This window comes from Amycolatopsis vastitatis, from assembly GCF_002234595.1.
Taxonomy (GTDB): domain Bacteria; phylum Actinomycetota; class Actinomycetes; order Mycobacteriales; family Pseudonocardiaceae; genus Amycolatopsis; species Amycolatopsis vastitatis.
Genome location: NZ_NMUL01000065.1, coordinates 56,849 through 98,598 on the forward strand (window position 1 = coordinate 56,849; position 41,750 = coordinate 98,598).

Annotated in this window: 41 protein-coding genes and 2 riboswitches (1 of these 43 cut by a window edge); of the genes, 23 read left to right on the forward strand and 18 right to left on the reverse strand. The window is 71.0% G+C overall.

What is annotated here, in order from left to right:
- Both CF165_RS43900 and CF165_RS43905 read left to right on the forward strand, forming a co-directional pair.
- Positions 1-210: the 3' end of a benzoate-CoA ligase family protein gene (locus tag CF165_RS43900; RefSeq protein ID WP_093953514.1), read on the forward strand. 1,338 nt of this gene lie to the left of the window's left edge; 210 of the gene's 1,548 nt are visible here — the last part of the coding sequence; the start codon falls outside the window, past its left edge; the stop codon is at positions 208-210.
- On the forward strand, positions 207-1,061 hold the full coding sequence (locus CF165_RS43905) for an amidohydrolase family protein (RefSeq protein ID WP_093953515.1): 855 nt from the start codon (positions 207-209) through the stop codon (positions 1,059-1,061). The genes CF165_RS43900 and CF165_RS43905 overlap by 4 nt, the downstream gene beginning before the upstream one ends.
- A 54-nt stretch (positions 1,062-1,115) precedes the next feature.
- Here the strand turns inward: CF165_RS43905 and CF165_RS43910 are convergent, their stop codons facing one another.
- Both CF165_RS43910 and CF165_RS43915 read right to left on the reverse strand, forming a co-directional pair.
- Positions 1,116-1,496 (reverse strand): VOC family protein, encoded by a 381-nt coding sequence (locus tag CF165_RS43910; RefSeq protein WP_093953516.1) that lies wholly within the window; start codon positions 1,494-1,496, stop codon positions 1,116-1,118.
- Positions 1,497-1,543: 47 nt separating this feature from the next.
- A complete protein-coding gene (locus CF165_RS43915) occupies positions 1,544-2,002 on the reverse strand; it encodes a MarR family winged helix-turn-helix transcriptional regulator (protein WP_093953517.1) in 459 nt (152 codons plus the stop codon).
- A gap of 99 nt (positions 2,003-2,101) precedes the next feature.
- Here CF165_RS43915 and CF165_RS43920 point away from each other — a divergent pair, with 99 nt between their 5' ends.
- Positions 2,102-3,241 carry a dipeptidase gene (locus CF165_RS43920; protein WP_093953518.1) on the forward strand — a complete coding sequence of 380 codons (1,140 nt, stop codon included), beginning with the start codon at positions 2,102-2,104 and terminating at the stop codon, positions 3,239-3,241.
- A 46-nt stretch (positions 3,242-3,287) separates the two neighbouring features.
- The gene (locus CF165_RS43925) at positions 3,288-3,713 is read left to right on the forward strand and encodes a LapA family protein (protein ID WP_093953519.1); all 426 of its coding nucleotides are present in this window, start codon (positions 3,288-3,290) and stop codon (positions 3,711-3,713) included.
- Here the strand turns inward: CF165_RS43925 and CF165_RS43930 are convergent.
- The gene (locus CF165_RS43930; RefSeq protein ID WP_093953555.1) at positions 3,703-4,524 is read right to left on the reverse strand and encodes a maleylpyruvate isomerase family mycothiol-dependent enzyme; all 822 of its coding nucleotides are present in this window, start codon (positions 4,522-4,524) and stop codon (positions 3,703-3,705) included. The genes CF165_RS43925 and CF165_RS43930 overlap by 11 nt on opposite strands.
- A gap of 144 nt (positions 4,525-4,668) precedes the next feature.
- Here CF165_RS43930 and CF165_RS43935 point away from each other — a divergent pair, with 144 nt between their 5' ends.
- A complete protein-coding gene (locus CF165_RS43935) occupies positions 4,669-5,451 on the forward strand; it encodes an Abi-alpha family protein (protein ID WP_093953520.1) in 783 nt (260 codons plus the stop codon).
- A gap of 4 nt (positions 5,452-5,455) precedes the next feature.
- Positions 5,456-6,691, forward strand: a complete 1,236-nt coding sequence (locus tag CF165_RS43940) for a DUF445 domain-containing protein (RefSeq protein WP_093953521.1) — start codon at positions 5,456-5,458, stop codon at positions 6,689-6,691.
- Here the strand turns inward: CF165_RS43940 and CF165_RS43945 are convergent.
- Positions 6,688-7,038: a winged helix-turn-helix transcriptional regulator gene (locus tag CF165_RS43945; RefSeq protein ID WP_093953522.1), complete on the reverse strand. Its 351-nt coding sequence runs from the start codon at positions 7,036-7,038 to the stop codon at positions 6,688-6,690. The genes CF165_RS43940 and CF165_RS43945 overlap by 4 nt on opposite strands.
- A 115-nt stretch (positions 7,039-7,153) precedes the next feature.
- Between CF165_RS43945 and CF165_RS43950 the strand changes: the two genes are divergently transcribed.
- The 7 genes from CF165_RS43950 to CF165_RS43980 all read left to right on the forward strand — a co-directional run bounded on the left by CF165_RS43950 (position 7,154) and on the right by CF165_RS43980 (position 17,707).
- A complete protein-coding gene (locus CF165_RS43950; RefSeq protein WP_093953523.1) occupies positions 7,154-8,140 on the forward strand; it encodes a zinc-dependent alcohol dehydrogenase family protein in 987 nt (328 codons plus the stop codon).
- Between the two features lie 105 nt (positions 8,141-8,245).
- A complete protein-coding gene (locus CF165_RS43955) occupies positions 8,246-11,191 on the forward strand; it encodes a patatin-like protein (RefSeq protein ID WP_143268824.1) in 2,946 nt (981 codons plus the stop codon).
- A gap of 219 nt (positions 11,192-11,410) precedes the next feature.
- Positions 11,411-11,920 (forward strand): diaminobutyrate acetyltransferase, encoded by a 510-nt coding sequence (gene ectA, locus CF165_RS43960; protein WP_167441755.1) that lies wholly within the window; start codon positions 11,411-11,413, stop codon positions 11,918-11,920.
- Positions 11,921-11,935: 15 nt separating this feature from the next.
- The gene (ectB, locus tag CF165_RS43965) at positions 11,936-13,189 is read left to right on the forward strand and encodes a diaminobutyrate--2-oxoglutarate transaminase (protein ID WP_093953524.1); all 1,254 of its coding nucleotides are present in this window, start codon (positions 11,936-11,938) and stop codon (positions 13,187-13,189) included.
- A gap of 11 nt (positions 13,190-13,200) precedes the next feature.
- Positions 13,201-13,593, forward strand: coding sequence for an ectoine synthase (locus tag CF165_RS43970; protein ID WP_003071625.1), 393 nt, complete (start codon positions 13,201-13,203; stop codon positions 13,591-13,593).
- 30 nt (positions 13,594-13,623) lie between these two features.
- Positions 13,624-14,526 (forward strand): ectoine hydroxylase, encoded by a 903-nt coding sequence (gene thpD / locus CF165_RS43975; RefSeq protein WP_093953525.1) that lies wholly within the window; start codon positions 13,624-13,626, stop codon positions 14,524-14,526.
- 433 nt (positions 14,527-14,959) lie between these two features.
- On the forward strand, positions 14,960-17,707 hold the full coding sequence (locus CF165_RS43980; protein WP_093953557.1) for an AfsR/SARP family transcriptional regulator: 2,748 nt from the start codon (positions 14,960-14,962) through the stop codon (positions 17,705-17,707).
- A 341-nt stretch (positions 17,708-18,048) separates the two neighbouring features.
- Here the strand turns inward: CF165_RS43980 and CF165_RS43985 are convergent, their stop codons facing one another.
- From CF165_RS43985 to CF165_RS44010, 6 genes are all read right to left on the reverse strand, one after another.
- Positions 18,049-18,714 (reverse strand): hypothetical protein, encoded by a 666-nt coding sequence (locus CF165_RS43985; protein ID WP_093953526.1) that lies wholly within the window; start codon positions 18,712-18,714, stop codon positions 18,049-18,051.
- Positions 18,715-19,020: 306 nt separating this feature from the next.
- Positions 19,021-19,905, reverse strand: coding sequence for a hypothetical protein (locus CF165_RS43990; RefSeq protein WP_093953527.1), 885 nt, complete (start codon positions 19,903-19,905; stop codon positions 19,021-19,023).
- Entirely contained in the window at positions 19,902-20,378 is a 477-nt protein-coding gene (locus CF165_RS43995) for a DUF6932 family protein (protein ID WP_093953528.1), read from the reverse strand. The genes CF165_RS43990 and CF165_RS43995 overlap by 4 nt, the downstream gene beginning before the upstream one ends.
- Before the next feature lie 55 nt (positions 20,379-20,433).
- The gene (locus CF165_RS44000; RefSeq protein WP_093953529.1) at positions 20,434-20,805 is read right to left on the reverse strand and encodes a hypothetical protein; all 372 of its coding nucleotides are present in this window, start codon (positions 20,803-20,805) and stop codon (positions 20,434-20,436) included.
- Positions 20,806-20,819: 14 nt separating this feature from the next.
- A complete protein-coding gene (locus CF165_RS44005) occupies positions 20,820-21,557 on the reverse strand; it encodes an OmpA family protein (RefSeq protein ID WP_205661163.1) in 738 nt (245 codons plus the stop codon).
- Positions 21,558-22,136: 579 nt separating this feature from the next.
- Complete coding sequence (locus CF165_RS44010) at positions 22,137-22,949, reverse strand: SGNH/GDSL hydrolase family protein (protein WP_093953530.1); 813 nt, start codon at positions 22,947-22,949, stop codon at positions 22,137-22,139.
- Between the two features lie 268 nt (positions 22,950-23,217).
- On the opposite strand from CF165_RS44010, the gene CF165_RS44015 reads away from it, so the two are divergent.
- Positions 23,218-23,880 carry a DUF3159 domain-containing protein gene (locus CF165_RS44015; RefSeq protein ID WP_093953531.1) on the forward strand — a complete coding sequence of 221 codons (663 nt, stop codon included), beginning with the start codon at positions 23,218-23,220 and terminating at the stop codon, positions 23,878-23,880.
- A gap of 110 nt (positions 23,881-23,990) precedes the next feature.
- Here the strand turns inward: CF165_RS44015 and CF165_RS44020 are convergent, their stop codons facing one another.
- Both CF165_RS44020 and CF165_RS44025 read right to left on the reverse strand, forming a co-directional pair.
- Positions 23,991-24,947 (reverse strand): N-acetylglucosamine kinase, encoded by a 957-nt coding sequence (locus CF165_RS44020; protein ID WP_093953532.1) that lies wholly within the window; start codon positions 24,945-24,947, stop codon positions 23,991-23,993.
- The gene (locus tag CF165_RS44025; protein ID WP_093953533.1) at positions 24,944-25,990 is read right to left on the reverse strand and encodes an SIS domain-containing protein; all 1,047 of its coding nucleotides are present in this window, start codon (positions 25,988-25,990) and stop codon (positions 24,944-24,946) included. Before CF165_RS44025 ends, CF165_RS44020 begins: the two co-directional genes overlap by 4 nt.
- Positions 25,991-26,138: 148 nt before the next feature.
- On the opposite strand from CF165_RS44025, the gene CF165_RS44030 reads away from it, so the two are divergent.
- Both CF165_RS44030 and CF165_RS44035 read left to right on the forward strand, forming a co-directional pair.
- Entirely contained in the window at positions 26,139-26,894 is a 756-nt protein-coding gene (locus tag CF165_RS44030) for a GntR family transcriptional regulator (RefSeq protein WP_020641758.1), read from the forward strand.
- 131 nt (positions 26,895-27,025) lie between these two features.
- A complete protein-coding gene (locus tag CF165_RS44035) occupies positions 27,026-28,552 on the forward strand; it encodes an MFS transporter (RefSeq protein ID WP_093953534.1) in 1,527 nt (508 codons plus the stop codon).
- A 101-nt stretch (positions 28,553-28,653) separates the two neighbouring features.
- Here CF165_RS44035 and CF165_RS44040 read toward each other — a convergent pair whose 3' ends face one another.
- A complete protein-coding gene (locus tag CF165_RS44040; protein WP_093953535.1) occupies positions 28,654-29,601 on the reverse strand; it encodes a threonine ammonia-lyase in 948 nt (315 codons plus the stop codon).
- A gap of 146 nt (positions 29,602-29,747) precedes the next feature.
- Between CF165_RS44040 and CF165_RS44045 the strand changes: the two genes are divergently transcribed.
- Positions 29,748-30,476, forward strand: coding sequence for a hypothetical protein (locus tag CF165_RS44045; RefSeq protein WP_093953536.1), 729 nt, complete (start codon positions 29,748-29,750; stop codon positions 30,474-30,476).
- A 1-nt stretch (position 30,477) separates the two neighbouring features.
- Here CF165_RS44045 and thiE read toward each other — a convergent pair whose 3' ends face one another.
- A complete protein-coding gene (gene thiE / locus CF165_RS44050; RefSeq protein ID WP_093953537.1) occupies positions 30,478-31,137 on the reverse strand; it encodes a thiamine phosphate synthase in 660 nt (219 codons plus the stop codon).
- A gap of 31 nt (positions 31,138-31,168) precedes the next feature.
- A riboswitch (TPP riboswitch) is annotated at positions 31,169-31,274 on the forward strand.
- On the opposite strand from thiE, the gene thiO reads away from it, so the two are divergent.
- From thiO to CF165_RS44070, 4 genes are all read left to right on the forward strand, one after another.
- Positions 31,268-32,353, forward strand: coding sequence for a glycine oxidase ThiO (thiO, locus tag CF165_RS44055; RefSeq protein WP_093953538.1), 1,086 nt, complete (start codon positions 31,268-31,270; stop codon positions 32,351-32,353). (Overlaps the previous riboswitch by 7 nt.)
- Positions 32,353-32,553 carry a sulfur carrier protein ThiS gene (thiS, locus tag CF165_RS44060; protein WP_093953539.1) on the forward strand — a complete coding sequence of 67 codons (201 nt, stop codon included), beginning with the start codon at positions 32,353-32,355 and terminating at the stop codon, positions 32,551-32,553. The genes thiO and thiS overlap by 1 nt, the downstream gene beginning before the upstream one ends.
- A 1-nt stretch (position 32,554) precedes the next feature.
- Complete coding sequence (locus tag CF165_RS44065; protein ID WP_093953540.1) at positions 32,555-33,313, forward strand: thiazole synthase; 759 nt, start codon at positions 32,555-32,557, stop codon at positions 33,311-33,313.
- 81 nt (positions 33,314-33,394) lie between these two features.
- Entirely contained in the window at positions 33,395-33,823 is a 429-nt protein-coding gene (locus CF165_RS44070; RefSeq protein WP_093953541.1) for a MarR family winged helix-turn-helix transcriptional regulator, read from the forward strand.
- A 33-nt stretch (positions 33,824-33,856) separates the two neighbouring features.
- Here CF165_RS44070 and thiD (CF165_RS44075) read toward each other — a convergent pair whose 3' ends face one another.
- Positions 33,857-34,675, reverse strand: coding sequence for a bifunctional hydroxymethylpyrimidine kinase/phosphomethylpyrimidine kinase (gene thiD / locus CF165_RS44075; RefSeq protein ID WP_093953542.1), 819 nt, complete (start codon positions 34,673-34,675; stop codon positions 33,857-33,859).
- A 111-nt stretch (positions 34,676-34,786) separates the two neighbouring features.
- Between thiD (CF165_RS44075) and CF165_RS44080 the strand changes: the two genes are divergently transcribed.
- Positions 34,787-35,797, forward strand: coding sequence for a phosphatidylinositol-specific phospholipase C domain-containing protein (locus CF165_RS44080; RefSeq protein WP_093953543.1), 1,011 nt, complete (start codon positions 34,787-34,789; stop codon positions 35,795-35,797).
- Between the two features lie 56 nt (positions 35,798-35,853).
- Here the strand turns inward: CF165_RS44080 and thiD (CF165_RS44085) are convergent, their stop codons facing one another.
- The 3 genes from thiD (CF165_RS44085) to CF165_RS44095 form a co-directional block, all read right to left on the reverse strand.
- Positions 35,854-36,657: a bifunctional hydroxymethylpyrimidine kinase/phosphomethylpyrimidine kinase gene (gene thiD, locus CF165_RS44085; RefSeq protein WP_093953544.1), complete on the reverse strand. Its 804-nt coding sequence runs from the start codon at positions 36,655-36,657 to the stop codon at positions 35,854-35,856.
- Positions 36,654-38,291, reverse strand: coding sequence for a phosphomethylpyrimidine synthase ThiC (thiC, locus tag CF165_RS44090; RefSeq protein ID WP_167441753.1), 1,638 nt, complete (start codon positions 38,289-38,291; stop codon positions 36,654-36,656). Before thiC ends, thiD (CF165_RS44085) begins: the two co-directional genes overlap by 4 nt.
- Positions 38,285-38,406, reverse strand: a riboswitch (TPP riboswitch). Its footprint overlaps the gene before it by 7 nt.
- A gap of 48 nt (positions 38,407-38,454) precedes the next feature.
- Entirely contained in the window at positions 38,455-39,366 is a 912-nt protein-coding gene (locus CF165_RS44095; RefSeq protein WP_093953546.1) for a S1C family serine protease, read from the reverse strand.
- 201 nt (positions 39,367-39,567) lie between these two features.
- On the opposite strand from CF165_RS44095, the gene CF165_RS44100 reads away from it, so the two are divergent.
- Positions 39,568-41,733, forward strand: coding sequence for a glycoside hydrolase family 15 protein (locus CF165_RS44100; protein ID WP_093953547.1), 2,166 nt, complete (start codon positions 39,568-39,570; stop codon positions 41,731-41,733).
- The last annotated feature ends 17 nt before the right edge of the window (positions 41,734-41,750 follow it).

Genomic DNA, 41,750 nt, shown 5'->3' on the forward strand with positions numbered 1-41,750 from the left:
CCCGTGGCGTGCGTGGTGGCCGCGCCCGGCTTCGCGGTGGACCCGGCGGAGCTGATCGAGTTCTGCCGCGAGGGGCTCGCGGCGTTCAAGCGCCCGCGAGGCGTGGTCGAGCTGGCCGAACTGCCGAAGACGGCGACCGGCAAGATCCGGCGGAACGTGATCCGCGAGCAGGTCCGCGACGCGTTGCGGGTGGTGGCTCCCCACCCATGATCGACGGCCGGTTCGTGGTCGACGCGCATGTCCACGCGCCTCGGCTGCCGACGCTCAAACCCGCTTGGCTGCAGTGGGCGCACGACTTCGCGGGGTCGTACCCGTGGCGTTCGGTGTACTCGGCGGACGGCGTGGTGATCCCCGCGGCGATGGACGAGCTGATGGAGTCCGAAGGCGTCGACCGGGTGCTGCTGTTCTGCGAATACAGCCCACGGGCGACCGGAATTCAGCCGATCGAGGACAACCTGGCCCTGGTTTCGCACAATCCGACGCGGTTCCGCCTGGTCGCGAACGTCAACCCGTACCTGCACCACCCGGCGGCTTCGGAGGTCGCGCGGCAGCTGGACCTCGGTGCGGTGGCGCTCAAGATCCACGCGGTGCACGGCGCGTTTTCCCCGGCGGACAAGGAGCTGTACCCGGTCTACCAGCTTTGCCTCGAGCGCGGGGTGCCGGTGATCCTCCACTCCGGGACGTCGAGTTTTCCCGGTTCCCGCACCAGTTTCGGCAATCCCGAGCTGCTGTCCGATGTGGTCGAAGACTTCCCGTCGCTGCAGTTCGTCTTCGCCCACGGCGGCCGGGGCTGGTGGTACGACGTGGCGGCGTTCCTGGCTTTGGCGCGGGACAACGTGTGGCTGGACCTCGCCGGGCTGCCGCCGAAGAAGCTGCCGGAGTACTACCGGCGGTTCGACTTCCCGCGGCTGGCCGGGAAGTTCGTCTTCGGGACCGACTGGCCGGGGGTGCCGGGCGTGGCCGCGAACGTCCGGGCGCTGGCGGAGCTGGGGCTGCCGGAGGACGTGCTGAGCGGGGTGCTGTCGGGGAACGCGATCAAGCTGATGCCGTCACTGGCCTAGTGGGACGCACGCGGGGGTGCCGATTACCGGTGGCACCCCCGCGCCCCCAGAGGCTCAGCCCATGACCTCGTGCAGGCAAAGCACGTTGCCTTCGGAGTCGTTGAACCACGCCGCCCGCTCCTTGCCCATCTGGGCGATGTGGTCGACCGTCTTCAGACCTTCCATCTCGAAGTCCTGGAACCGCACGCCGCGGTCCTCCAAGGCTCTGACTTCGGCAGGCAGATCGCCGACTTCGAAGCTCAGTGCCGTGTTCTCGCTCTGCGTGCCGTCCGGCATCTGGCGGAGGCCGATCGCTCCGCCTGCCGCCGCGAAGTACAGGGTTCCGTCCTCGCCGCGTCCCGTCTGTTTCAGGCCGAGGGCGTCGGTGTAGAAGTGGCCGGCGCGTTCGCTGTCGGTCACCGGGAGCATCGTCGTGATGGTCGATTCGGTCAGCATGCCCCTCATGGTGCGCCGCCGGGCGCACCGCTGTGACCTCGACTTTTTCAACGGTCGCTGTTGAACGCGCGGAGTGTCCGCATCGCTTCCGCGAGTGCCGCCGCGTCGTCACCCAGCGGGGTCAGGACGATGCGGCGCAGGATGCCGGCCGCCGCCGCGCGGGCCTTGTTCGCCACCTCGAGGCCGTGGTCGGTCAGGGACGCGAACGTGACACGGCGGTCGTCGGGGCTCGGGACGCGGCAGATCAGGTCCGCCGCCACCAGGCGGTCCGCCACCTTCGTGAAGCCGCCGCTGGACAGCGCCGCTTCCGTGGCCAGGCGCGTCATGGGCATCCGGTGCTCGGGCGAGCGCACCAGCCGCAGCAGGATGTCGAACGACCCGGGCGCGAGCCCGAAGCGGTCGGCGATCTCGCCCATCAGCTTGTCCTGGGTGGCCAGGTAACCCTCGATGACCAGGCCCCACCAGGTGACGATCTCGTCGTCGTCGGTGTTCGGATCCGGTGTCACCACCCCACCTTAGCGGCAAGCTCGCGGGAAGATATCTTGCCGGCAAGAGGCTGCAGCCGTTTGTACGGAGCGTATATGGGACGTCCCTACGATCGGCCGATGACTAACGAGGCACTAGAGCGTGCTACCCGATTACTGGACGGGGTCATCCTCGCCGACGGGCACAACGACCTGCCGTGGGAGCTGCGGCAGCACGGTGGCCCGAACCCCGTCGAGGCGGCCGCGTCGCTCGACCTGACCGTCCGGCAGCCCGCGCTGCACACCGACTTCCCGAAGCTCGCCGACGGAAAGCTCGGCATGCAGTTCTGGTCGGTGTACGTGCCCTGTGAGTTCGAGGGCGACAGCGCCGTGACCGCCGTGCTGGAGCAGATCGAGGTCGTCCACCAGCTCGCCGAGCGCTACCCCGACCGGCTCCGGCTCGTGACGACGGCGGACGAGGCCGAGGCCGCGTTCGCCGACGGGCGGATCGCGTCGCTGATCGGCGCCGAAGGCGGGCACAGCATCGCCGAGTCGCTCGGCGTGCTGCGCATCCTGCGCCGGGTCGGCGTCCGCTACATGACGCTCACGCACAACTTCAACACCACCTGGGCCGACTCGGGCACCGACGAACCGGCCCACGGCGGGCTCACCGAGTTCGGCCGCGAGGTCGTGCGCGAAATGAACAAGATCGGGATGATGGTCGACCTGTCGCACGTCGCGCCGTCGACGATGCGGGCCGCGATCGAGGTCAGCTCGGCGCCGGTGATCTTCAGCCACTCCTCCTGCATCGCGGTGAACGACCACCCGCGCAACATCCCCGACGACGTCCTGGCCAAGCTGCCCGGCAACGGCGGCGTCGCGATGATCACCTTCGTGCCGGCGTTCGTCTCGCCGAAGGTCGCCGCCTGGGACGAGCAGCTCAAGGCGGCCATGGCGGAGGCCGGCCGGGACTACCGGAACCTCACCCAGCGCGGGCAGTTCGTCAAGGAGTGGGACGGGCCGGTCAAGCCGAAGGCCGGCGTCGAGGACGTCGTCGCGCACATCGAGCACGCCCGCGAGGTCGCCGGGATCGACCACATCGGCCTCGGCGGCGACTACGACGGCGTCGGCACGCTGCCGGAGGGCCTGGAGGACACCTCCAAGTACCCGGTGTTGTTCGCCGCGCTGCTCGAGCGCGGGTGGAGTGAGGACGACTGCGCGAAACTGGCCGGGAAGAACACCCTCCGCGTCCTACGGGAGGTCGACGGTTTCGCCCGTTAGGGGGTTTGAGGCGGCGCTCCCCGCGCGCGGGACGGACACTGGACGCATGACGCACGCGCGCGGGGGCGCGGCCGACCGCCCCACCGGTCCGACCAACCACGACCTGCCCGGCACCGGCGTGCCGGAAGGCGCACTGGAACCCGCCGAGCTGCGGGCCGGCGACGTTCGCCCGGGCGCGGAGGAGGCGACGCCGGTACCGGCGCCGGCCAAACCGGCGGGCAAGGCGCGGCCCACGCGGATCAGCGGCACGTGGGTCGCGGTGATCGCGGGCCTGCTCGTGCTGGTGGTGCTGCTGATCTTCATCCTGCAGAACCTCGACCCGGCGACCGTGCGGTTCTTCGGCGCCGAAGGCAGCCTGCCGCTGGCCATCGCCATGCTGTTCTCGGCCATCGGCGGAGCCGCGCTGGTCGCGCTGATCGGCGGCGCCCGGATCCTGCAGCTGCGGAAGCAGGCGCGCCACATCAAGCGATGATCGAGGTCATCCCGAGCAGCACCGCGCAAACGTTTTCGTCGCCGGCCGTCCGGACGCGATCGAGGTTCGCCGCGTTGCGGGTGCAGAGCCGCCAGAACGTGTCCAGGTCCGTCGTCACCGAGGCCAGCGGGGTGCGTGACGGCGGTGCGCCGCGGTCCAGGACCCAGCCGTCACGCTCCCGGCGGGCGTACCACTTTCCGTGGCCGGTCACGGTGTAGCCGACCTGCTTGCCGACGCGGGCGTCGACGTCACGCAGGGTATGCGGCAACGCGCGCACGAACGTGTCGGCGATCGGCTCGGCGTACTCCGCCTCCAGTGGCGTGTGCTCCAGCGCCTCGCGGATCTGCACGTGGTGGACCCAGAACTCCGAGTAGTCGCGGGCCGCGGCCAGCCAGCGCGGCGCGGGCTCGTCGCCGGCCCACGTCACCGGCTCGCCGAGGACGTCGAGGTCCAGCTGCGCCCAGTACTCGGTCGTCTGGCCCATGAACTCGTACAGCATGGTGAGCAGGACGTCCGTCGAGAGCCGGCGGCAGGCGACGACCCACTCCTCGTTGATCCGGTCGACGAACCGGGGAAACGGCTCACCCGGACGGGGGCCTTCGGAGGTGTGCCCGTCGCGGCCGCGGGACAGCCGTCCGACCTTGTCGCCCAGCAGGTGGGCGGCGACGTCCTTGACCGACCAGCCGGCGCACATGGTCGGCCGCGTCCAGTCCTCGTCGGTCAGCGCGCCGAGCAGCGTCATCAGCGCCTGTTCTTCCTTCGAGAAGTACGGGAGGACGTCGATCGGCGGGCCCCAGCGCGTCGGACTCATGCCGCACATAATGCTGTGTTGTTCCGGGGCTTCGCCCCGGGCCGGGGGCTCCGCCACCCGGACCCCCGAAGGATGCTGGTCGTCACACCTCCGTTCGGCGTACCCGCAGGTAGCATCACCGCGTAAGCAGAGGGGAGTCCGCGGGTGAACGCAGAGCGACCGAACGGCCGGGGTGCCGCCGACGACGTGGCGGACCTGGCCCGCCGCGCCGGTCAGCTGGCGGGCTGGGCCGCGCGCACCGGGTTCGCGCTCGGCCGCAAGCTCCCCGGCGTGGAGACCGCCGGCCGCGGGGTGCGCGAGGTGGAGCGCCAGCTGCTGACCGAGCTGCGGCGACGGCTCGACGAGGTCGACGACCCGTACCACGCGGCGCTCACCGCGGCGTCGGCGATGAACCGCCCCGCCGCCGTCGAGGCCACGGTCACGCTGGTGCCGGCGCGGGACAACCACGGCGAGCCGCTGCGCGCCGCGATGGCCGAGCTGCTCAACCACTCGATCGGTTTCGGCCGCGACCGGGCCCGCGAGTACTTCTACGCGATCATCCTGCGCCAGCTGACACCCGACGAGGCCCGCATCCTGTCCGCGCTGTCGGACGGCTCGCCGTTCCCCGCCCTCGACGTCGTCGAGCGGGCTGGCCTCGGCGGCAGCGGCCGGGTCGTGCTGCGCAACGCGTCCACGGTCGGCAAGGCGGCCGGTGTGTCGCTGCCCGACCAGGTGCCCGGCTACGTCACCCGGCTGATCGGTCTCGGCCTCGTTGACCTCGACGAAGAGGTGCCGGCGCTGGAGACCCAGTACGAAATCCTGCTGACCGACGAGAGCGTCCGCGACGCCGAGAAGCACGTCAAGCGCGCGAAGTTCGTCCGGCGGACGATCCACATCTCGCGCCTGGGGGCGCAGTTCTGGCAGGCCTGCGACCCGAGCTTCGGCTAGCGCGGTGGGGGCCTTCATCGGCGGCGTCCTCGCCGACTTCGGGCAGCACTGGCCCCTCTACGTCTCGATCCCGGTCGTGGCCGCGCTGATCGGCTACGGCACCAAGCTCGTCGCGATCCGGATGATGTTCCAGCCGGTGGAGTTCATCGGCGTCAAGCCGTTCTTCGGCTGGCAGGGCATCGTGCCCAAGCGTGCCGCGCGGATGGCGAGCATCGCCTGCGACACGATGACCGAGCAGCTGATCAAGCCGGCCGAGGTCGTCGCCCGGCTCGACGCGTCCCGGATCGCCCAGGAGATCGAGAAACCGCTGCTGGCGGGGGTCGAGGACATCGTCCGCGAGGTGGCGGCGGCCTACCAGCCGGGGCTGTGGGAGTCGCTGCCGGTGCGGGTGCAGCGGCTGGTGATCGAGCGCGTCCAGCACGAGTCGCCGCGGATGGTCGCCGCCGTGCTCGACCTGATCAAGTCCGATGTGGACAGTGTGTTCGACCTGAAGGGCATGGTGGTCACCAGCCTGGTCAAGGACAAGCGGCTGCTCAACCGGATCTTCCAGGAGGCGGGTGCGAAGGAGTTCAAGTTCATCGCCCGCTCCGGTCTGGTGTTCGGCGGCGCGATCGGCGTCATCCAGATGGTGGCGTGGATCCTGTTCAAGTTCCCGCCGATCATGCCGGTGTTCGGCCTGTTCACCGGCTGGTTCACGGACTGGCTGGCGCTGCGGATGATCTTCTACCCGATCGAGCCGCGCCGCTATTTCGGCGTGCAATGGCAAGGGCTGTTCCTGAAGCGGCGCGCGGAGGTCGCGGAGGCGTACGGCTCGCTGATCGCCAAGGAGATCATCACGCCGCACAACGTCATCGAGGCGATCCTCCACGGGCCGCTGTCGGACCGGGTGCTGGCGCTGATCCAGCGCCAGCTCGAACGCGAACTGGGCAGCGTCGCGAAGCCGTTGCTGGTTTTCGCGGTGGGCAGCCGGAAGTACCAGGACATGAAGCTGGCGATCGCATCGCAGATCATGTCGCGGCTGCCGGAGACGATGCGCTACATCGAGGACTACGCGACGGACGCGATGGACATCCGGAACGTCCTGGTGTCGAAGATGAAGCAGTTGTCACCGAAGGAGTTCGAGCGGCTGCTCCGGCCGGCCTTCGAGCAGGACGAGTGGATCCTCATCGCGACCGGCGCGGTGCTGGGGTTCGCGGTCGGTGAGGCGCAGGTCCTGGTCCTGGAGCACCTGGCGACCTAGGCGACGTCGAAGGCTCGGCGTGCTTCGGCGACCTTCGCCCGGTGCTTGGCCGCCCATGCCGACAACGCGTGCAGCGGCTCGTCCAGCTCCATCGCGTGCGGTGTCATCGTGTACTCGACCCGCGGCGGGACCTCCGGGTAGACCGTCCGCGTCACCAGGCCGTTGCGTTCCAGGCCGCGCAGCGTCAGCGACAGCATCCGGCGCGACACCCGGGGCAGGGCGCGCTCCAGTTCGCTGAACCGCCGGGGTCCGTCGCCGAGGCGGACCAGGACCTGGATCGCCCACTTGTCGCCCACCAGATCCAGCACCTCGCGCAGGGAACACAGAGGAACTTCGCCGTTGTCCATCGTCGTGACCTCGTTCGTAACAGGCGTGTGCCGTCGTATCAGAAAAGTGCCGTCTTCCAGCGGGAACGCCGCCGGGGCACGATCGATTCCGGCAAGCTGGGGAAAGGAACCAGGAATGACGAAGACAGTGCGGTTCGCGGCCGAAGGCGGACCGGAAGTGCTGGAACTCGTGGACGTCGAGCTCGGCGAGCCGGGTCCCGGTGAGCTGCGGCTGCGGGTGGAGGCGATCGGGCTCAACCGGGCCGAGGCGATGTTCCGCGCCGGGCTCTACTTCGAACGCGCCGGCGAGTTCCCGGCGAAGCTCGGCTATTCCGCGTCCGGCATCGTCGAAGCGCTCGGCGACGGGGTCACCGGCTTCCAAGCCGGCGACGCGGTCAGCACGGTCGCGGGCTTTTCGATGCGGAACTACGGCGTCTACGGCGAGGCGGCGATCGTGCCCGCGTCCGCCGTCCTCCGGCGCCCCGAAGGGCTCGACGCCGCCGAGGCCGTGGCGCTGTGGGGGCCGTTCCTCACCGCGTACGGCGCTCTCGTCGACGAAGGACACGTGCGGCCTGGAGACTTCGTGCTGATCACGGCCGCGTCGAGCAGTGTCGGACTGGCGGCGATCGACGTCGCCAACCACATCGGCGCCATCCCGATCGCCGCCACCCGCACGGCCGCGAAGAAGCAGCGGCTCCTCGACGCGGGTGCCGTGCACGTGATCGTCACCGACGATGAGGACATCGCCGAGCGCACCCGGGAAATCACCGGCGACAAGGGCGCACAGTTCGTTTTCGACGCCGTCGCCGGCGAGGGCGTCCGCAAGCTGGCCGCGGCCACGGCGAAGGGCGGGACGCTCGTCGTCTACGGCGCGCTCGACACGAAGGAAACCCCGTTCCCCCTGTGGTTCGTCCCGACCATGCGGCTGTTCAACGCGTTCGACCTCACCTTGGATCCCGACCGCCTCGCCCGCGCGGAGCACTTCGTCCGCGCCGGTGTCCGGGCGGGGACGTTCCGGCCGCGGGTGGACCGGACGTTCGACCTCAACGCCATCGCCGAGGCGCACCGCTACCTCGAGGCCAACGGCCAGTTCGGCAAGGTGGTGGTCACCGTCGGAGGCTGAGCGGGCGAGCAAGTCCACCCCAACGGCCGTACATCCGGACGTATCCCCGCGCTCACCTTTCGCCTCTACTCCTCCGTCAGGACGACTAGCCGGCAGGGGTGCCCCATGGCCGAAACAGAACCTTGGCAGCAGGAGATCCGCCTGGCCGTGACCATGGTCGGGGGCGCCAGCCTGGCCATCTGGATGGGCGGGGTGGCCACCGAGACGTCGCAGCTGCTGCGGGAGTCGCGGGGCGACGCCGGGCCCGGGCTGTACCGGAAGCTCCTCGACGTGCTGCGCGCGACCGTTTCGGTCGACGTCCTGACCGGCACCAGCGCCGGCGGCATCAACGCCGCCTGCCTGGGCCTGGCCGAGGCGTTCGGCTCCACGCCGCAGGTTCTGCGGGACACCTGGATCACCACCGGCTCGCTGGAGAACCTCATCCGGGACGCCCGCGAGGACCGGCCGCGGTCGGTCCTCGACGGGGACCGCGTGCTGCTCGGCGACGTCGAGAAGGCCCTGCGGGACATCACCGGGAAAGGCACTCCGCCCGCCGAGGAACCCGACATCACCGTGCTGCTCACCGGCACGATGATCGACGGCGAGACCACCCGGTTCGACGACGCGCTCGGGAACCTGGTGCGCGACACCGAACACCGGATGCTCTTCCGGTTCTGTGGTCCACTGTGGACGAACGGGGTGGAGGGGCCGCTCGCGCTGGCGGCCCGCTCCACCGCGTCGTTCCCCGGCGCGTTCGAGCTGTCCCGGATGCCGATCGGCGACGGCGGCACCGACCGGCTGCACCCCGACATGACGCCCTACACCGAGCTGACCCGCTCGCACTGGCTGACCGACGGCGGCGTGCTGTTGAACAAGCCGCTGCGGCCCGCGCTGCGCGAGATCTTCGAGCGCCCGTCGCACGCGGACGTCCGGCGGCTGCTGCTCTACGTCGTGCCGACCGGCGAGCGCGAGACCGACGCCGTCGACTGCGACGCGGCGAACCCGCCGCTGCTGTCGAACGCGATGGCCAAGGTCGTCAACACCGTGATGAGCCAGTCGATCAGCGCCGAGCTGGACGACCTGACCCGGCACAACGACGCCGTGCTCCGCGCCCGCGACACCCGGGTCTCGCTGGCCGCCCTCGGCCTGCGCGGCGGCCCCGAATGCCTGGTGGACGAGCGGATCGCCGCAGCCTACCTCGAGCGGCGGACCGCCGAGGACGCCGCCGAGCTGGTCCGGGTCGCCGCCCGGCGGTACGCGCTGTCCGATGCGGACACCCCGGACCGCGAGTGGGCGTCCGGGATGTCGCGGCAGCTGCGCGCGATCGCCGTGACCGGGCTGAGCAGCGGCGTCCCGGCCGGGCCGCCACCCGCCGCCCTGACGGTGCCGGAGCTGGTCGGCTACCGGACGACCGCGCTCGACGACGCCGTCGCGACCGGCCTGCAGCTGATCAACGCCGGGTTCCGGCTGCGGCCGGACGCCACCCGCGCGAAGGAGCTCAACGACGCGCGCGCCCAGCTGCACGCGGCGCGCCGGACCGCCGGGCGCGGCGTGCGGCTCGCGCAGTGGGTCGCCGCGCACGCCGGGCCAGGCGCGAGCAGCACCCTCGAAGTGTGGATCCGTGAGCTCGCCGAGGAATGGGCGGGCCTGGGGCAGTCGGCCGCGGTCGCCGAGGCGTGGCCGATGGTGGTCGCGGGCCTGCGCGCGGCGGCCCCGACCCTGCAGGCGCTGGCCGCCGATGACGACGCCGGCACGGTGACCACGCTGCTGAACTGGCTGGCGCTGGGCCCCGACGCCGCGGCCGACGACGTCGTCCAGGCCCGGCTGGTGACACTGCACGTGGCGACGCGCGGGCTGCTCGCGCAGGCGCCGTCGGTCGACCAGCGGGTCGACCTCGTGCAGGTCAGCGCCGATTCGCGGACGCTGCTGGACATGTCGCGGCGCCGGTCGTGGGACAAGCTGACCGGGATGCAGGCGAGCTACTTCGGCGCCTTCTACAAGGCGTCGTGGCGGGCCAGCGACTGGATGTGGGGCCGCGTCGACGGCGCGGGCTGGCTGGCCCAGTGCCTGCTCGACCCGGCCCGCCTGGAGACGCTGCGGGAGATCGTCGGGCGGGACCGGTTCCGCGACGAGTTCGTCGCCGCGCTCGGCCCGCTCTGGCGCAAGCCGGACGAACGGGACCGGTGCACCCCGGCCGAGGCGGCCGAGCTGCGCGACCAGCTGACCGCCGAGCTGGCGTTCCTCGGCCTCGACGCCGACCTCCGGCCGGTCGATTTCGAACCCGGCCGTCCGGTCAGCATGCCGGTGACGGCCATGGTGCTGGCCCGCGCGCGGCAGGCCGAGATCGCCGCGGAGGAACTGCCGGTCGTCACGCTCGCGGCGCGTTACGACGCCGACGACCGCCGTGGCATCGAGGACGCGCTGAAGGAGGACCTGCCCCGGGCCGACGTGGGGACCGCGCAGGCCCAGTTCCAGGCCTGCCGCGTCTCGGCGGAGAAGCTGGCCGGCGAGCAGGGCACCGCGCGGCTGACGCGCACCCTGGTCGCGCTCGGCGCCGCCACGGTCAACGCCGGGACGGTCGCGTTCCAGCTGCCCGGCGGCTGGCCCCAGACCGTCGCCGGAATGTTGCGGACCGTGTCCAGGAGCACGGCGAAGGTTTCTCAAGGCGCGTCCCGTCTGGGCACGGCGGGCTCGCTCGCGGCCGGCGTGCTGGCGCTGCTGGCCGGGCTGGTGCTCGGCAGCAACGGCGGCGCGGTGCTGCAGTGGGTCGGCTTGCCGGTCCTCGCGGGCGCGGTCGTCTACCTGGCGACGGCCCTGCTTACGACGGGCCGGACCGCGCGGAAGCTGTTCGCCGTGCTCGGCGTGGTGGTCGTCGCGGCGCTGCTGTCGGCGGCGTTCCTGCCCCCGCTGGCCCAGCCGTTCTTCGGCTGGCTCGGCAGCGTGGTCGCGGGCTGGCGGCGCGGCGACGGCGCCGTGTGGTGGCTGGTGGTTTCCGGGCTGCTGATCCTGCCCGCGGTCGTGATGCCGGTGAGCGCGGTCTGGCGACGCATCCGGCACCGACGCCGGGCCTGATCCGGCCCGTCGCCTTGCGATCAGTCCGGTTTGGGTTCATCGTGCGGGGAGGACACGAGCCACGAGCACGCGCCCCAAGCGCGCGTCTGCCCATGCACCGTCCGCTTCAAACATGTTTGTGGGACTGCTCACCGGGTACTCCGCGTCGTCGCAGGTCATTGCGGGGTCGGTGAGCTGGGTCGCTGGCGAGTGGAAAATTCTCTGTTACGTTTCCTGAGTATGTCCGTAACGCACTTGATCGAATCCCCGACCAAGGCGGACGGCGCGGAGCTGTGGCGAATCGCGCGTGATTCCGCCAAGCTCGATCTCAACTCGCCGTACGCATACATGCTGTGGTGCCGCGATTTCGCCGAGTCTTCGGTCGTCGCGCGCGAGGATGGCAGGGCGGTCGGTTTCGTCATCGCCTACCGCAGGCCGGACGAAGCCGAGGCAGCGCTCGTCTGGCAGGTCGCGGTCGACGCGTCCCAGCGCGGAAAGGGCCTGGCCGGGGCCCTTCTCGACGCGCTCTACACGCGTCTGGTCGGCGAGGGGGTGCGTTACCTCGAGACCACCATCACCCCGGACAACGAGGCGTCCATCCGGCTGTTCACGTCGTTCGCGAAGCGGTGGAACGCCGCGATGGAAACCAGTGTGCTGTTCGGCGGGGAGGAATTCCCCGAAGCCGGGCACCTGCCCGAAGAGCTTTACCGCATCGGTCCGCTGACACTGCCGACGAATCCGGGCGATTAGGAGAGAAACGAACACATGAGCATCTTCGAAGAGCTCGAATCCGAAGTCCGCAGCTACAGCCGCGGCTGGCCGGTCGTGTTCGACCGCGCGCAGGGCAGCTGGCTCCACGACGAGAGCGGAAAGCCCTATCTGGACTTCTTCGCCGGCGCCGGCGCGCTCAACTACGGGCACAACAACCCGCGGCTGAAGCAGGCCCTGATCGACTACATCCAGCGCGACGGCGTCACCCACGCCCTGGACATGTTCACCGTGGCCAAGCGCGACTTCCTGCAGACCTTCCGCGACAAGGTCCTCGACCCGCGCGGGCTCGGCTACAAAGTCGTCTTCCCCGGGCCGGGCGGCGCGAACGCCGTCGAAGCCGCGCTGAAGCTGGCGCGCAAGGTGACCGGCCGCGAGTCGGTCATCAACTTCACCAACGCTTTCCACGGCATGACGCTGGGCGCGTTGTCGGTCACCGGCAACTCGATGAAGCGCGGCGGCGCCGGCGTCCCGCTGGTGCACGCCACCCCGATGCCGTACGACAAGTACTTCGACGGCGCGATGCCGGACTTCCTCTACTTCGAGAAACTCCTGCAGGACTCCGGCAGCGGGCTCAACGAGCCGGCCGCGGTGATCGTCGAAGGCGTGCAGGGCGAAGGCGGCATCAACGCCGCGCGCCTGGAGTGGCTGAAGGGCCTCGACGACCTCTGCAAGCGCCACAACATCCTGCTGATCCTCGACGACGTCCAGATGGGCTGCGGCCGCACCGGCCCGTTCTTTTCCTTCGAGGACGCCGGGATCACGCCGGACATCGTCTGCCTGTCGAAGTCCATCAGCGGCTACGGCCTCCCGATGGCGCTGACGCTCATCAAGCCGGAGCTCGACGTCTGGGAGCCGGGCGAGCACAACGGCACCTTCCGCGGCATCAGCCCGGCGTTCGTCACCGCGAAGGAAGCGATCGACGCCTACTGGAGCGACGACGAGCTCGAGAAGTCGACCAAGGCGAAGGGTGAGCGCATCGCGAGCGCGTTCTCGGGCATCGTCGAGGCCTACCCGGAAGCGAACCTGTTCGCGAAGGGCCGCGGCCTGGCGCGCGGCATCGAGTTCGCGAACGGCGACCTCGCCGGCCGCGTCTGCGCGGAAGCGTTCGCCCGCGGCCTGCTGATGGAGACCTCCGGCCCCGACGGCGAAGTCATGAAGCTGCTGCCGCCGCTGACCCTCACCGACGACGAGCTGACGCAGGGCCTGTCGATCATCGACGAGTCCATCAAGGCCGTCCTGACCAAGTAAGGGAGTCCGACGTGCTCGTCCGCACGCTCGACGAGATCACCGACACCGACGCCGACATCAAGACGGAGAACTGGCGCAGCAAGCGGATCATCCTCGCCAAGGAGGGCGTCGGCTTCTCGGTGCACGAGACCACGCTGTACGCGGGGACGGTCAACGACTTCTGGTACGCCAACCACATCGAGGCCGTGTTCATCACCTCCGGCGAGGGCGAGATCGAGGATCTGGCCACCGGCAAGGTGTACGAGCTGAAGCCCGGCACGCTCTACCTGCTCAACGACCACGACAAGCACCAGGTCCGGCCGAAGACCGAGATCAAGTGCGTGTGCGTGTTCAACCCCCCGGTGACCGGCCGCGAGGTCCACGACGAGAACGGCGTGTACCCGCTGATCACCGAGGACGCGTAAAACCGGCGAGGAAAACAGGAGGCGAAGCTCGTGACGCTGACGGACACCCGGGTCGACGACGGTTACCCGACCCGGATCACCGGTACGCCGGCCCACCTGCCGCGCGTGCACCCCACCGTGTGGGGTACCGAAGCCGACGGCCCGATCGACGCCGCCACGCTGGCGAACCACGAGACCAAGGGTTACACCGTGGTCGAGGACATGCTCTCCGTCGGGGAGGTCCAGACGTACTGGCAGGAGCTGGTGCGGCTGGCCGGCGACCGGGAGCTCGCCGGGGACGAGCGCGTGATCACCGAGGCGAAGACCGGTGAGGTCCGGTCGATCTTCGACGTCCACGAAATCTCGGCCCTGATCGCCGAGCTGGTGCGCGACCCGCGCGTGCTGGACCGGGCCCGGCAGCTGCTCGGCTCCGAGGTGTACATCCACCAGAGCCGCGTCAACTACATGCCGGGGTTCAAGGGCACCGGGTTCTACTGGCACTCGGACTTCGAAACCTGGCACGCGGAGGACGGCATGCCGTCGCCGCGCGCGGTCAGCTGCTCCATCGCGCTGACGGACAACTACCCGTTCAACGGCGGCCTGATGATCATGCCGGGCTCGCACCGGACGTTCGTCCAGTGCGCCGGCGAGACGCCGGACGACAACTACAAGAGCTCGCTCAAGGACCAGCGGGTCGGCGTGCCGACCGAGGACGACATCACGAAGATGGCGGCCGAGTACGGCATCGACCAGTTCACCGGCCAGGCCGGCTCGGCGCTGTGGTTCGACTCGAACATCATGCACGGCTCGGGGAACAACATCACCCCGTACCCGCGCTCGAACATCTTCCTGGTGTTCAACAGCGTCGAGAACGCCCTGCAGGAGCCGTTCGCGGCGAGCACCCCGCGGCCCGCCTTCATCGCCGGGCGCGATTCGACGCCGATCTCGCGTTGAGGGTGTTCGCGAAAAAGGTCATTCGGGACACGGCCTGACCCGGCGGTGACTGATCCGGTGCGCTTTGTTACCGTGTCGCCACCGTGCGGACGTGTGGTCCGCGCAACACGTCTTCGCGGACGACCGGCGGTGCTTCGCTCGGGGTGAGCCCACCCGCCCGGTAGCCCTCGGTGGCGGACGGGCGGACCGCGCCCCCAGGCGGCCCGGCCGGAGTTCCACCACGACCCTGTACCACCGGATCGGGACCGGTGGTACGGGGTCGTGTCATTTCCGGAGGGGATGTCGCAGGTCCTCCGCGTCCTCGCTGCGGAATCCGCAGAAGCGCCAAAACACCTGGTACCGGCCCTGCTCGACAATCGGTGACCACGGTAGGTTGACGTTCCGGCGAGGGCGACGCCGGAAGACCGCGAAACCCGGGGAGGTGGGCGCGAGCATGGCCCGAACCCGGCTCCAGCTGCTCGGCCCGGTCCAGCTGTTCCTCGGCGACGACCCCGTCCCGATCGGCGGTCCCGGCGTGCGCGGCCTGCTCGCGCTGCTGGCGCTCAAAACCGGCAAGGTCGTGGGGCTCGACGAGATCATCGACGCGCTGTGGGGCCACAACCCGCCGGCGACCGCCCGGACCATCGTCCACGGCAACGTCTCGCACCTGCGGCGGATCCTGCGCGAAGTCGACGGTCCCGGCATCCTGACCACCCCGCCGGGGTACCGGCTGGACGCCGAGCCCGGCTGGATCGACGTCCACCGGGCGCGCACGCTGTTCGACCGCGCGGCGGTGGCCACCCCGGAGGTCGCGGCCCCGCTGCTGGCCGAAGCGCTCGCGCTGTGGCAGGGCCCCGCGCTGGGCGGGGTGCCCGACTCCCTGCAGGCCCCCGAGCTGGAGGACCTCCGCCTCGCCGTGCACGGCGCCCGCGTCGACGCCGACCTCGAACTCGGCCGGCACGCGGAGCTGATCGTCGAGCTCAGCCCGATCGTCCGGGCCGACCCGCTGGCCGAGCGGACCGCGGGGCAGCTGATGCGGGCGCTGTACCACGCCGGGCGGCGCGGGGACGCGCTCGAGCTGTACCGGACCGTCTCGCGCGCCACCCTCCGCACGCTGGGCGTCGAGCCCGGTGCCGAGCTGCGCTGGCTGCACGAGCGGGTGCTCAACGACGACCTGCCGGCCCGGGACGTCCCCGCGCCGGCCGTCGTCGACGAGCCCGCGAAAGCGATTTCGCAGCTGCCGGCCGCGGTGCCCAGCCTGGCCGGCCGCGGCGACGAGCTGGCCTGGCTCGACGGCCTGGTCACCCGCGCCGAGGCCGGGCAGACGACGATCGCCGTGGTCACCGGCACCGCCGGGGTCGGCAAGAGCACGCTGGTCGTGTGGTGGGCGCACCGGGTCGCGCCGCGGTTCCCGGACGGTGTCCTGTTCGCGTCCCTGCGCGGCTTCGACCCGCACCACCCGCCGCTGGAGCCGGCCGAGCTGCTCACGCAGTTCCTGCTCGGCCTCGGCGTCGAAACCGCGCGGATCCCGGAACTGCTGCACGAGCGCGTCGCGCTGTACCGGTCGCTGATCGCGGGACGGCGGATGCTGGTGCTGCTCGACGACGCCCGCACCGCCGAGCAGGTGCGCCCGCTGCTGCCGCCGAGCGCGCGGACGATGACGGTGGTGACCAGCCGGTCCCGCCTCGACGGGCTGGCCGTGTCGAACGCGGCCAAGCAGCGGGTGCTCGGCACGCTCCCGCCCGACGACGCCGTGGCGCTCATCGAAGAGCTCGCCGGGCCGGCCAGCCTCAACCACGCCCTCGCGCGGCTGTGCGGCTACCTCCCGCTCGCGCTCCGGATCGCGGGCGCGCGGCTCTCGGCGAGTGCCCAGCGCACCGCGGAAGAGCTGGTCGACGAGCTCGGCAACGAGCGCACCCGGCTGGCGGGGCTGCAGGTCGAGGGCGCCGAGGACGGCGTGCGCGCGGCGTTCGACGTCTCCTTCCGCGGCCTGCCCGGCGAAATCGCCGAGACGTTCCTGCAGCTGGGCGCGGTGCCCGGGGTGATGGCCGGGCCGCACCTGGTGGCCGCGGTCGCGCAGATCCCGGTGGCCGAGGCCCGGCGGCGGCTGCGCGCGCTGGCCGCCCACAACCTCATCGCCGAGACCGCGCGGGACGTCTTCGTGCCGCACGACCTCGTCTCGGTCTACCTGCGTGAGCTCGCGGAACAGGAGCTCGGCGACAAGGAGCGTGACCAAGCACTCGGCTGGACGATCCGCTACTACCAGGCGGTGGCCGACCGGGCGCGGCGCCTGCTGGGCCGCGTCACCGACCCGCTCGACTTCACGGGCGTGCTCGCTGACAACGCGATGCCGCCGCTGACCGGCTTCGCCGAGGCGCACGACTGGTTCGCGGCCGAGTGGCCCAACCTTCTCGCGGTCCTCGACGCCGCGTATGCCGCGGGCCGCCACGACGACGTCTGGCGGCTGGCCCGGCTCGGGCACACCTTCCGCGTCGCCTGCCCGCTGCTGGACGAGTGGACGCGGATGGCCGACCTCGGCGTCGAGGCCGCCGAAGCCGCGGGCGACGTCGCCGGGCAGTGCTGGCTGCGGCTCGCGCGGTGCGAGATCGCGCTGACCTTCGAGCTGCCGGGCTTCGGTCTCGCCGACGCCGAGCGGGCGGCGGAGCTGTCCGCCGGGCTCACCGACGAGCGGCTCGCCGCCTCGGCCGACCTGCACCTCGGCCGCGCGCTGAGCCGGCTCGGCGAGCACGACAAGGCCATCGAGCGGCTGGCCAAAGCCGTCGAAGAAGCACCCGACGTCACGCTGCGCGGGCAAGCGCTCAGCAGCTGCGCCCAAGCGGAGAAGCGGGCGGGACGGCTGTCCGACGCGATCGCCCACCAGCTCGACGGCCTGCGCGTCGACCGCGAACTGGGCGACGACGGCCAGGTCGTCGTCTCGCTGGACAAGCTGGCCGAGCTCAGCCTGCGGGCCGGCGACCACGCGGCGGCCGAGCGGTACGTCTGGGAGGCCATCGACCTGGCGATCAGCCGCGAGTTCGTCGCGCGGGAGGGCGCGCTGCGGCTGACCCTGGGCCGGGTGCTGCGGGCCAAGGGCGACATCGACGGCGCGCGTGAACAACTCGCGATGTCGGTGCGCATTTACGAGCGGGTGCACCCGAAGCTCGTCGGCGAGGTGCGCGCCGAACTCGCCGAACTGCGGTGACGGTTTTCCCGGTCATTCAAACTGCGACAACTCGTTGTCGGCCGTTCGGATTTATGGAGACAATTTCGGTTGCGAATGGGTCACGACCCCTTCGCGCCGGTCAATCCTTAGTGGATTCTTAGTGTGCGTGGGCGGCGTCCGCGTAGGTTCGGCGGTGCCGGCAGAGCCCTAGGGGAGGGGCAGGCTGAGACGCCGGCGCCGGGCCCCGCGCGGGAAACCGCGGCGGGGCCGGGAGCCGCCAGGAGCGGCTCGTGGCGGCCCGGCCGGCCGACGTGGGGGTAGGCCGGCCGGTCGCCAGGCGACCCGCCGCGGAAACCTGCCGATGAACGTGCCGCAGAACTTCAGCCGACGTTCGCGGTGCAGAGCGCGATCGTCGTTCCGCTGTTTTCCGCGACCTTCTTGCCGTCGACGAGAATCGCGCAGCTGATCACGTTGTTCACGTTCGAATTGCGGGTGTCCGCGGTGAGCGTCAACAGGTACGAGCCGTTGTTGTAGGACGCCTGGCCTTCCCAGGCGTCGGTGCTCGCGGGCGCGTTTTCCGTGCGCTGGTCGCTGAGGCTGCCGTAGCGGACGGTCGCGCCGCCCGCCGAGGTGACCTGAAAGACCACGGAGTGCTTGTCCGCGGCCACCGCGGGCAGGTGCAGCCCGCCCTCGCCGCCGCCGATGAAGGTCGAGTACAGCAGCGCTCCGGCCGTCGTGAGCAGCGCGGCGGCCGTGACGGCGGTGGCGGCGATCGCCAGCCCACGGTCGCCCACGGTGCCCTTTTTGACCTGGGTCAGCCCGATGATGGCCAGGACGAGCCCGATCCCGCCCAGCGGCCATGCGACGAACTCGACGTCCGGGACGAACGTGACAACGATGGCGGCCAGGCCGAGCGGCAGGCCGACGATGGCGAGGACGTTCCGCCGGGGCCGCGCGTTGGCCTGACGACGCTCCGTGGCCGTCACCGGCGGCGCGGGTCTGCCGTGGCGCGCGGTGGTCGGCGGGTACTGCGGGTCGGTCATCATGCGGGCCCCTTCGGGTGGGAGTGCGACGACGTTAACCCATAAGAGTGCCCACGAACGAAATTGTTACATTCTGGAAAAAGTCATTGTCCCACCATTTTGTGTCAGGTATCGGTATTTCCTGACATCGAGCGCAGGGTGTGGCCCGGTGATCAATGGGACGAATATCGGAAGTCCCACTGTTCGACAGGGTCTTTCGCGACCTCGCAGCGGGTATCGTAAATACCGTACGGGCATCCCGGCACCACCGTGAGGCCTACGACGACCGTAGGTACCGGTGTTCAAGACGAAAGTCGCATACCGGACTTCTCAGTCGAAAAGACTGACTTCGGGAGTGATTTCGAGAAGCTCGAAGACGGGCCGCCCGCGGCGGCCGTCGATCGTCGTCGTGCGCACGACGCGTAGCCGGGCCGTCACCGGCCGGTCGAGGTTCTCCTTGATCTCGTCAAGCAGGTCCGGCGCCACGGCGCCCTGGATCGTCCCGCCCGACTCGCGGTCGAGGTAGAAGATGCGCCGCCGGGTGCGGACGCCGTCGAGCCGCCCGCGCACGGTCTCGTAGCCGACCTCTTCGCGGGATTCGCGGAGGCTGCCCTGCAGGATCCGGGCCTGCTCGGTCGTCATGCTGCGCGTGACCTGCTCGCCCGAGGTCGGGGTCAGCGCCATCCCGATGCCGGCGTTCTTCGCGACGGCGTTGACGATGTCGCTCACGGCGTTGCGGACGGTGTCGCGCTGGAGCAGCACGGCGTCGAGCGCGCCGTCGTCCGAGCCGTTCGCCGGCAGGAAGTCGCACAGCTCCTTGACCGCGCGCTCGGACAACGTCTCGATGCCGTCGACGATCAGCGCGTCGTCGGAGACGTCGAGCTCCGGGAAGCCGAAGAAGATCGCGTTGCCCGCCTGGCCGCGCTGGATCAGCGGCGCCTTGTCCCGGTCGGTCTGCTGGACCTGGGTGACCTCGCCGGACGGGTTCCGGATGATGTGCCCGATCTTGGCGGTCGCGTCCTGCAGGGCGCGGCTGATGTCGGAGAAGGTGTAGGCGTCGATGATCTGCTCGCCGATCACCGAGACGTGCAGCAGCGGCGAACGGGACGTCCGCTCGAACTTGGCGTTGGCCGCCATCGCCGAGGCGCGGGCCAGGTCGTCGAGCCACGTGCCGCCGGGGATCTCGTCGGCGATGCGCCGGAACTCGTTCCTCACCAGATCATCTCCGGGTAGCCCCTGCCGCCCGCGGCCCAGACCTCGGCCCACACGTCCTCGTCGCCGGGACGGCACAGGAAGCCGTCCAGCATGCCCCCGACCGGCTGGACCTGGTCGAGGTACATCGCGGGCTGCCCGACGATCACGCCGCGCAGAGTGAGCAGGCCGTACAGCGCCGACCGGCCGGTGTCGTCGAGCCGCTTGAGGGCACCCCACTCGTCCGGGATGAGGACGACGTCGAGGCTTTGCGGGGGGTGTGCGGTCCGCATGATGAGCTCGCCGCCGATCCAGGCCCGGCCGGACGGGATGATCCGCCGGGCCACGCCGAGGTAGCTGTTGAGCGCGCTGAACAGGATCTCGCGGTCGTTCTGGTGCGGGGCGTCGAACACCAGGCGTTCGTAGACGTCGGCGAGGTCTCCGGCGTGCCGGCCCGGCGGCAGGACCTGCTGCGACGTCCAATGGGGGAGCGCCACACACCCCTCCTCAGCCCTCGCTCACAGTGCGTAGCCGAACTTACCAGGATGGGTGTCAGCCGCCGCGCCCAGGCTGGTGCGGCCACTGCGGGTCGGCCTCCGGCCACGCCGGCTCCTCCTCGGTGGGCCAGTCCTCGGCTTCCGGCCCGCGCTGCGGCGGCAGCGGAAGCAGTCCTTCGCGGTGACCGACGGGCTCGGGGGCGTCGACGTCCTGGTCGGGTTCCTTGGGCGGGTGCTGCGCCCAGGCGGCGGGGATGAACTGGGTCTGCTCGGCCGCCGACGGTTCCGGCTCCGGTTCGTACCGCGGCTCGGGCGGGGGCTCGGGCTTGGGGCGTTGCACGGTGCGCAGCAGGAGCCACGAGGTGAGCGCGCCGAGGGCGAAGGCGACGATCAGCCACAGCCAGATCTCCCCGAACAACCACATCATCTGCTCATCACCCCTCACACGACCGTGATCTCGACGCGCCGGTCCTCTTCGCCGCCGGTGGCCGGCCGGGTGTCGCCCAGCCCCCGGTAGGTCACGCGCTTGGTCGTCAGCCCGTTGGCGGTGAGGACCCGCGCGACGGCCCGGGCGCGGTCCCGCGAAAGCTTCAGCGCGGCGCTCTCGCCGCCGGGGCCGCGGGCGACGTGGCCGGTGACCCGGTACCGGAAGTCCGCCGGCGCTTTGGCGAGCGCGATGGCGATGTCGCGGGCGGCCTGTTCGCCTTCGGGCGTGAGCCGGGAGGTGTCCGGCACGAAGCTGATCGGTGTCTCGGTCAGCATCCGGTCGATCTCGGCCTGCACCCCGGCCTTGTCGGTGGGCGGCGGCGCGGTGGTGCTGGTGGTCGGCGGCGGGCTGCTCGTGGTCGGCGGCGCACTGCTGCTCGGACTCGGGGCCGGGTTGGGGGCCACCGGGACGACGTCGCCGTCGAACCTGGCGGCCCGCACACCGTCGACGCCCTCGACGACATCGAGTGCGCGCAGGGCGTCCCACGGCGGGAAGCCGCTGAGGGTGGCATCCCGCCCGTCGAAGCTGACATCGCCGGCGGGCAACCCGGCGGCGACCAGCGCGGCCCGCGCCCGGCCGGCGAGGTCCCGCTGGATGTGCCCGGCCTGAACCCACGTCACGACCCCCGCGAGCAGTGCCGTGACCAGCACCGCGATCGGGACCACGAGGATCCAGCGCCGACCACCGGACATAAGGGGACTGTAAGCCGGGCGCCGCGGGATGGCGACCTGAATCCGGGTGGCGATCCACAAGTTGTCCCCAGGCAAGTCGACATGTGGACAACTGCCTGAGTCGTGAGCGGTTCGGCACTTTCCGTCAGGGGTGGCCGGTAGACTGGACTTGGGCACGCCCCCCAGGGCGGGTGGGGGATGTTTCCGGGGCGGGGGGTTCCGGCGAAGTCGTGTCGTTGCGGGTAGCTCGCACAGCGCTCGTTGGCTCACCACCCCGAAGCCGGATTGTGACTACGGACGGTAGTACCGCGTCAAGGCGGGAAAGCGTGCCTTGACCCGGCGCTACCGTCCGTGTTCTGGCTTCGTATCGGGGTTGCGGGGAGGGGTCTGGGTGGGGTGCGGTTTTGTCTTCAGCGTGCCGTTCATGCCGGTGAGGCACCTGAAAAGGGGGCGCTACGACTTTGCCGGAACCCTGCCAGGGCGGGCGGGTCCGGCCAGGTCCGCCTACGGACGGATTCGCGAGGTCATGAACGACTCTTTCCTGTCGTCAGACGCCATGAACGAGTCGTTCACGACACGACGGGAACGAACCCGAACTCCTCAGCTGGCCTGCTGCCGGGCGTTGTCGGGCACCTCGAGCACGTCCAGCGGCACCAAAGGGGCCAGCTTCGGCCGCTTCGGCGACAAGCCGTCTCCCATCGACTCGCCCCGGAGCTGCCTCCGGATCCAGGGCAGCAGGTGCACCTTCGTCCACGTCAGGTCCGAACGCCGCGAGTCGATCCAGCGGCTGGGGATGACTTCCGCCGGCCACGGCTCGCGCCAGTCGTCTTCCGCGGGGATGCCCAGGACCTCCGCCGCCCTCAGAGCGATGCGGCGGTGGGCTTCCGGGGAGAAGTGGAGGCGGTCGTCGCTCCAGGCGCGGCGGTCGTGCAGGGGGTCCATCGTCCAGAGGTCGACCATGCGGGCGCCGTGGCGTTCGGCGATCGCCCACAGGTTCGTGTTGTAGATCGCCACCTTGCCGCGCAGCACCGACATCACCGAGAGCACCTTGGTGTCCGGGCCGTTGAACATCAGCACCGGGATCCCGGCCTCGCGCAGCCTGGCGACGCCCTCCTCCAGGCGCTCTGTGACCGCGTCGACGTCCGCCCCCGGCACGATGATGTCGTTGCCGCCCGCGCACAGCGTCACCAGGTCGGGCTTCAGCTCCAGCGCGAGCGGCAGCTGCTCGTCCAGGATCTCGTCGAGCATCTTGCCCCGCAGCGCCAGGTTGGCGTACCGGAAGTCGCTCCGGCCCGCCGCCAGGATTTCCGCGAGCCGGTCGGCCCAGCCCCGGAAGGAGCCGTCCCGCAGGTCGTCGTTGAGACCCTCGGTGAAGCTGTCCCCGATGGCTACGTAGCTGTCGATTCCGTACACGTTGGGTCCCCTTCCCATCCTGCGGCCGACACACCCCGACATGTAGTTGTACACCTCAACTATCGCACCCCCACGATGCGTCCACCGCCACCTCGGGTTCAGCCTGCGGTAACAGTGTCTTATCTTGTCGGCCTTCTCCGCCTCCGTATTACGCGCTCTTCACCCTCGGCATGCCGTGAAACGGCACACTGGGCGGCAAACCCGGCACCGGTGTGGCGAAAATCTCCCCACCCGGGGCGTTCAGGGCGTGATCCGGCAGGCTGGAGACGTGTCCGGAGAACCCCGTGAGTCGCTCACGCAGATCCTCGGTGGCCGCCGGGGCGCACTCGACGCCAGTATCCCGCCCGTCGGCTTCGTCGCCGGCTGGCTCGCGGCCGGGCAGTCGATCGCCTGGGGCGCCGGCGCCGCCATCGGGGTCGCCATCGCGCTCGGCGTCTACCGGATCGTGCGGGGCGCCAAGGTCCGCGCGCTCGTCGTGAGCCTGGCCGCGGTCGTCGCCGCCGCGCTGATCGCCCTGCACACCGGTCGCGCCCAGGACTTCTTCCTGCTGCAGCTGATGTCCAATATGGCCAGCGCCCTGCTGTGGGCGGCCAGCATCATCGTCCGCTGGCCGCTGCTCGGCGTCGTCGTCGGCCTGCTGCTCGGGCAGAAGGCGCGCTGGCGGCGTGACCCGGTGCTCCTGAAGGCGTACTCGCGGGCCAGCTGGGTGTGGGTGTTCGGCCAGTACACGCTGCGGGTGGTGGTTTACGGCCTGCTGTGGTGGTCCGGTCAGGTGATCGCGCTCGGCGTCGCCCGGACGGTGCTGTCCTGGCCGCTGGTCGCGCTGACCGTCGCGGTGAGTGGCTGGGTGCTCTACCGGGCGTTGCCGCCGGAGCATCCTGGCCTGCGTCTGGCCCCTGAGACTGGCCCGGAAGACGTACCCAGGACATAAGGCGGCCCCCGGCGAGGGGGGAGGGTCCGGGGGCCACTGCCTACGTTACCCGGACTACCCGGGTTCAGTCGACGGTTTCGCGTCTTTGCGCCGCGTTTTGCTCAATCTCTTTACGGCCGGGGTCTCGGCGTCCCCTCGCCGAAGGCCTCCACGGCCGCCAGCCAGGCGGCCCCGAGCACCCCATCGGAGCTGGTCAGCACCTCGAGGCCGGCCAATCCGCGGCGCACGAGCGCGCCGACCGGGCTGGTGCCGGTGAGCACCGAGCCGACGAGGACGACCGGAGTCGACTCGCCGGGCTCGCGCGCGGCGAGGGCGTTCGCGACCAGATGGCCGGCCGCGCGGGCGACGATTTCGAGCGCCGCGGGCTCCCCCGCGTCGTGCGCCGCGCTCACCAGCGGCGCGAACCGGGCCAACCGGACGGGAGCCTCGGCGTTGGCCGTCGTGATGAGCGCCCGCGACGCGGCGAGCCGTCCCGCGTCGGTTCGGACGTCCAAACCGGACGGTCCGAATGCGGCGGCGAGCACCGCCGACGGCAGCCCGTCGAGCGGGAGCCCGCGCCCGAGTGCCTCCAAAGTGGAACGGACGGCCTCGCGGCCGAGCCAGAACGCGGACCCCTCGTCGCCCAGCAGCCAGCCGTATCCGCCCGCGGTGCCGGCGAGGCGGCGCTTCCGGATCCGGCCCGCGATCGACCCCGTGCCGGCGACGAGGACGGTTCCGTCCGGCGCCGGCGTCGCCGACGCGTACGCCACTTCGGCGTCGGTGACCGTCCGGACCACCCCGGCGAGCCCGATCCGCGCCCACGCCGCGTCGAACACCGCCGCCACGTCCGGGTCGCTGAGCTTGCTGACCCCGGCCATGCCGACGACGCACGCCCGCACGTCGCCGGGGGCGCGGGCGCCCAGCGCCGCGGTGATCGCGTCGGCGATCCGGCCCGCGGCGACCTCGGGCGCGTGCGCGTTGGGGTTGGCGCCTTCGCCGCGCCCGGTCCCCAGTACCGCGCCGGCGGCGTCGACCAGGGCGGCCCTGGTCGACGTGCCGCCGGCGTCGACGCCTACCGCGAAGCTCACCGGGTCTTGGTGACCTTCAGCAGGCCACGCGGGCTGTCCGGGTCGCCGCCGCGGGCGATCGACAGGCCGAGGGCGATCCGTTGGACGGGCAGGATCTCCAGGATCGGCGCCAGCTCCTCGACGGTCTGTGGGACGTCGATGCGCAGCGCCGCCGGGGTCTCCGCCGACGCCGAGCCGACCGCGACGACGTCCGCGCCGCGCTTGCCGACGGCGTCGATGACCTCGCGCATCGCGTCCGCGCCGTGGCCGGCGCTGGTCAGCGCGAGCACGGCGGTCTGGTCGTCGACCGCGGCGACCGGGCCGTGCAGGAGGTCGGCGCCGCTGTACGCGCGGGCGGCGAGGTAGCTCGTCTCGGCGAGCTTGAGCGACGCCTCCAGCGCGGTCGCGTAGGAGTAGCCGCGGGCGGTGGTGAGGACGCGGTTCACGAACCGGTACCGGTCGACCGCGCGCTGCACGCCCTCGGTGGCGCCGTCGAGGGTCTGCTGCGCGAGTTCGCCGATCTTCTCGGCGTCGGCCGCCTTGCCGCCGCGCACCGCGTCGATGAGCAGGTAGAGCGCCATCAGCGTCGCGGAGTACGTCTTGGTCGCGGCGACGGCCTTCTCGAGGCCCGCGCCGATGTCGACGCCGAGCTCGGAAGCCGCCCGCAGCGGCGAGTCCGGCGTGTTGGTGACGGACACGGTCAGGGCGCCCTGGCGGCGCGCCGTTTCGGTCACCTCGATCAGGTCGGGCGAGCCGCCGCTCTGGCTGACCGTGACGAAGAGCACGTCCCGCAGATCGGGCCGGGCGCCGTACAGCGTCGCGGTGGAAGGCGAAACCAGACCCGCCGGAAGGCCGAGAAGTACCTCGATCAGGTACTTCGCGTACAACGCTGCGTGGTCGCTCGATCCACGCGCGGCGAGCAACGCGAACCGCGGCGGCCGTTGTGAGATCTTTTCCGCCACCCCCGCGATTTCCGCCTGACGCGCCACCAGTCCCGCCAAGACGTCCGGCTGCTGGGCGATCTCCGCGGCCATGTGCTCGCCGGGCCGTTGTTCGGTCATCATTTTCCTCTCCACCTCCGGCATTATGTACCGGACTCAGGCGGCGTCGGTCAGGTCTAGACCAATGTTATAGCGGCGGCGCGTTTGGGGAAAAGGGTACGTTTCTTACGGGGACGTGGCGTGCGATGAGGGAAGACATAGGGAGCCGGGCATGTTGGAGACCACCACCACGGGCGAGGCGGGCGCCGTCGCCGGGATGCGCGGGCAGCGCGAGCCCAAGTACTGGGCGCTGAAACAGCACCTCCTCGACCTCCTGGACGTGCTGCCGCCCGGGTCGCCGATCCCCACCGAACGCGCGCTCGCCGGGGAGTTCACGGTCTCCCGCACCACCGTCCGCCAGGCGCTGGCCGACCTGACCGCCGAAGGCCGTTTGCACCGTGTGCAGGGCAAAGGCACCTTCGCGGCCGAGCCGAAGCTCGCGCAGCGGCTCCAGCTGTCGTCCTACACCGAGGACATGCGCAGGCAGGGCCTGAAGCCGTCGTCGAAGCTCCTCGAGGTCGAGGAGCTGCCGGTCGAGGGCGACCTCGCGAAGCTGCTCGGAATCCGCACGGGCGCGAAAATCCTTCGCCTTCGACGGCTTCGACTGGCCGACTCCCAGCCGATGGCACTGGAGACGACGCACCTTCCGCTCGGCCGTTTTCGCGGACTGCGCAAGCACGTTTCGGCCGGCGGATCGTTGTACGCCGTTCTACGCGAGCACTACGGCGTCGAACTCGAGCGCGCGGAAGAGACGATCGAGACGTCGCTGGCGGGGCCGCAGGAAGCGGAGATGCTCGGCGCGGACGTCGGCATGCCGGTGCTGATGCTGACCCGCCACTCGTTCGCCACGGACGGGAAGCCGGTCGAGTTCGCCCGCTCGGTCTACCGCGGCGACCGCTACAAGTTCGTCACGACGCTGCTGCCGTGATCCGCGGTTGACGGGCGCCTCCGGGCACGATGGAGTTAGAACCTTATTCTGGCTAGGTCGGCGCAACGGGCCGCAGGTCGCGCACCTACGGTGGCTGTTGCGCGGACCGACGGCTGAATAAGGTTCTCAAGGTGACTGCGTCTGAAGACACCGGGATCCGGTGGGGCACCCACGCCGCGCGCGGCGTGCTCACGACCACGATCCTCGGGTCGGGCATGGCGATGCTCGACGGCACCATCGTCAACGTCGCCCTGCCCCGCATCGGCGCCGAGCTGAACGCCTCCGTCGCCGGGCTCCAGTGGATCCTCGACGGCTACATGCTGGCGCTGGCCGCGCTCATCCTGGTCGCCGGTTCGCTGGGCGACCGGTACGGCAGGCGCCGCATGTACCTCGTCGGCGTCGTCTGGTTCGGCGTCGCCTCCGGGCTGTGCGCCGCCGCGACGTCCACCGAGATGCTCGTCGCGACGCGCATCCTGCAGGGCATCGGCGGCGCCCTCCTGACGCCGGGGTCGCTCGCGATCCTCCAGGCGTCCTTCGCACACGACGCCCGTGCCCGCGCGATCGGCGCGTGGTCGGGCCTCGGCGGCATCGCGGCCGCCGCCGGGCCGCTGCTCGGCGGCTTCCTCGTGCAGGTCTGGTCGTGGCGGCTGGCGTTCCTCATCAACGTGCCCATCGCCGTCGCCGTGGTCCTCATGGCACGGAAGTTCGTCCCCGAATCGCGTGACCCGGACGCCACCGGCCACCCGGACTTCGGCGCCGCCGCGCTCGGCGCCATCGGCCTCGCCGGGGTCACCGGGGCGCTCGTCGAGGCGCCCGGCCGCGGCATCGGCGACCCGATCGTGCTGGTCGCGGGCATCCTCGGCCTCGCCGGGCTGGCCGCGTTCGTCTTCGTCCAGCACCGTTCGGCGGAACCGCTCGTGCCGCCGTCGCTGTTCGGCGACCGCACGTTCACGCTCTCCAACGCCCTGACGTTCGTCGTCTACGCGGCCCTCGGCGGCGTCATGATGCTGCTGGTGATGCAGCTGCAGGTCTCGCTGCACTACTCGCCGACCGCGTCCGGCCTGGCCGGGCTGCCGCTGACGGTGATCATGCTGCTGCTCTCCGGCCGCTCCGGCGCGCTCGCGCAGCGCATCGGCCCGCGGACGCAGCTGGTCGTCGGCCCGATCGTCGTCGGCATCGGGATGCTGCTGATGCTGCGCATCGCGCCCGGCGCGTCCTACCTCGGCACGGTGCTGCCGGCGGTGGTGGTGTTCGGGCTCGGCCTGGCGACGGTCGTGGCCCCGGTGACCGCGACGGTGCTCGCCGCGGCCCCGGACCGCTACGCCGGCGTCGCCTCCGGCGTCAACAACGCCATCGCGCGCTCGGGCGGCCTGCTCGCGGTGGCGGTACTGCCCGCCGCGGCCGGCCTGACCGGCGAGGCGTACACCGACCCGGTCGCGCTCACCGCGGGCTGGCGGACGGCGCTGGTCATCTGCGCGGCGCTGGCGATCGCCGGCGGGCTGATCGCGCTGGGCATCCACAACGGCGTTCTCGAGGCCCCGGCTGCGCCCGAGAAGCCCGACGACGAGTGCCCCCACCTGGGCGAGTGCTACCACTGCGGCGTCGAGGGCCCGCCGACGCACGTCCGCAGGGGCAGGACCCCGGTCGCCGGCTCCTGAGCGCCCCAATGTGGCGTTCGTTGCGTCCAACGCACCCAATGTGGCGTTCGGTGCGTTGGACGCAACCAACGCCACATTGGGGCGCTTGAGGCGACCACTGGTCAGGCGAGGATCTCGGCGAACATCGCCGGGTCCGCGTTGCCCCCGGAGACGATCGCCACCGTGCGGCCGGCGGGCAGCTCGCCGGCGTGGGACAGGTACGCCGCCGTCGTCACGGCGCCACTGGGCTCGGCCACCAGCCGGGCCTGCCGGGCCAGCGTGCGGACGGCGTCGCGGATCTCGTCCTCGGTGACCGTCACCATGTCGTCGACGACCTTCCGCAGGTGCGCGAAGGTCAGGTCGGACGGCTGCGCGCGCAGGCCGTCGGCGATCGTGCGGGCCCGGTCCGCCACGGGCCAGTCGACCCGGTGACCGAGGCGCAGGCCCTCGGTCGTGTCGGCGGCCAGCGCGGGCTCGACGCCGATCACGCGCGCCTGCGGGCAGCGGGCCTTGATCGCGGTGCCGACGCCGGAGGCCAGCCCGCCGCCGCTCACCGGCACGAGCACGACCTCGACGTTCGGCAGGTCCTCGGCGATCTCGAGGCCGACCGTGCCCTGCCCGGCGATGATGGCCGCGTCGTCGAAGGGCGGCACGAGGGTCAGCCCGCGTTCGATGGCCAGTTCGTGCGTTTTCGCCTCGAGTTCGCTGATCGGCACCTCGATCACTTCGGCGCCGTACGACCGGGTGGCGGCGACCTTGATCCGCGGCGCGACGTCCGGCACGACGATGACCGCGGGCACGCCGTACCGCTGCGCGGCGTACGCGACCGCCTGCGCGTGGTTGCCACTCGAGAAGGCGATCACGCCGCGGGCGCGGACGGCGTCGTCGAGGGCGCTGATCGCGGTGAACGCGCCGCGCACCTTGAACGCGCCGACCGGTTGCAGATTCTCGGGTTTGAGCCACAGGGTCTTGCGGGGATCCCATGTCTGGAGCAGCAGGGGCGTGCGCACTGCGACACCTTGGACGCGCTTCGCGGCGGCCTCGATGTCTGAGATCGTCACCAGTTCCATCTGCCGAGTATGTCAAGAAACTGTTCGGTCTGGAGTGTCTATTTTGGACAGACGGAGTGGTGCTCCTCACGCACTGGCAACGTAGGGAGTTCCTCGCGCGCCTTAGACGTTGGACAGGGGAGAAGACGACTACCTAGATCGGGATCATGAGCAAGGAGAACGTAGCGACATCGGAGGAGAAGGAAGAGAAGCCGGGCCTGCGGATCGCCCAGGTCATGGCGGCGGCGCTGGCGGCGGTGACCGCGGCGCTGCTCGGATCGACGCTGGGCGTGGCGGGCACAGTGGCCGGCGCCGGCGTGGCGAGCGTGGTGTCGACGGTCGGCAGTGAGCTGTACCTGCGCTCGCTGCAGCGCACCCGCGAAGCGGCGCTCAAGGCGCGCCAGCTGGCGACGTCGGGAATCCGGCGCCGAGGGCCCGCCGTGGACATCACCGACCAGCCGACGGTCCAGCTCAAACCGCCCGCGGACGAGACGAAGCTGTCCGCGCGGCTGCGGAAGCTGCGCTGGCCGCTGATCATCGGCACGAGCGCGGCGGCTTTCGTGGTGGCGATCGTGTCGATCGTCGGCGTCGAATCGGCGACCGACGGGAAGGTCGCCGGCGGCACGGGTTCGAGCATCGGAAAGATCTTCGGCGGTGGAGGCGGCCAGCCGGACAAGACCCCGTCGACGACCCCGACGGCCCCGACGGACGACACGCAGGTGTCCCCGACGGAGACGACCACGCCCCCCTCGGACACGTCGACGGCCCCGACGACCTCGTCGGAGTCCCCGACGCCGACCCCGAGCACGACGACGCAGCAGCCGTCGACCTCGGCCCCGGCCACGACGGCGACGCCGCCGACCAGCAAGGGCGCCGCCGCGACGCCGACGCCCTGAGTCAGGGCAGGCGGGCGCGCAGCTCGCGGGCCGCGGCGGCGGGGTCCTCGGCCTCGGTGATCGCCCGGACCACCACGATCCGGGACGCTCCCGCGTCGAGGACCTCCGGCAGCCGGTCGCCGTCGATGCCGCCGATCGCGAACCACGGCCGGTCCGGGGTCCAGGCCGCGGTCGCGCGCACCAGGTCCAGGCCCGGTGCCGGGCGGCCCGGCTTCGTCGGCGTCGGCCAGCAGGGGCCCGTGCAGAAGTAGTCCACCCCGGGCTCCGCGGCGGCGGAAAGAGCCTGGTCGAGCGAGTGCGTCGACCGGCCGATGACGACTTCTTCGCCGAGAATCCGCCGGGCCAGCGGCACCGGGATGTCGTCCTGGCCCAGGTGGAGCACGTCGGCTCCCACGGCCAGGGCCACGTCGGCGCGGTCGTTCACCGACAGCAACGCTCCGTGCCGGGCGCACGCCTCGGCCAGGACCTCCAGCGCCGCGATCTCGCCGGCCGCCTCCAAGGCGCCGGTCTTGTCGCGCAGCTGGATGATGTCGACGCCGCCGGAGAGGGCCGCGTCCGCGAACGCGGCCAGGTCACCGCGGTGCGTTCGGGCGTCCGTGCACAGGTACAGGCGCGCCGCGTCGAGGCGGGCGCGGATCTTGTCACCGGAGAGGGCGGGCATAGCGGCGACCGTACCCGGCGAGCTAGGCTGGGCGCGTCCGCACGGGAGCCCGAGGCACGGGCTGAGAGGGAGCTGCCGCTCCGACCGTGGAACCTGATCCGGGTCATGCCGGCGCAGGGAGCGTGATTCCATGACGAACCTGACGACGAACCTGGCAGTGGTGGGCGGCGGCGTGATCGGCCTGTCCGCGGCGTGGCGTGCTGCCGCGAAAAGCCACCAAGTCACCCTCTACGACCCCGAACCCGTCCGCGGTGGCGCGTCCTGGCTGGCCGGGGGCATGCTCGCCCCCATCACCGAGGCCTGGCCGGGCGAGGAGGACGTCCTCCGCCTCGGCGAAGAGTCCCTCGAACGCTGGCCCGGCTTCGCGCGCGACCTCGCGCAAGAGGGCGTCGACCCCGGGCTGGCCGGGCACGGGACGCTCGTCGTCGCCTTCGACAGCGCCGACGCCGGGCACCTCGACATCCTCGCCGGGTACCTGCACTCGATCGGCCGCGCCGCCGAGCGGCTCACCGGCCGGGAGGCCAAGCGGCTCGAGCCCGGTGTCGGGTCCGTCCGAAGTGGACTCCATGTGCCCGGCGACCTGGCCGTGGACAACCGAAAGCTCCTCAACGCGCTGTACGCGGCCTGTCAAAAGCACAACGTCCGGTTCATCCGTGAGCGCGTCGAAGAACTCCCGGACGCCGAAGCCGTGGTGCTCGCCGCGGGCGCCTGGACCGGGCGGCTGCACCCCCGGCTCGCCGACGCCGTCCGCCCGCTCAAGGGCGAGATCCTCCGGCTGCGACCCCGCCGCGGCTGCCTGCCGCCGCCGTCGCACACCGTCCGGGCCGTCGTCGAAGGCCGCCCCATCTACCTCGTCCCGCGTGGTGACCAGGAGCTCGTCCTCGGCGCCACCCAGTACGAGGCCGGCTTCGACCAGGCCGTCACCGCCCGCGGCGTGCGCGAGCTGATCGAGGGCGCCGAACGCGTCTTCCCCGCGATCACCGAGTACGAGCTGGTCGAGACCGCCGCCGGCCTGCGGGCCGGCAGCCGGGACGCGCTGCCGTACCTCGGAGCCTTGGACGGCAGTGTTTTTGCCGCCACCGGGCACCACCGCAACGGCCTGCTGATGGCCCCCGTGACCGCGGACGCCGTGGTCGCCTGGCTCGAGGGGGAGAAGCCGCCCGAAGGCACCGAAGCCGCCTCGCCCGCCCGCCTGCACCAGGAGGAGCACGTCTGATGGAGATCAAGGTCAACGGCGAATGGACGGAGTTCCCCGACGGCGCGACCGTCGCCGACGTCCTCGACGCCACCGGCGGGCAGCGGCCCGGGATCGCCGTCGCGGTCGACGGCGTCGTCGTCCGCCGCGCCGACTGGTCGGCGACCGCCCTGCCCAAGGGGGCGGGCGTCGACGTGCTCACCGCGGTCCAGGGAGGCTGAAATGGACGAAGAACCACTGGTCATCGGCACCTGCAAGCTGACGTCCCGGCTGATCATCGGCACCGGCGGCGCGGCCAACCTCGCCGTCCTCGAACGCGCGCTGGTCGCGTCCGGGACCGAGCTGACCACCGTCGCCATGCGCCGCGCCGACGCCGAAGGCGGCTCCGGCGTCCTCGAACTCCTCAAAAGGCTCGGCATCGAGCTGCTGCCGAACACCGCGGGCTGCCGCACGGCCGCCGAAGCCGTCCTGACCGCGCAGCTCGCGCGCGAGGCGCTCGAGACCGACCTGATCAAGCTCGAGGTGCACGCCGACGACCGGACGCTGCTGCCGGACCCGATCGAGACCCTCGACGCCGCCGAACGGCTGGCCGCCGACGGGTTCACGGTGTTCGCCTACACGAATGACGACCCCGTGCTCGCGCTGCGCCTGGAAGAGGCCGGCTGCGCCGCCGTGATGCCGCTGGGTGCGCCGATCGGCACCGGCCTCGGCATCCGGAATCCGCACAACATCGAGCTGATCGTTTCGCGGGCGGGCGTGCCGGTGATCCTGGACGCCGGAATCGGCACGGCGTCGGACGCGACGCTGGCGATGGAGCTCGGCTGTGACGCCGTCCTGCTGTCCACCGCCGTCACCCGGGCGGCGGACCCCGAACGGATGGCCTCGGCGATGCGCTCGGCCGTCGTCGCCGGTCACCTGGCCCGAGGTGCGGGCCGGGTGCCGCAGCGCTTCTGGGCGCAGGCGTCGAGTCCACCCCGGTGAACCGGAGTGCCTTCACGCCGAGCGCGCACCACGAGCCCGTAAGGTGGACGGCATTTCCGGTGAGGGCAGAAGGAGCCAGCCGTGACCAGCACATCGGTCCAGGACGTCTCGGGCAGGTTGTACCTCGCCGTCGGCAGGCTGTCCCGGTCACTGCGGCAGGCGGGTGTGCCCGGACCGGGCCACGGCGCCATCTCGGCGCTGGCCACGCTGGTGCACGCGGGCCAGCTCCGGCTCGGCGACCTCGCGGCCAAGGAGGGCGTCGCCGCGGCGACCATGTCGCGGATCATCGCGTCCCTGGTCGAGGCGGGGTACGTCAGCCGTGAGTCCGACCCGGTCGACCGGCGGGCGTGGCTGGCGAAGGCCACCGAAGAGGGCGAGCGGCTCGTCTCCGGCGTCCGGTCGACCCGGGTGCAGGAGCTGAACCGGCGCCTCGACCGGCTTTCACCCGAGCACCGGGACGCACTGACGGCGGCTATTCCGGCCCTTGAGGCCCTGATCGCGGAGGACTAGGCGGCTTTCTGCCGCAGCTCGCCGGGCGGGTACTCAGCGCTCCTCGGGCGCCAGCCGCCAGAACGCCGAGACCGGGCCGACCTTGGCCCCCATCGGGTAGGCGTGCTCGACGGCGTGCGAGACGAACCACTTGCCGTACCGCGCGGCCTCGACCACGGACATCCCCTTGGCCAGGCCCGCGGTGAGCGCGGACGCCATCGTGTCGCCTGCGCCGTGCGTGTGCGGGGTCGGGTACCGCTGCCCCGGCAGCTCCACGAACGTCGAGCCGTCGAAGAGGAGGTCGACGCACTCGGGGTCGGCCTGCAGGTGCCCGCTCTTGACCAGGACGTACCGCGGGCCCATCCGGTGCAGGACGACGGCCGCGGTGTGCATGCCGTCCCGGTCGGTCACGGTCATCCCGGTGAGCAGCCGGACCTCGTCGAGGTTCGGGGTCAGCACGGTCGCGCGCGGCAGCAGCTCGTCGCGCAGGGCGTGCAGACCCGCCTCGTCGAACAGCGGGTGGCCGTGCATCGACGCGGCCACCGGGTCGACGACGAACGGGATCTTCGCGTCGCGCCCGATTTCGGCGTTGTCGCACGCCGTGGCGACCGCGTGGATGATCTCGGCCGAGGCCAGCATGCCGGTCTTCGCCGCGCCGACGCCCATGTCCGCCGCCACGGCCTCGATCTGCCCGGCCACGATGTGCGGCGGCAGGTCGGCGCGGTCGTGCACGCCGAGGGTGTTCTGGACGGTGACGGCGGTGACCGCGACCAGGCCGTGCACGCCACAGGTCAGGAACGTGCGGAGGTCCGCCTGCAGCCCGGCGGCACCGCCGGAGTCCGACCCGGCGATGGTCAGCGCCGAAGGGATCATGGTTTTCCCGACTTCTGGTCTAGGCCAATCGGCCGCTTTTCCTTCATCAACAGTCAACCACGGTGGCACATTGTGGGGGCTACTCACCAGTTCACGGACGAAGGAGCCTGGATGAAGCTCTTCTCGGTGGTATTCCTCACGGCCGCTCTCACGCTCTCGGGCGCGACCGCGGCCAGTGCGGACAGCCCGAAGCTCTCCCACGTCACGACCGTCGGCGTGCACAACACGTACGACCCGGCGGCCTACGGCTACCTGGCCCAGGCGCTCGACGCCGGGTCGTCGCTGATCGAGCTGGACGTCTGGCCGGACTTCTTCACCCACGAGTGGAAGGTCAGCCACTCGAACCCGCTGGGGAACCAGAACAACTGCGTCGCGGCGACTTCGGCGTCGCAGCTGTACTCCGGCGGGAAGAACAAGAACCTGGAGTACTGCCTCGACGACATCCGGATCTGGCTGGCCGCCCACCCCGGGCACACGCCGATCACGCTCAAGCTGGAGATGAAGACCGGCTTCTCGGACAACACGGGCCTGGGCCCGGACGAGCTGGACGCCACGTTCCGCGCGCACCTCGGCAGCGTCGCGTTCCGGCCGGCCGAGCTGCTCGGCGGCTACGGCACGCTCGACGACGCGGCCAAAGCGGACAACTGGCCGTCGGTGGACGCCTTGCGGGGCCGCGTGATCACCGAGATCATCCCGGGCACGGTCGAGGAGGGGAACCCGACCGACACGCTTCACACGGACGTCGAGTACGCGCGGTACCTGGTCGGGCTCAAGAACGCGGGCCGCGTCGGCGACGCGAACATCTTCCCGACCGTGCACGGCGCGGCCGGTGGTGACCCGCGGGACAAGTACACCGCCGACCTCAAGCCGTGGTTCGTCGTGTTCGACGGCGACGCGAACGCGTGGGTGACCCAGACCGGGCCGGGCTGGTACGACGCCAACCACTACTACGTCGTGATGACCGACGCGCAGAACGTCGCGCCGGCCATCGACGCCCACAACCCGACGGTCGACCAGGCCAACCAGCGCGTCGCCGACCTGGCGAAGCAGCACGCGTCGGTGGTCACTTCGGACTGGACCGGGCTCACGACGGTGCTGCCCCAGGTGCTTTCCCGCGGCTGAGTGGTCTGCCGCGGTCGGTCGTGAGTGAGTAACAGTGTTAGAACACTGTTACTCACTCACGACGAGCCGAGCACCCAGAACGGCGAGACCGGGCCCACGCCCGCGCCCAGCGGGTAGGACTCCGCCACACACCGCTCGATGAACTTCTTGCCCGCCGCCACCGCGTCCGGCACCGAAGCGCCCTTCGCCAGCGACGCCGTGATCGCCGACGCCAGGGTGTCGCCGCCGCCGTGGGTGTTTTCGGTGACATAGCGAGGGCCGCTCAGCTCGATGTACTCGCGGCCGTCCGAGAGCAGGTCCACGCAGTCCGCCGTGCCCGTCATGTGGCCACCCTTGACCAGGACCCAACGGGAGCCGAAGGCCAGCAACGCCTCCGCCGCCTCGCGCTGAGAGGTCGTGTCCACGACGGAAATGCCGGTCAGCAACCGGACTTCGTCGAGGTTCGGCGTGATCAGCGTCGCCCGGGGGAACAGCTCCGTGCGGATCGCCTCCAGGGCGTCCTCGCGCAGCAGGGCGTGGCCCGTCATCGACGCCGCCACCGGGTCGACCACCAGCGGGAAGTCCAGGCCCAGCTCGTCGAGCGTCTTCGCCACCGCGCGGATGATCTCGGCGGACGCCAGCATCCCGGTTTTCGCCGCGTCGACGCCCATGTCCGACGCCACCGCCTTGATCTGCGCGGTGACCACGTCGGCGGGAATCTCCGTGAAACCCTGCACGCCCAGCGAGTTCTGCACGGTGACCGCGGTCAGCGCGACCAGCCCGTGGACGCCGTTGGCGAAGAACGTGCGCAGGTCCGCCTGGATGCCCGCACCACCGCCGGAGTCCGATCCGGCGATGGTGAGGGCCGTCCGAGGTGTCATTGCCCCACCACGGGCAGGTACACCTTGCCGCCGGACTCGGTGAACTCCGCCGACTTCGAAGCCATCCCGGCCTCGATGGCATCCACAGTGGACAGTCCGTGTTCCTCGGCGTACTTGCGGACGTCCTGCGTGATCCGCATCGAGCAGAACTTCGGCCCGCACATCGAGCAGAAGTGCGCGGTCTTGGCCGGCTCGGCGGGCAGCGTCTCGTCGTGGAACGACCGCGCCGTGTCGGGGTCGAGCGAGAGGTTGAACTGGTCGTTCCAGCGGAACTCGAAGCGCGCCTTGGACAGCTCGTCGTCCCACTCCTGCGCGTACTTGTGCCCCTTGGCCAGGTCGGCGGCGTGCGCGGCGATCTTGTAGGTGATCACGCCGGTCTTGACGTCGTCGCGGTTCGGCAGGCCGAGGTGCTCCTTCGGCGTGACGTAACACAGCATCGCCGTGCCGTACCAGCCGATCTGCGCCGCGCCGATGGCCGAGGTGATGTGGTCGTACGCGGGCGCGATGTCCGTCGCGAGGGGACCGAGGGTGTAGAACGGCGCCTCGCCGCAGAGCTTTTCCTCCAGCTCCACGTTCTCCTTGATCTTGTGCATCGGCACGTGGCCGGGGCCCTCGATCATCACCTGGACGTCGTGCGACCGCGCGATGTGCGTCAGCTCGCCGAGCGTTTCCAGCTCGGCGAACTGGGCGCGGTCGTTGGCGTCGGCGATCGAGCCGGGACGCAGGCCGTCGCCGAGGGAGAACGTGACGTCGTACTGCCGCAGGATCTCGCAGAGCTCTTCGAAGTGGGTGTACAAAAAGGACTCTTGGTGGTGTGCCAGGCACCACGCGGCCATGATCGACCCGCCGCGGCTGACGATTCCGGTGACGCGCCGCGCGGTCAGCGGGATGTAGCGCAGCAGCACGCCGGCGTGCACGGTGACGTAGTCGACGCCCTGCTCGCACTGCTCGACGATGGTGTCGCGGTAGACCTCCCACGACAGCTTTTCCGGTTCCCCGTCGACTTTTTCGAGCGCCTGGTAGATCGGCACGGTGCCGACGGGGACGGGCGAATTGCGGACGATCCACTCCCGCGTCTCGTGGATCCGCTTGCCAGTGGAGAGGTCCATGATCGTGTCGGCGCCCCAGCGGGTGGCCCACACCATCTTGTCGACCTCTTCCTCCACTGAGGACCAGACGGCGGAGTTGCCCATGTTGGCGTTGATCTTCACCAGGAAGTTCTTGCCGATGATCATCGGCTCGGTCTCGGGGTGCTTGCGGTTGACCGGGATCACGGCGCGGCCGCGCGCGACCTCGTCGCGCACGAACTCCGGCGAAACCCGCTCCCGCGTGGCGACGTACTCCATTTCGCGGGTGATGACGCCCTGTTTCGCCCAGCCGAGCTGGGTGTTGTGCTCGCGCCCGTCCGACCAGCCCGCCCGCAGCCGGTGCAGTCCACTGTGGACGTCGATGGTGGCGTCCGGATCGGTGTACGGGCCCGAAGTGTCGTAAACGTCGAAGTGTTCACCGTTGGACAGATCGATCCGCCGCGCCGGGACGCGGAGCCCGGATTCGGTCTGGTGGTACACCTTGTGCGAGCCGGTGATCGGCCCGGTCGTCACATTCACGGCAGCATTGTTCTCAAGCGTCGTCAACGACTTTCACTCCCTACGCCGGCATTACCCGGTCAGGTTCATGCGGTCGGTGACGCCTGCGAAACGCAAGTCACCCTCTCAGCCCGCCATGGCGCGAGCTCCCGCGTTGGTGTTGTGCCACCGACCATGCCACGCCGGGGCGCGATACTCAAGCCCGCTCACCTCACCCGACCAGTTCGGCGGGTGTGGCGTAGACGTCGACCATGGCACCGTTGCGCAGCACGGTGATCGGCAGTGCGGTGCCGATCACTTCCGCGAACAGCTGCCGCTGGATGCCCTGGGCGTCCGAGACGCGGGTGCGCCCGACCGTCAGCACGAGGTCGCCCGCGCGGAGGCCCGCCCGGTCGGCGGGCCCGCCGGCGACCACCTCGTGCACGCGGAGCCCGGCACTCTGCCCGGTGCGCTCGGCGATGTCGTCCGGCAGCGGCGCGGGCACGCCGACGACACCGAGGTACGCGCGCCGCACCCGGCCTTCGACGACGAGTGTGTCGATGATCCGCCGCGTGGTCGCGTTGATCGGCACCGCGAGCCCGAGGCCGATCCCGGCGACCGCGGTGTTGACGCCGACGACGCGGCCGGCGGAGTCGGCGAGCGCGCCGCCGGAGTTGCCGGGGTTGAGCGCGGCGTCGGTCTGGATGACGTCTTCGATCACGCGCCCGGCGCGGCCGTGGCGCACCGGGAGGGCACGGCCGAGCGCGCTGACGACGCCGGCGGTGACGGTGCCGGAGAAGCCGAGCGGGTTGCCGACGGCCACGACGAGCTGCCCGACGACGAGCCGGTCGGCGTCCCCGAGCACGGCGGCCGGCGGCGTTTCGCCGCGAGCCCGCAGCACGGCGAGGTCGGACAGCGGATCGGCACCGACGACGTCGAACGGCACCTCGCTCCCGTCGGCGAAGATCGCGACGCCCCGCCGGTGGTCGTCGACCACGTGGGCGTTGGTGAGCAGGTGGCCGTCGTCGGCGAACACGACCGCCGAGCCGCTGCCGCGACCGAGCTGGATCCCGGCGACGTGCTGGGTGACGGTCTTCGCGACGCTGCTGACCGCGCGCGAGTAAGCGTCCATCGCGTCGTCCATCGGGCACCTCGATTACACCGTTGCAGTTACTACAAGTGTGCGCCCGGATCGGCGGGAAAGCCGTTCGCTGCCGGAGAACCGGCGGCCGGACCTGTGACGGTCAGTGGTTCACCGGATTGGGGCATGCATCCGGCAGAAATCGGCGGCAGACTGCCAGGCGCTTCTGTAACGGTGCAGAGGCGATCTTTCTGTGGGGTTGATATGCGCAAACTCATGTTCGGCGCCCTCGCCGGCCTGCTGGTCACCGGCCTGATCCCGGGGATCGCGGCGGCACAGGGAGAGGCTCCCGGCGCCCCGGGCGCCCATCCCAGCTGGCTCCCGGCGAACAAGACCGGCTTCGGCACGGCGCGTGACCGGTCGAGCAACGTCTGGTTCACCCTCCAGGGTGGCCAGCTGTCCGAGGTCTACTACCCGGACCTGTCGACACCCAGCGTCCGCTCGATGAACTTCGTCGTCACCGACGGCCGCAGCTTCGCCGTCACCGACTACTCGGCGAAGTCGCAGCAGGTCCGGCGGACCGGGGACGACAGCTTGGTCTACGAGCAGACCATCACCGACGACCAGCACCGCTGGCGCCTGCGCAAGACCTACGTCACCGACCCGGCCGCCACGACCGTGCTGGTGGACGTCGACTTCCAGTCGCTCACCGGCCGTCCCTACCAGCTCTACGCGGTCGCCGACCCGGACCTGACCAACGACGGCTCCGACGACTCGGCGACGCGGCAAGGGGACGCCGTCACCGCGCAGGACGCCACGAACGCCGCCGCGCTGACGGCGAAGCCGGCGTTCGTGAAGACCAGCGTCGGCTACGCGGGCGTGTCCGACGGCAACACGCAGCTCGCGAAGACCTTCAAACTCGCCACGTACGACAGTGCCGCGAAGGGCAACGTCGTGCTCACCGGGCGGACGACCGCCGACGGCCTCTGGAACCGGCACGTCACCCTCGCGCTCGGCATGGGGGCGAAGGCCACCGACGCGCTCGGCAGTGCGCAGGCGTCGCAGCGACGCGGCGTCCGCGACATCACGCGCGCGTACGACCGCGGCTGGCAGCAGTACCTGCGCGGCGTGAGCAAGCCGCCGTCGTCGCTGAAGACCGGAGCCGAACGCGATCTCTACAAGGCGTCGATGCTGACGCTCGCCGCGAGTGAGGACAAGCACCACCCGGGCGCGTTCATCGCGTCGCCGAGCATGCCGTGGCGGTTCGGGAACAACGACCCGGAGTGGTCGCCGTCCGGTACCTACCACCTGGTCTGGCCGCGTGACCTCTACCAGATCGCGACCGGGCTGATCGCCGGCGGTGACAAGGCGGCCGCGAACCGCGCGGTGAGCTACATGTTCGGCACCCAGCAGCAGCCCGACGGGCACCTGCCGCAGAACAGCCGCGTCGACGGCGTGCCGTACTGGACGTCGATCCAGCTCGACGAGACCGCGTTCCCGATCGTGCTGGCCCAGCAGCTCGGCCGGACCGACCTGTGGCCCGGCGTCCGGAAGGCCGCCGACTTCATCCTGGGTTATCGCGGTCCCAACGGGCAGGCGTCGCCGTACACCCAGCAGGAGCGCTGGGAGGAGCAGGACGGCTGGTCCCCGTCGACCATCGCTTCGGTGATCGCCGGGCTCGTCTGCGCTGCGGACCTCGCGTCGCACAGCGGCGCTCCGGCGGACGCCGCCCGGTACCTCGCCGCGGCCGACAAGATGAAGGCCGACCTGCCGAAGCAGACGATCACCACGAACGGGCCGCTGTCGAAGGACCCGTACTTCGTCCGGCTCACCAAGGACGGCGACGCCAACGCCGGGACGACGTACAACCTCGGCAACTCCAGCGTCACGATGGACCAGCGCGCGGTCACCGACGCGGGCTTCCTCGACCTGGTCCGGCTCGGCGTCTACCGCGCCGACGACCCGGTGATCCGCAACAGCATTCGCGTCACGGACAAGGAAATCGCCTTCACCACGCCGACCGGCCAGTTCTGGCACCGGTACACGAAGGACGGTTACGGCGAGCAGGCCGACGGTTCCCCGTGGGACTACACGTTCCCGGCCGGCAGCCGGACGACGTTCGGCCGGCTGTGGCCGCTGCTGGCCGGTGAACGCGGCGAGTACGAGCTGACGCTCGGCGATCCCGGGTCGGCCGCGCGGCGGCTGCGTGACCTCGGCCGGGTGAGCAGCTCGGCCGGGACCATGCCGGAGCAGGTGTGGGACGAGAACCCGCCGTCGGGCCAGACCGGCTTCCCGGCGGGCACGCCCACGACGTCGGCGACCCCGCTGGCCTGGACACACGCCCAGTACGTCCGGCTCGCCTGGGACGTCAAGGCGGGCTCGGTCCTGGAGACGCCGCGGGTGGTTCGCTGCCACTTCCTCGGCTGCTGAGTCTCAAGCGCCCCAAT

Coding starts and splice junctions, on each gene's coding strand:
- CF165_RS44080 (WP_093953543.1), top strand. CDS start 34,787: ATGAAGCTCTTCTCGGTGGTATTCCTCACGGCCGCTCTCACGCTCTCG.
- CF165_RS44000 (WP_093953529.1), bottom strand. CDS start 20,805: ATGATGTGGTTGTTCGGGGAGATCTGGCTGTGGCTGATCGTCGCCTTC.
- CF165_RS44100 (WP_093953547.1), top strand. CDS start 39,568: ATGCGCAAACTCATGTTCGGCGCCCTCGCCGGCCTGCTGGTCACCGGC.
- CF165_RS43910 (WP_093953516.1), bottom strand. CDS start 1,496: ATGCTGACCGAATCGACCATCACGACGATGCTCCCGGTGACCGACAGC.
- CF165_RS43950 (WP_093953523.1), top strand. CDS start 7,154: ATGACGAAGACAGTGCGGTTCGCGGCCGAAGGCGGACCGGAAGTGCTG.
- CF165_RS43905 (WP_093953515.1), top strand. CDS start 207: ATGATCGACGGCCGGTTCGTGGTCGACGCGCATGTCCACGCGCCTCGG.
- CF165_RS43925 (WP_093953519.1), top strand. CDS start 3,288: ATGACGCACGCGCGCGGGGGCGCGGCCGACCGCCCCACCGGTCCGACC.
- CF165_RS43980 (WP_093953557.1), top strand. CDS start 14,960: ATGGCCCGAACCCGGCTCCAGCTGCTCGGCCCGGTCCAGCTGTTCCTC.
- CF165_RS43920 (WP_093953518.1), top strand. CDS start 2,102: ATGACTAACGAGGCACTAGAGCGTGCTACCCGATTACTGGACGGGGTC.
- thiD (WP_093953542.1), bottom strand. CDS start 34,675: ATGATCCCTTCGGCGCTGACCATCGCCGGGTCGGACTCCGGCGGTGCC.
- CF165_RS44025 (WP_093953533.1), bottom strand. CDS start 25,990: ATGATGACCGAACAACGGCCCGGCGAGCACATGGCCGCGGAGATCGCC.
- CF165_RS43955 (WP_143268824.1), top strand. CDS start 8,246: ATGGCCGAAACAGAACCTTGGCAGCAGGAGATCCGCCTGGCCGTGACC.
- ectB (WP_093953524.1), top strand. CDS start 11,936: ATGAGCATCTTCGAAGAGCTCGAATCCGAAGTCCGCAGCTACAGCCGC.
- CF165_RS44005 (WP_205661163.1), bottom strand. CDS start 21,557: ATGTCCGGTGGTCGGCGCTGGATCCTCGTGGTCCCGATCGCGGTGCTG.
- CF165_RS43985 (WP_093953526.1), bottom strand. CDS start 18,714: ATGATGACCGACCCGCAGTACCCGCCGACCACCGCGCGCCACGGCAGA.
- CF165_RS44045 (WP_093953536.1), top strand. CDS start 29,748: ATGAGCAAGGAGAACGTAGCGACATCGGAGGAGAAGGAAGAGAAGCCG.
- CF165_RS44030 (WP_020641758.1), top strand. CDS start 26,139: ATGTTGGAGACCACCACCACGGGCGAGGCGGGCGCCGTCGCCGGGATG.
- CF165_RS43945 (WP_093953522.1), bottom strand. CDS start 7,038: ATGGACAACGGCGAAGTTCCTCTGTGTTCCCTGCGCGAGGTGCTGGAT.
- thiS (WP_093953539.1), top strand. CDS start 32,353: ATGGAGATCAAGGTCAACGGCGAATGGACGGAGTTCCCCGACGGCGCG.
- CF165_RS44065 (WP_093953540.1), top strand. CDS start 32,555: ATGGACGAAGAACCACTGGTCATCGGCACCTGCAAGCTGACGTCCCGG.
- CF165_RS44040 (WP_093953535.1), bottom strand. CDS start 29,601: ATGGAACTGGTGACGATCTCAGACATCGAGGCCGCCGCGAAGCGCGTC.
- thiO (WP_093953538.1), top strand. CDS start 31,268: ATGACGAACCTGACGACGAACCTGGCAGTGGTGGGCGGCGGCGTGATC.
- thiE (WP_093953537.1), bottom strand. CDS start 31,137: ATGCCCGCCCTCTCCGGTGACAAGATCCGCGCCCGCCTCGACGCGGCG.
- ectA (WP_167441755.1), top strand. CDS start 11,411: ATGTCCGTAACGCACTTGATCGAATCCCCGACCAAGGCGGACGGCGCG.
- thiD (WP_093953544.1), bottom strand. CDS start 36,657: ATGACACCTCGGACGGCCCTCACCATCGCCGGATCGGACTCCGGCGGT.
- CF165_RS44095 (WP_093953546.1), bottom strand. CDS start 39,366: ATGGACGACGCGATGGACGCTTACTCGCGCGCGGTCAGCAGCGTCGCG.
- CF165_RS43930 (WP_093953555.1), bottom strand. CDS start 4,524: ATGAGTCCGACGCGCTGGGGCCCGCCGATCGACGTCCTCCCGTACTTC.